This window comes from Streptomyces sp. NPDC026538, from assembly GCF_055567535.1.
This window is the reverse complement of record NZ_JBVHQG010000006.1, coordinates 167,080-223,631: the sequence shown is the minus strand read 5'-3', so window position 1 is coordinate 223,631 and position 56,552 is coordinate 167,080. Positions and strand designations below refer to the sequence as shown.

The following is a 56,552-nucleotide window of genomic DNA, read 5'->3' as shown; positions in this document are numbered from 1 at the left end:
ACGGTCGGCTACCGAGTCCGGGAACTCCTGGCGACACCCGACTGGGATCGCGGCGACTGGCCGGCGGTGATCGCGCTGGCCCGGCAGGCGATGCGGCGGGCCGACGCTCTCCGGGAGCGGGGGACATGGCAGCCCGGCGCCCGGGAACGGACCCTGTGCGGACGCATGTCCCTGGACCGGGAACCGGCCGACGGGACCGACGCGCCGGGTGGCCGGGCCCCGAGTTGGCTGACACGGGCAACGCACCTGGTCGGCCTCGCCGACGTCCTGTCCGGGGCCGCCGGGGGGATACCGGCTGACGACGGAGGCACCCCGGAGCCGCTGGCGCAGGTCCTGGACGCCACGGCTCGCGCCTGCGCCGGACTGCGGACCAGCACTGAAGAAGTACGGCTCCTTTGGGAGGCCGAGCCTCAGGAGCCGCGGGACCCGGCCGGCTGGGAGCTGTCCCACGTACCGGATGCGCTGCGGGTCCAGACTGAGGAGACGCGGGAGCTGGTACGGACGCTCTCCGTCTTCCTGTGGGTGCTGGCGTGCGCTTGACCGGCTGGTGCGCGTCACGCCTTGGCCGCCGATGCCCGGGGCGCGCTCCGTACACGTTCCCGGCGTTCAGGGCTCACGGCTCACGGCCCGGTGCTCAGTGTTCCGTGCTCAGATGAAGTCGCCTCGTCGTTCGACGGGGTTGACGGCGTCGCGCCGTTGCTGCGCCGCGCGAGCCGTCCGCATCGCCGCCTCCTCCCGCAGGTGTGCCTGGCTCTGCAGGGTCATCATCGAGCCCAGCGGGTGGCGGCCGGTCATCGGGTTGTCCAGGCAGGACCGGTAGAGGGCGGCGGCGCGCTCGGTGTCCTGGTAGAGGGTGCGGTAGAGCTCCGCGGCACGGTACTGGGCATAGGGGTGGCCACGCTCGGCGGCCGCCAGGAAGTGCTCCAGCGCGTGCTCCGCGGGCGTCCGCGTCAGGGGCAGCAACCGCTCCAGGTACAGCTCGCCCAGGGCCAGCATCGCTTCGGGTTCGCCCAGTCGGGCCGCGGCCCGGTAGTGGCGGGATGCTTCGTCGAGCGACTGGGCCATACCTGCCTCGGGGCAGCCCTGGTGGTACAGCGAGGCAAGGTAGTAGACCGCTCGCGGCGAACCGGTACTCCGCCGCAGCAGCGGCACCGCGATCGCATAGTGCCCCTGCAGGTAGGCGATGTGCCCCAGGAGTTCTACGGCGGCGTCATGGCCGGCGGAGGCGGCCGTCTCCAGGAAAAAGGGGGCCGCGGCGCGGTGTTGACCGGTGTTCCAGCAGTGCAGACCGATCTGGTAGTAGTCCTCCGCACTGGTCGGCTCGCGGCCGTTCACGGTGAAGTCGGTTCCCTGCCAGTGCGCCACGTCGCCGCCCCCTCGCCCCGGCCCGCCACGGCAGGCGCCCGTAGGCCATTCTGCCTCAGATCGGCGAGGTGGTCAGGCCGGAGGTGAGGGGGAGGGCGGGCCCGGGCACCCCGGCGGCCCGGGATGCCTGCGCGTGGTTGAGGGCCGGTCAGCTGTTGGCGTTGAGGACGGGGTAGAAGCCGGAGGCGTGGCCGGTGGCGGTGGGGTGGTAGGACTCCCAGGTCGGCGAGATGACGATGGAGTGCAGCCAGTCGTCGCCGGAGCACAGCTCGTGCCCGTTGAACGTGGTGCGGACGTCGCCGAAGACGAAGCCGTGCGCGGCGGACCTGCTCTGGATGACGCTGTCGAGGACGTCCGAGGCCTCGTCGATCTTGCGGTGCTTGGTGTCGCTGAGCCCGACGCAGAAGACGTTGAGGGTGTAGAGGTGCGGGTAACCCAGCACGACCACCTTGGCGTTGGGGGCCTTGGCCCGGATCGCGTCGTAGGTGGCGTCGAGACGGCCGGGCAGGGTGCTCCGGGCGTAACTCTCCGCCTGGTTGAGCCGGTTGACGCAGTCGGAGTCCGAATCCGTGGCGCAGGCCGTCATGACGTCGGCGAAACCCGCGTCGTTGCCGCCGATGGTGACGGAGACCAGGGTGGTGGCGGAGTTCAGGGGGCCGAGCTGGGAGTTCGTCACGTCCGTGGTGACCGCTCCGGAGCAGGCCGTGTCCGCGAAGGACGACGGGGCGTGCGCGTTCTTCCAGAGGTAGGGGTAGGAGCTGAGGCTGCGGTGGCAACTGCCGCTCGCGCTGTCATAGTTGCCCGCGCCGTTGCCGGCGGAGTACGAGTCGCCGAGCGCGACGTACACCGGGCCGGCGGCCTCGGCAGGAGCGGCCAGACCCAGGCTGACGAGTACTGCGGCGCCCAGAGTTGCGAGCACGGACAGCGACTTGGTCGATCTCACGGGACCTCCAGAAGTGGAATGTCGGATTCCATCGGGTGGCGCACGAAAGGAGCGTGTGGGTGAGATGGATGAGGCGTGTGAGGTGCGCATGACAGATCACTCTCTTGCGGCACTCCGCGTTCGCCCCCTGGTTTCACGGGGACGAGACCAGGGGGCGGGTGAGCGGGGAGAGCCGTCGCGAGAGGGCGGTGAGGTGCCCCCGGCGGGCCGGTGGGGGCGGCGTGGTTGCTGCGAGGATGTGCCCGGCTGACCGTCAGCGCATGCCGGTGCCGTACGTGTTGGGCGTCCCGGTCACGGGCCTGGAAGCGGGAGTTGAGGTACGTGCGCCGTGAGCGGCACTGCCGGTGGGGGCAGGGGTGAATGTCCTGGCACGGTCGGGCGCGTTGCCGTGTGACTCACCGCGCCCGGCACGGACGCGGCCGTCGGCGGCCGTATCGGCGTCGCGGGTGTCGTGCGCGCCGTGGGCGCGGCGTGCGCGTCGGCGGTGGGCCGGCGGCCTGTGTGAGGTGCTCTCGCCGCGTCGCGGCTGCCCGGGGGCTCCGCCGGCGTGTCCTGTGGCGGCCACGCCACCGAGGGAGGTGATGGTGGCGGCGGATCGGGGCTCGGTGGACGCCGGGCGCTTCCTCGGCTGGGACCCGCCCGGGCGGGCGATGGTCCGAGTGGTGGGGGTCGTGGGTACGGTTGCTGCCATTGGGCCGGACGCTGTGGCGGTCGGTCCCGTGCGTCTCGCAGAGCTGAGCTTCTTGATCCGCATGCGTTCCTCCTGTGGGGGGATGCGGGTCAGAGAGACGAGTGGGTATGGCGCGAGCCCGCCGGTGGGCGGGTCGGACGTGCTCCTGACAAGTTCAATTCTGAAGTGTCGTGAGTTCAGGGGCCGTCGGCAAGCCATCGGTCGCAGAATTTTACGCGCGTAACACCTGGCCTTCCAGCACACCTCCGGCAGCCCCCGACCGCCGCGGCCTGCTTCTGCGACAGCGTGACCTTTACGCGGGGGATCACCCGCAAAGTGCCGTGCTCCGTCACACGCGCGTGTGTGACGGAGCGTACCTGTGACCAGGCGTCGGAGTGGCCCGGACGGAGTGGGTGTTCTTCCCCGTCAGGCCGGCAAGTGGAACTGCTGGTTGGTGCCGCCGGCGCAGGTCCAGATCTGCAGGCGGGCTCCGTTGGCCGTCGACTTGTCGGTGACATCGAGGCACTTGCCGGAGGCGGGGTTCACCAGGGTGTCGCCGCTGCTCCGCTGCCAGACCTGAGCAGCGGTGCCGTTGCAGTCGTACAACTGGACCTTCGTGCCGTTGGCGGTGCCGGCGGCGGTGAGGTCCATGCACTTGCCGAGACTGCGGATGGTGTTGTCGGAACCCACGGTCCACTGCTGGGCCGTGGTGCCGTTGCAGTCATACATCTGAACGGCGGTGCCGTTGGCGCTGCTTGCCGCCGCGACGTCCACACACTTTCCGCCGAGGCCGGTGATCTGGCCGGTGGAGCCGGTGGGCGGCGGGGGAGTCGTACCACCGGTCACGGTGTTGAGGGTGCTGGAGAACTGCCAGGCGCTCTGCGGGGTACCGCTGCAGGTGTCGGACAGCTGGCCGTTGGTGGCGCACGCCTTGTCGCGGCCGAGCGCCCAGAAGGCGAGTTCCTGGATGCCCTTGGACTTGGCGAAGTTGGTGAGCGTGGTGGCGTTGCCGGTGGTGAAGATCTCGCTGACGTCGTCGTTGACCCCGATCATCGGGGTGTTGCCTTCCATCGCCCACAGTTGGGCGTCGGACTTCTCCGGCCAGACGGCGCCGAGTTGGGTGCGCAGGGCGGTGGCGGCGTCGGTGGCGGCCTTGCCCATGTCCCGGGTGCCGTCGTAATAGTCCATCGTCATGATGTTGACGAGATTGACGGTGAGTCCGTTGCTCTTGGCGTTGGACAGCAACTTCGTGCCGTTGCCGTCCAGGCCGTTCGGCATGGACGGCAGGGTGTACTGGACGTCCAGCTTGCGCCCGGCGGCCGCGTACTCCTGCTGAAGCTGGGCGAGGGCCTTGTTCCGGCGGTCGTTGGCGGCGGTGTCGGCGATCGCACTGCCCTCGATGTCGAAGTCGACCCGAGTGAGGTTGAGGGCGTCGATGACCTTCTTGTACTGGGCCTTGAGCAAGGCCACGGTGGTGCAGGCCTGGGCCTCCTCGGTGCCGGAGGCGCCGCCGAAGGAGGCGATGACGTCGCCGCCGGCGGCACGCAGGGAGTTGATCGCTGAAGTCCAGCCGGCGTCGGTGACGGGAGTGTCGCCGTTGAACATGGCGTTACAGCCCCCGCCGTCGATGACGAAGGCGAGCGTGAAGTACTTCAGGCCTGTGGCGTTGCGGGCGTTGGTCATGGCCGAGGGCGAGTTCCAGGTCTCGACGTACGGCGCGGCGTAGTGGGCGGGGAAGCCGGGGCCAGGGTTGGTCGCGGCGCTCGCGGAGCCGCCGGTGGCGACGAGGACGGTGGCGGCCGTCGCGAGGACAGCGGGAAGGGTGGTGAGGGCTCTGGCAGCGGATCTGATCACAGGACGGCTCCTGTCATGAACGCGGGACGCGCGAGGTGGGGGTGCCGAGACAGAGCATTCGGGAGCTGCAGCAGAAGTTCACATAGCTGAACGATGGTTCCTCTGCTGAACCGTCGATGGTTGAAGACGGTATGGACTAGACCAGCTACGCGTCAATACCCCGTGCATCGCCAGCAGTTCAGGTGGCAGTCTCTGGGACTTGCCCCCGGGCAGGGCTCTCCGACTGTGGGCGAGGTTGTGGAGACCCTGAGCGGGCAGCCTGGATCGACCTGCCCGACGAGATGACCGAAGTGCTACCCCGGCAGCGGCTGATCGCCGCGCAGATCGCCGCACTGATCGCCGCGCAGATCGGTGCGAAGGTCGGTACGAAGGCCGCCAAGGGCGAGATGACCTCGGGTGACGACCATGACCGCACCGAACACGGCTTTGCGGCCTCCGACCCACTCGCCGGTCATCGGCCGCCTAGGCCAGTGCCTGGCCTAGGCGGCCGATGACCTGGGGGCCCCTGGCCCGCGCATGGCGACACCTACGTGGTCGACGGCGAGAACGTCGTGGTCCTTGCCCGGCTGACGTCGTGGCCGTCGGGGCGGCTCTTCCGGCACATGATCCGAACCGGAAGAGCCTGACCATCACACTCCCCCGGGGGATACGGCGATGGCTCATGGTCAAGTGCCCACATATCCGCGACCCACCGCCTTCGCCACCGGGACTTCCGCGGGGGCCGACGGCGATCCCGATTCGAGCAGGTTGCCCACCGTTTAGTCGTATAAATGCGGGAAACGCGGAATCAAAGAGTTCACTGCGAAAACGCCGACCCTGCGAATCGAGGCCGACAGGCCGCAGCCAATCGAGAATCGAGAGGAGCCCGTGTGATGACGACTCCTGAGCCGGGCCGAACCCCGGGACTCGCGACAGGCGGCAGGGTGTCACCTGGTGAAACTCCACCCGCCGAGGGGAGCACTTCCGGCATCTCCCATCCGGAGCCGCCCGCGCCGCGCAAGGGATGGGCGGCCATACCGCTCGTTCTGATCATGGGCGTGGTGCTGCTGGTGGCGATCGGCCTCATCGCCATGGTGGTGGCTCTGATCGGATAGCGCCGCCGGCTGGCCGCGACCACACCGAGTGAAGATCGCCGACGAGAAAGCCACTGTGGCCGTGCATCCCCGGGCACGACCGGCAGGCCCAGCGGCGCAAGGGCCTGCCCCGGCTGCCACCGGGGGGCAGTGCACGGGGCACGCCCCCTGGGCGCAGTAGCTCGGCTCCGTCGACTCTCCGAAACCGCACCTAACGGCCTTCAAAAGGTGTCCCGTAATCGACGCTCCGGGTCGGTCCGACGAACATGATCGTCACGCAGATGCGGTTGCAGTACTAGGCGAGGTGCTCCCGGAACCATTCGACGGCGGCGCCGCTCGCCTTGTCGAACTGCGCGGTGTACGGGTCGAAGTGGCCGCCGGGGATGGTCCGCAGCCGCTTCGGCTCCAGCGCGCGCTCGTAGGCCGCGAGAGCGAGGTCGGTCACGGTGACGGTGTCGTTGAGCGCGACCACCATGAGCAGCGGTGTGGGCGAGACCCTGGTGACCCAGACTCCGGGCTCGTACATGCGCGCGGCACGGGTGGAACGGACGGTGACCTCGTTGTCCCACACACCGTCGGGCTTGGGCTGGAGGTAGAAGTCGATGGCCTCCTGGGTCCGGTAGGACGCGGGCACCGCCGGGTCGCTGCCGACGATGGCCTGGCTGCGGGGGGCCTCGCCGCGCAGCTGGGCGCGCTCGTCCTCGTCGAAGGCCGCCTCCAGACCGGCGACCGCCTCCGGTGCGATGCGGCGCAGACCCTGCTCGAAGCCGCTGATGGTCGGCACCTGGGCGACCACGGCCCGCAGGCGGCGGTCGGTGGCACCGAGGACGATCGCGTGACCGCCGGCGTAGCTGGTGCCCCACAGGCCGATCCGGTCGGGGTCGACCTCGGACCGGCTCTCCAGATAGGAGATGGCGCGCCGCCAGTCGGCGATCTGCCGCCAGGGGTCGACGTCCTGGCGGGGAAGGCCGTCACTGGCCCCGAAGCCGCGGTGGTCGTGCAGCAGGACGGCGAAGCCGTTGTCCGCGAAGGTCTGTGCGAACGGCTCCAGGCCGAGTTCCTTCACCCCGGCGTAGCCGTGGGCCATGGTGACCGCCGGGTGCGGGCCTGGGCCGTCCGGCAGGAAGAGCCAACCGCGCAGGCGTACCCCGCCGTCGGCCTCGAACTCGACATCCTCGCGCTGGAACATGGAACAACCTCTCTGTGTGGGTGGGGACTTCAGCCCTGGTGGAAGTGGTCGGAGTCGATCTCGCCGGCCAGCCGGTCTCGCAGTTCGGCGGAGAAGCGCAGTGCGGCGCCGAGCGGACGGTGGTGGATGGCGGCCCGGAGGATCTGGTCGTCCGCATTCCTGGTCAGGAGGGTGACGCCCTCGATCGGCAGGCCGCCGAACGCGGTGGCCTCCCACTCCAGGTAGCTGCGCGGACCGTCGACGACCTCGCGGGTGAAGCGGAGCGACTCGTAGATCGCGCTCGCCGCGCCCATCACCTTCTTCACCTGGTCGCGGCCTTCCACGGGGCGGAGCAGGACGCTCGCCTCCAGAACCACGTCCTCGGTGAACGCCTCGCCGAACGCCGTGGCGGACTTCTGCGCGAAGGCGTTCGTCCAGCCCCGCGGAGCCGTCGTGTCCGAGACGGGAGCGGCTTCGGAGCCGAGGACCCCGGCGAGGAGACGGTCGAGGTGGCCCGCGACCTCGGCCGCCTGCTCGATGTGGGCCCAGTGACCGGCCTCGGCCACCGACACCGCCGTCACGTCGGTGAAGCGGGGTGCGATCGCGTCGTGGACCATGCTCTCGGTGACGAACCCGTCGCCCTCGCCGCGGACGATGAGCACCGGGGCGGAGCAAGCGCTCGGATCCTCGCCCTGAGGGTGTCCGGTGTTCCAGCACTCGGCGAGGGCTCGGAGGACCTCCGGCCGCAGCCGCGTCCCGGTGGCGACCAGCCGGTCCAGTTCCGCCGGCGGGAACGCGGCGGACAGGTTCTCGCGAACGCCTCGCTGGCCGGGTTCGTTGCCGCCCAGCGAACGGAACTGCTCGATCATCTCGTCGGGCAGATGCACACCCGCGAGCGGGACCGGGGTCACCAGCACGAGTCCGCGGGCGCGGTCGGGCCGCTGGACCGCGACCAGTTCGGCCACGGCGGCGCCCATGCTGTGGCCGACGATCACGAACGGCTTGCCGAGGGCGTCGACCGCCGCGCCCGCCTCGGCGGCGAACCGGTCGTAGTCGTAGGGCCCGTCCGCCGCGGCGCGGTCACCGCAGCCGGCCAGGTCGAGCGTGATGCACTCGATGCCGGGTGTGGCGAGCTGGGGGATCAGGCGGTCCCAGACGTACTGATCGTCGAGGAAACCGTGGACGAACACCACGGCCAGATCCCCGTCGCCAGTGCGGCGGTAGCGTACGTCGGTGTCGGCGACGCGTTCCGTTTTCATGTGTGTGTTCTCACTGTCCCTCTGTGGACGTCGGCCCGGAAGGGGACCGGTCCTGGCTTTCGGTGGGCATGTCGGTGGGATGTGCGTCCGGGCGCGCATCGGGTCGAAGGCGAAGTCTCTGATGCGTGCGGTGCCTTCGGCGGCTTCGGTGTCTGCGTGGCCGGCCGTCTAGAGACGGGACACTCCGTCGCGCCGGGCGGCCTCGGCGACCGCTTCGGCGACCGCGGGGGCGACCCGCGGGTCGAAGGGGGACGGGATGATGTGGTCGGGGCGCAACTCGTCGGCGATCAGGCCGGCCAGGGCGTCCGCGGCGGCGATCTTCATGCCTGGCGTGATGCGCGAGGCGCGAACGCGGAGGGCTCCGGAGAAGATGCCGGGGAAGGCGAGGACGTTGTTGATCTGGTTCGGGTAGTCGCTGCGGCCGGTCGCCACGACGGACGCGTACTTGTGGGCGACTTCGGGGTTGATCTCGGGGGTGGGGTTGGCCATGGCGAACACGAAGGCGCCTTCGGCCATGGTGGCGACCGCGGTCTCGGGGACCGCGCCTCCGGAGACGCCGATGAAGACGTCGGCGCCTGCGAGGGCTTCCTCCAGCGTGCCAGTGTGTCCGGCCCGGTTGGTGTACGCGGCGATGTCCCGTTTGACGTCGGTCAGGTCGGTGCGGCCGAGGTGCAGTACGCCGGTCCGGTCGGTGACCACGATGTCGCCGATGCCGGCCTCCACCAGGATCTTGGCGATCGCGACGCCCGCCGCTCCCGCGCCCGAGATGACCGCGCGCAGCCCGTCGAGGGTCCGCCCGGTGAGGCGGGCAGCGTTGCGCAGGGCCGCCAGGGTGACCACAGCCGTGCCGTGCTGGTCGTCGTGGAAGACCGGGATGTCGAGTCGGTCCTGGAGCCTGCGCTCGATCTCGAAGCACCGGGGTGCGGAGATGTCCTCGAGGTTGATGCCGCCGAAGGACGGTGCGAGTCGGGCGACGGTGTCGACGATCTCGTCCACGTCCTTGGTGGCGAGCGCGATGGGCACCGCGTCCACGTCACCGAACTGCTTGAACAGGACCGCCTTGCCCTCCATGACCGGCAGCGACGCCTGCGGTCCGATGTCGCCCAGGCCGAGCACCGCGGTGCCGTCCGTCACCACGGCGACGGTGTGCGAGACCCAGGTGTAGTCGTGGACGAGACCGGGCTGTTCGGCGATGGCGGTGCACACCTCGGCGACGCCCGGCGTGTAGGCGAGTGAGAGGTCCTCGCGGTCGCGCAGCGGCACCGTCGGGGTGATCGCCATCTTTCCCCCGTGGTGGAGCGCGAAGACCGGCTCCTCGGCTCGGCCGGGCGCGGGGGTCCGCGTCGACGCGGCGGTTTCTGTTTCCACGACTGATTCCTTTGCTGATTCGTTCTGCTGGTCCCGTCGCCGATCTCTTGTTCGGCTTGCCGTACCCGTTCGCCCGGCGGGATGCTCAGGCACTCCGGTGTGGCCGTGTGCCCCGATGCCGTGCCCGGCGGGTGCCGCTGGGCCTCGGCCCGCCCCGGTACGCGGGCAGGCTCCGGGCCTGGTCGGCGGGCGGGAACGCGGGGTTCACCAGCGAGGAGCCCCTTCGGCCAGCTGCAGTTCACCCCTTCCGAACGAGAAGCTCTCGTTCGGGACCGGGATCAGGGCGATGAATATGTCGTCGGGAGAGACATCGAGCGCCTCGACGACCAGCCTGTTGATGGCGGCGGACGCCGCCCGCTTGTCCTCCAGGGGCCGGTGGGCGCCGAAGAGAACCGTGATGATCATGGCGTCGGCGCTGCGGTGCATGCCCATGAAGGTCGGGTCGAGGAAGAGTTCGTCCTCGCCGTGCTCGCTGATCATGATGAAGCGGTCGCCCTCGGGGATGCCGAGGCCCTGCACCAGCGACTGGTTGAGGGCGTCGGCGAGGGCGCGCTTCTGCTGCGAGGTGAAGCGGTTGGCGGGGATGTGGGCGTTGAAGACCGGCATGGGGGGCTCCTTCGGGGAGTGCGGTGTCGGGTGTCGGACCGTTCGGGGGGCCTGATCAGGGCCCGGTGTACGGCGCGGCCGCTCCGGACGTCCATACCGCGCGGGAGTGCGCGGCTGGTATGCGGCCGGCCCGGCGGCGACGCCGTCATGCCTTCGTGGCTCCGGAGGCGGACCAGTCGGCGCTGTCCACCTGCGACCATCCGTCCGGGCGTCCGTCGAGACGGTGGCTGCGCCGGCCCAGTCGCGCGCTCAGTACGTCGTCCGGCAGGGGCGGGACGAACGCGTTGTCGGCGAGGGTGTACTCGGCGGCGAGGCGGCCGACCGCGGGAATCGCGCCGGTGTCGATGCGTCCGTTCCGGACGTAGACGTCGTCCCGGACGTGGAAGCGTACGACCTTGCCCCAGACGACGTGGTCGTTGATGTCGCCGACCTGGATGATCCGGTCGACGACGCATTCCATCGCGATCGGTGAGTCCTTCACCCGCGGCACCTTGACGACCTCGCAGTCCGCCTTCTCGAGGCCGACCTCGTCGAACTCGTCCTGGGAGCTGTCGAATTCGATGGCGCTGCGGTGCATCTCGTGGGTCAGCGGAAGCGTGACCAGGTTGGTGACGAACTCGCCTCTGTCCCGGATGTTGATGAACGTGTCCTTCAGGGTCCCGTCCGACCGCGGCTGAAGGGTCAGGGACACGATCGGGGGCACCCGGCTCACTACGGTGAAGAACGAGATGGGCGCCAGGTTGGCGACGCCGGATTCCGACTGGGTGCTCACCCAGCCGATCGCCCGTGGCGTGACCGCCCCGATGAGCAGTTTGTACGCGGAGGTCGCGTCCAGTTCATCGCTGTTGATGATCACGTTCATGTCCTCTCTGACATGCACGGCGGCATACCGCCGGTGAAGGTGTGGCCGGGGCGGACTGGGGGCGGGTCATCGGAGCCGCTGCCGGCCCCGGCGCGCGGCACCGGTGCACCGGTGGAGCGAGGTGGGACGACCGTGTCCTCGGGGCCCGGCCGGTACATCGTCGTTCTGGCTCCGGGTCGGGTCCGGGGCCGGGCCGCGGACGGGCCGGCGCTCCATGCCGGTTCCCGGTTCCGGTCGGACGGATCAGCCGGCCGCGGAGGGGGAGAACTCAAGGCCCTCGATCACGTCACGGCCCTTGGCGGTGTCGGCGTACAGCCGCGCCTCGGTGATCAGTCCGTCGGTGACGGCGAACAGGAGGAGGTGCTCGTTCTCCATGGTGCGGCCGTTCTTCGCCTTCGCCCGGGCCCGCACGGGGACCACCACGTGCGACCCGGCGTCGAGCACGGTGTGCAGGTCGTAGTTGAAGTACTCGTAGTAGTGGTCGAAGAGGTCCTTGTAGAAGGCCGCAAAGCCGTCCCGGCCGTGGAACGTCCCGCCGTAGGGCAGCGAGGTGGGGAAGTGGAAGACCACGTCCGGCGACATCAGGGCCACCAGGTCGGATGAGTCGTTCTTCTCGAACTCGGTGTATGCGCGGTGGCAGGCGTCGACGATCGCCTGGTTGCTCGACATGCTTCCTCCATGCTCGTGGCTGGGTGCGGTGCTGGGGTGAACGCTTGTCCACTCGCCCCGGCTGTCCGTCCAGTGGTGCGCGGGGGGAAGGGGATCAAGGGGACAGGCCGATCGGCTCGTGAGGCGTGCGGCGTCCGGGAGCCTGACCGTGCTCGGGCGGTCATCGGTCGGGCTTCGCGGGCCCGGGGGCGCGGCGGTGTCTCTCGGCGGCCCCGTTGCAGCTAAGTTTCCATCTGGAACCCAGGAAGTCAAGGGCTGGGTTCCAGATGGCAACCCTGGAGCTATCCTGGCCGTATGGAATGGCGTGAACTCGATCTGGGCAACTGCAGCGTCGCCGCGACCCTGGGGCTGATCGGCGAGCGGTGGACCCTTCTCATCCTGCGTGAGGTCTTCGCCGGACTGCATCGCTTCGACGAGATCGCGGAGCACCTCGGGGTCTCCCGCCGCGTCCTGGCCGAACGCCTCGGCCAGCTCGTCGCGGCGGGGCTACTGGAGCGCCGCAGCTACCAGGAGGCCGGACGGCGCGCGCGCCAGGAGTACCACCTGACGCCGTCCGCGCACGACATCCACTGGGTTCTGGCCGCTCTCCTGCAGTACGGAGACACGCATCTCGGCGGCCCCGAGGGCCCGCCGGCCCTGCTGAACCACGCCGGCTGCGGCGGCCGGGTGCACCTCGAACTGCACTGCTCCTGCGGGCACGAGGTCACCACCTCTGAGGTGGAGCCCATCACCGGCCCCGGCGCCCACAGCACATCCGTCTGACGGCGGGCCCGCCCTCCCCGGCACCCCTTCCCCGCCCAGACCGGACGGCTGGCGGCCTCGGCGCCCCCGCCCCCATCCAGACCGGACGGCTGGCGGCCTCGGCGCCCCCGCCCCCATCCAGACCGGACGGCTGGCGGCCTCGGCGCCCCCGCCCCCATCCAGACCCGGTCGCCCGCAGCGGGGGCGCACGGCGACCACGACCGGAGCGCCGCCGGGCAATGCGCTCGCCGGAGGCGGCGAGGACGTTTCGGCATCCGTAGCCGACATAGGCGAAGGTGCTACGGTTATTTCTCAAGGGTCATCCGAAGACGGCCTGCCGCCCACCGCTCGGGCGAGCACGACCGGGATCGACGGGACTGCCTTCGACGGGCCCGCAACGCCGCTCCCCACCGTGCCTGGACCACGGCACCCACCGGAGCGGATCCTCACAGCTGGCCGCCCTGACATGTGCCCGGCACGCCGCCGTCCGGCCACGAGCAGACGGCTGCGCGAGCCAAGTTCCGCCGATTCGCCCTCTGAAGGAGGCACCATCATGACCGCATCCGCATCCGCATCCGCATCCGCACCCACTCCCCTGGCCTACGAAGTTCTCGTCCAGGAGGGCACTCCCCGAGCCGGTGGCGAGCGGCTGCCCAATGGTGAAGGGCTCGTCTCCTCGCCCCTAACGTCGACGCTGATCTTCGGCGAGGAGGACGCCGTGCTGGTTGACCCGCCCCTGACCACCGAGCAGACCCAGCGGGTGGGCGACTGGATCGAGAGCTCCGGAAAGCGTCTGGCCTACATCTACGCCACCCACGGGCACGGCGACCACTGGTTCGGCACCGCCGACCTCGTGAAGCGGTTCCCCGGCGTCACCGTCTACGCGACCCCCGGCACCATCGAGGTCATGCACAAGCAGGCCACCGAGGGCCGCGAGGAACTGTGGGACAAGCGCTTCCCCGGCCTGATCCCCGACACCCCGGTGCTGGCCCAGCCCGTCCCGGCGGAGGGCTTCCAGCTGGAGGGCAACCTCATCGAGGCCGTCGAGGTCGGTCACACCGACACCGACAAGACCACGGTCCTGCATGTGCCGTCGATCGGTCTTGTGGTGGCCGGCGATGTCGTCTACAACGGCGTGCACCAGTACATCCTCGAAGGTGGCGACGGCGGCCTGGAGGAATGGCTGGGGGCCCTCGACCGCGTGGCCGCGCTCCAGCCGCGCGCCGTCGTGGCCGGTCACAAGAACAAGGACCTGCCCGACGACCCGGCCACCATCGAGGAGACCCGCCAGTACCTGCTGGACGCGATCCAGTTGCTGGGCCAGAACCCCACCGCCCGCGAGTACTTCGACCGGATGACGACCCTCTACCCGGACCGCCTCAACCCGGGCCCGGTCTGGTACGGAGCGGTCGGCCTGCTGGGAGCCTGACACCCCAGGGACAACGGGCCCGGCCAGGACCGCTGAAGCGGTGCGCCGGGGGCTTGGATGGCCAGCCCTTGTGGTTAGTACTGCAACCGCATCTGCGTGACGATCAACGCAGCCAAGCCCGCGCCCGCTGCTCCCACTACAAACGACGAGGCCACAACCCCCAGATGCGGTTGCAGTATTAGGAGCTGTCCGGCCGATCACGCAAAGGCGGAAAAATCCGAGGGCCAAGGGGTTGTTGGCCTGGTAGAACAAGGGCCGATGGGCATCAAGGAACGCGAACGCAAGGTGCACCAGCCGCTACGGCGGGCTGGTCTAGAGGTCATACTCAATGCTGTACCGGTGGGCACGATGCCCTTCGTCCGTGGATGGGGTGCCGAAGATGTGACCGACGGCTTCTCCCATCGGTACGACACCCCGCACCTGGTCGAGAAGCTCAATGCGGACTGGTACGGCCTCGCTGTCTCCTCGGGCCTGTTCGATGATCGGCGCGAGTTCCTCGTACAGCTTCCACAGGGCACCCGATCGCACCACGCCACAGTGCAGCGCCTTAACGGCTACCACGCACCGGCGCTCTGGACTCGTGTCCGGCTCCTGGAACGTTGGGACATCATGGGCCGAGGTGCCGCATCGGCGTTCCTCGGCGTGCACTCAGGCCACCCGGGCTTCGGCATGATGGCCCTGGACGGCAGTGTGTACATCTGTGCTTCGACAGGCGAAACCGGCGTCGACGTGCACGCAGTGGGCCACCCAGACCGCTCGGGGAACATCCTGCGACACCTTGAGTGGATGGCCCATCGCGACAGTCCCTATGGCAATCGTGAGGAGAGGCAGCGCATCGCCAGCTGGTTTGCTGGCCGTCCAGAGCATCACTCCGGTCACTGACGGCATGGCCCCGTCCGGGGGGTCATCTTGTGCGGAGCCAGATGACGAGGGTGGCCGCGGTGACAGTGCCGAGGAAGACGTAGGCGCGGTTGTCGTAGCGAGTCGCGACGGCGCGGGAGTTTTTAAGCTTGTTGATGGCCCGCTCGACAGTGTTGCGTTTCTTGTAGCGGTCCGGGTCGAAGCCGGGTCGCCGCCCACCGCGTGACCCTTTGCGCAGGCGGGTGGCCTGGCTGTCGGCCTTCTCCGGGATCGTGTGTCGGATGCCCCGGCGTCGCAGATACTCACGACACGGCCGGTTGCTGTACGCCCTGTCCGCGGCGACGCTATCCGGCTTGCTGCGGGGGCGGCCCGGCCCGCGGCGGGGAACTCGGATTTTCTCCAGCACCGGCTTGAACTGGGGACTGTCACCGCGCTGGCCGGCGGTGACGAGCAGGGACAGTGGGCGGCAGCGTCCGTCGGCGCTCAGATGGATCTTGCTGGTGAAGCCGCCCCGTGAGCGGCCCAGTCCCTCACCTTCTGCACCACCTCCGCCAGCCGGGCGACGAGGCTCTGCCACGAAGGTCTGGCCTGGTGTTCCGCCGCCTCGTCCCCCTTTGAAGCAGCAGGCGCAGGCGGCGGGTCGTTACGGGCACCCGCCGCGTGCTGATGCGCACCCACGCTCGTCGAGTCCACCGCGACATCCCAGTCCACATCACCCGCGGCATCGGCCGCGGCCTGGACCTGCTGCAACAGGCGCTCCCAGGTCCCGTCCGCCGACCACAGCCGATGGCGCTCATAGACCGTCTTCCACGGCCCGAACCGCTCCGGCAGGTCACGCCACTGCACCCCGGTCCGCACCCGGTGCAAAATCCCGTCGATCACCTGCGGATGATCCCGCCACCGCCCACAACGACCGTTACTCAACGGCAGGAACGGCCGCAACTCTCCCACTCGGCATCCGACAAACCACCGCGCTGATTCCGCCCCACACCCACACCAACGATGCACCACCAAGCCAGTCACATGATCGGCCGGACAGCTCCTAGTAGTGCTTCGTTAGGTTCTGGGCTGTCTTTGGCTGCTCCGAGGGCTGGGTAGGGGGCGCCCGCAGGTGGTGCAGCTACCGGTCCAGCACTTCAGCAGGTCCTGAAGAACGTCCAGGACCTGGTAGAGAGTCAGGCCGGTGTGCGGACTTTTGGGTCGTGCCGCCGGAGGGTGAGGAATGCCTGGGCGGCCGTGACGAGGGTGACGTGGTGGTGCCAGCCGCGCCAGGTGCGGCCCTCGAAGTGGTCCAGCCCGAGGCCATGCTTGAGTTCGCGGTAATCGTGCTCGATCCGCCAGCGCATCTTGGCCCACCGCACCAGGTCAGGGGCCGGTGTGGTGGCGGGCAGGTTCGATATCCAGTAGTCCGTCGGGGTGTCCTGGCCGTCCGGCCATTCGACGAGGAGTGTTTGGACGGGCAGGACGCCGTCCCACCGGTTGCGGCCGCCGCCCGCCTCTTGAGCTGCGGCCAGGGACTGTTTGCCCGCGGGCCGCACTGTCAGCACCGCGAACCGCGAGGTCATCGCGCCTTTGCTGCCCTGCCTCCAGGTCACCTCGGTGAACCGCTCCGCACCCGCCTCCGCTGCGAGGACGGAGACGGCTCGCGGTGGAGTGCGGTAGCGGGTAAGGGTAGGCGGTCCGAGCCCGCCATAAGAAGGCTGGTGCGGCTCGACATCCTCCGGGTGGGCGACTTCCTTCCCGTTCAGGGCCAGGACATAGGACAGCCCTCGCTCTGCGAGAGCGAGCCGGAACGGGGTGCTGACGCCGTAGCCGGCGTCGGCGACCACGACCGGCGCCTTCAACTGCCACTGGGCGAGTGTGTCCAGAAGGCCGAGCGCGAGACGCCACTTTTCCCGGTGCACCACGTCGTCGGGGACTCCTGCCCGGCGGCATCGGTCCGGCTCGTCCGTCCCCTCACGCGGTAGATACAGCTGCCACTGCAACGGGCACGAGGCGGTGTCGGTGGCGGCATGGACACTGACCGCGACCTGGCAGTTCGCCCGTTTGCCGACCGCTCCGCAGTACTGGCGGGCCACCCCGACCGACGCCTTGCCGCACTTGGGGAACGACACGTCGTCGATCACCCACACCTCAGGGCGGATGGCCTCGCACAACCGCTCGGCGATCCGCCGCCTGACCGGTAACGGGTCCCACGACGACTGGTTCACGAACTGCTGCAGGGCCTGCATGTTCCCGTCCGGCAGACGCTCGGCCATCGGCTGGATCGACTTGCGCCGACCGTCCAGCATCAGACCCCGCAGATAACACTCACCCCACCGCCGCTGATCCCGCCGCGGCAACGACCCGAAAACATCGGCAACGAACTCCGCCAACTCGCCGCGGAGCCGCTCCACTTCCCCCAACCTCACTCCGGGAAGCTGCCCACGATCAGCCGAGATCACTCAACGTAACGAAGCACTACTAGGAGCCTTCAGAGGCGGCGGCGTGATCCGCTGTCGCCTGGACGGCCGGGATCAGGTCTGCGACCCGTTCGAGTTGATCGCGCTGGGAGTGCAGGCCCAGGGCTCCGAGGCGTACGACGATGTGTCGGACGCCGGCGGCGACGTACTGTCCCAGGCGCTTGCGTACCTGGTCGGCGGAGCCGACGACAACCGCCTGGATCTTCTGCAGTTCCTCCAATGGCATGCCATATGTGCCGCGTGCGTAGCCGTCCAGTGCTCGGCGGCCGCCTTCGATGTCGTCGTCGATCCGTACCGAGACGAATAGGGCCGGGGTGACGTCCTCGGCTGTGCGTCCGGCATCGGCCGCCGCTCTGTGGATGTCGCGGAGGCCGGACGCGTAGTCGGCGGGTTCGGGCGGGTAGGGCAGCCATCCGTCGTACATCAGGCCGATGCGGGCCAGCGCTGCGGGGGTCGCGCCGCCGAGCCAGATGGGCGGGCCGCCGACCCGCGTCGGCTTGGTCGTGGGCGGGATGCCGTCGAACCGGAGGATCTCGCCGTGGAAGGCGTCGGCACCGTCCCACAGCGCCCGCCACAGGGCGACCGTCTCGTCCAAGCGGGCGAAGCGCCTGTCCCACGGCAGCTCGGACAGCGCGTAGAGGGGTCGTCCGAAGCGGCCGGGGAAGCCGGCGCCGACGGCCACGGTGAGTCTGCCTCCGGACAGCAGGTCGATCGACGCGAGGGACTGGGCTGCCTGGATCGGCCGGCGGAGGAACGGCATCAGCGCGGCCGTACCCAGCGTCAGGTTCTCGGTCGCCGGGGCGAGCGCGGCCAGCATCGAGAGCGCCTCGATGCGCGGACTGATCAAGGAGTCGTTGACGAAGAGCGAGGAGAAACGCAGGCGTTCGGCCTGACGGCCGAGGGCGATCAGCTCGCGAGGGTCGTCGGCCGGACCCCACTGGGCGGTTCCGGTCGGAAGCAGTACACCGATGTCCATGTCGGTGATGTTCGGTACCGGTGTGAGTGGCAGCAATTCCCTGCGGGGAATGGCCTGGAACCCTTCGTCACCGTTACAACAGGCGCGTGGACTTCCCTCGTACGCTTCGCGACCGTCGTACCCGCCGTCATCTCAGCCAACTTGACCTGGCGCTGCGGGCGGGCACCACCCAGCGACATCTCAGCTTCATCGAATCCGGCAGGTCCGTCCCCGGCCGGACCATGGTCGTGCGCCTGGCCGAGTCACTGGGACTGTCGCTGCGGGAGCGCAATGAACTGCTGCTGGCCGCAGGGTACGCACCCGCCTACCCCGAAAGCGCACTCGACGACCCGGAACTGGCCCCTGTGCGCACGGCGATCGATCACATCCTGCGCGGGCATCTGCCGTATCCGGCGCTGGTGGTGGACCGCGGCGGTGACCTGATCGCCGCGAACGCCGCATTCGACCTTCTCACCGAGGGAGCGGCCCCGGACCTGGTGGGCCCGGGCACGAACGTCTACCGCCTTGCGCTGCACCCTGACGGCCTGGCTCCCCGTATTCTCAACCTCGCCGAATGGGCGCGCCACATCCTGGCGGGTCTCGGCCATCTGAAGGAGCTGCACTCCGAACTCACCGGGTACGTTCCCGAGTTGGAGCCGTCCGCAGGGCTCCTGGGTTTCGCGGTTCCGCTCCGCCTGCGGTCCTCGTACGGTGAGCTGCGCCTGATGACGACCGTGACGACCTTCGCGACCGCCGTTGACGTGACACTCGCCGAGCTGAAGCTGGAGGCGTTCTTGCCGGCCGACCCGGCGACAGCCGAGGCGCTCTCGGCGGCCGCCGGACCCATCGCCTCTGCTGTGGAGGGTCAAGCTCCGGGGAACATGTAATCGGCCTTGATCCGGGCGCTGCCGTAGAGAGGACGATGCCGACGATCAGCCGGGTGCCGCAGCCGCACACCGGCAGGGCGCAGAATGACCCCATATCCAATCATTCGAGGCGGGAGCCAGGTACTGTGCCCGAACTTGATCCCTTCACCGACCTGCTCGACTATCCGATGTACGTCGTGACCGCGGAAGCCGGCGGGGAAAGAGCCGGCTGCCTGGTCGGATTCGCCTCTCAGTGCTCGATTCGGCCCGCCCGGTTCATGGTCTGGCTGTCCAAAGCCAACCGGACGTACCAGGTGGCCGAGCGCGCCGAACGACTCGCGGTCCATCTCCTCGGCCGCGACCAGAACCGACTGGCCCGGCTTTTCGGCGGCGAGACCGGCGACCGCACCGACAAGTTCACTCATGTCCCCTGGCATCAAGGACCGGGCGGAACGCTGATCCTCGACGACGCCCCCGCCTGGTTCGCCGGTCGCGTGGAGAACCGGATCGACGGCGGTGACCACGTCGGTTTCCTGCTCGCTCCCGAGGCGGCGAACAATCCCACGGGCCACAGAACCCCGCTGCTGACGCTGAACGACACCCTTGACATCACCCCAGGCCACCCGGCGGACTGACTGCCGTGCATGCCGAAGCTGAGCATTTCCTGGCACGGCCCCCTCACGGCGGAACCGGGGGAGATCCCATATGGGCCCCATCACCGTGGCCGCGTCCGGTGGCGTCCTCTCCCACTGCCTTGTCTATGTGAGGTCCAGTGCCGTCCTGAGGGCGAGGGGCGTCGCCGCGGCCCACGCTTGCGGGGAGCATGAGTGGAGGTAGGGGACCGGCCGGGTCGTGGCGGTGCGGTCGTAGCCGGCGAGTACTTCGGGCAGCCGGTACTGGTGATGAGCGGCTGCCGCGACGAGCCCGTCGGTGACCGTGCGGACCTCCTGGGCGAGTCCGTAGCGGGCGAGGCCCATCGCGATGACGGCGTTGTCGTGTGGCCATGCGCTGCCGCGGTGGTAGGACAAGGGGTGAAACGGGCGCTGTCCGGCGGCGAGCGTGCGGATGGCCCAGCCGGAGAAGAAGTCGGGGCGCAGGAGGCGTTGTCCCACCCGGCGGGCCAGGTCCGCGTCGAGGATGCCCGACCACAGCAGGTGGCCGGCGTCGGAGGCGAGTGCGTCGACCTGTCGGCCGTTGCCGTCCAGGGCGAGGGCGGGGAAGTCCGCCTGTGGCATCCAGAAGTCGGCGGTGAAGCGAGTGCGTAGCGCTTCGGCACTCTCGCGCAGCCGGTGGGCGTACGGTTCGTCGTGCCAGACCTCCGCCGCCAGTCGGGCGGTTCGGGTCAGGGCGTCGTAGGCGTACCCCTGGGCTTCGGACACGGCGACGGGTCCCTGTGCCTGGGTGCCGTCGGCGAAGCAGATGGCACCCGCCGAGTCCTTCCAGTTCTGGTTCACCAGACCGTTGGGGTCGGGCTGGTAGACGAGGTAGCCGTGCTTGTCCAGGCCGCCGTCGGTGAGCATCCAGTCGACGGCTCGCCGGGCATGCTGTTCGAGCCGTACGGCGAGGGTCGGGTCGCCGGTCGTCTCGTGGTGGGCGTGGAGCAACACCAGGAAGAGCGGGGTGGAGTCGACGGCACCGTAGTACCGGCCGTAGGGAACCTGCCGGAAGTGCGCCAGTTCGCCGTGGCGTGTCTCGTGGACGATGCGACCGGGCTGTTCGCCGCTCACCGGGTCATGCTGGCGCCCCTGGGTGGTGGCGAGAGCGCTCAGGGTCGCCGCGGCCGTCTCCGGCCGGTAGGGGAGCAGGAAATAGGACGTCAGCAGTGAGTCACGGCCGAACAGCGTGAAGAACCAAGGGATGCCCGCGGCGGGAACATGGACTTCCTCGCCGTCCACTCCGGTGACGGCGATGGTCAGCAGGTCGATGTCCGCGAGGCCTCGCTCGCAGGTGCGTTCGAGCGGGTCGTCTGCCCTTGCCGGACGCGGTGCCGGCCGTTGGACGGCAGGTGCTGCGGAGGCGCCCGGCAGTCCGTGCGGCAGGGCGCGGACGGTCAGGTGCAGGTCGGCTTCGCCGTGGGCGGCGAGGGCGAGGTCCCAGCCGAGGGTGCGCGCGGTGGAGTCGGGCAGCCCGGGGGAGCGGTCCGTGGTGTCGGGGGCGGGCCGGGAGGTGAGGACGGTCCGGGAGTGCCAGTCGTGTCGCCGGTAGTCGAAGTGCAGCGCGTCGTCGGTGCGGTGGACTTGGAGCTCGGCGCCTGGCTTTTCGTAGCGGCGGTCGTCGGCGCGCAGTTCGAACAGGTCCGAGAAGTCGGCGTCCACGGTGATCCGGACGTGCGCGGTGACCGGTTCGGGGCGGTTGCTGACCAGCCGCAGATGCTCGGTCAGGACACCTGCCGCGACCTTCTGGCTGCGGAAGACGGTGTAGGCGGGCGGGTTGTCCCGAGTGCCCTGCGGTGTCAGGACGCAGGTGGCTGTGTCGTCGGCGTCGGCGGTGGCGGGTATCAGCGGGATGGGCGCGGCGCCGTCGACGGTGAGCTGCCAGCGGCTGAGGTGACGGGCGTCGCGAAGGAACAGTCCGTCGGGGGCGGTGCCGAGGGTGCCGCTGATGTTCCCGGCGGCGTCCACCCGGGCGAAGGTGGCGTCGCGTACCAGCTGGACGCCGGTGTCGGCCGAGGTCATGGCAGGGGCTCCTGTGGGTCTGTGCTGGCCAGGTCGAGGGCGAGGGCGGCGGTCCATGAGAAGTTCCGTGCTCCGCGAGCGGCTCCTGTGAGCGGGTCGATGTACTCGGCGAAGCCGGACTTCTCCGCCTCGCCGAGGAAGCCCTGCCGCAGGTGTTCGGCGCTCTCGTGCAGGCCGTGCGTGCGCAGACCGCGGTGGATCAGCCAGGCGGTGTTGAACCAGGCGGGGCCGCGCCAGTAGCGCTGGGCGTCGAACGCGGGCCCGGTCAGGTCGTAGCTCGGCACCAGAGGGGTGGCCGGCGCGGTGAAGCGCGGGCCGGTGAGTGTGTCCAGGAGACGGGTGACGATGTGCTGCGGCAGGTGCGGGGCGAGCAGGGGAACGAGGCCGGTGACGGCGTGCTCTTCCACCAGAGTGTCGGTGGCCAGGTCGCGTACGTGGAATATGCCTGCGCCGTCGTCCCACAGCCGGGTCACGAGGTGCCTGGTGAGGGCGTCGGCGCGGGCCGTGTGCGCCGCGGGGTTCGCACCGGTCTCCCGGGCCATGGCGGCCAGGGCTCGTTCGCCGGTGATCAGCAGGGCGTTGAAGCACGGGTCTTCCACCGCGAAGGCGCGCCGGCCGGCACGGTCGTCGTAGCCGGCGTCGCGGTAGTCCGTGACGAGGCGGACGTAGCGGCCGTAGTCCAGGTCGGTGGGCCGGTCGGCGGGGTGACCGTGGTTGAGGTCGGCACGGCGGAAGGAGTCGGCAGGGGCGGGCACGACGCGCTTGAGGGCGGTGTCCCAGCACGGGCTGTTGTCGGTACCCGGTTCCCAGGGGTGGACCACGGCGGCCAGTCCTCCGCCGCCGAGGTCGCGGCGGTCGAGGAGGTAGTCGTGCCAGGCGGCGAGGCGTGGCAGCACGCGGGTGAGGAAGCCGCGGCGTCGTGATTCCTCGGGGTCGGCGCGGTGGACGAGCCAGGCCGCCAGTGCGTGCACCGGCGGCTGGACGATGCCGGAGGTCTGCGGTGCCGACGGTGCTCCGGCCGGCCTGCCGGCGGTGGACGACTGCCAGAAGTCCGGGCTGGGGAAGTAGGCGTCGTGGGGTACGGCGGGGTTGAAGACGATGTGCGGGATGCGTCCGTCCGCCCACTGCGCGGACAGCAGTGACTCCAGTTCCTGCTGGGCCCGGCGCACCGACAGGTGGCGCAGCCCGATGGCGATGAAGGCGGAGTCCCAGCTCCACTGGTGGGGGTAGAGGGTGCGGGAGGGGACGGTCGAGGAGCCGGTCCAGTTGTCCAGCAGGACCCGTGCCGCACCGCGCCGCAGTGTCAGGGCTGCGGCGGCGGTGGGCACGGGCCGGTCCAGGAGTGACTTCACGCGCCCGACCTCTTGAGGAGGGCGGGGACGGAGCGCACGGCTTCGGCCGGGTCGCCGGTCAGCCGGCATTCGAGGGCGAGGTGGCCGTCGTAGCCGATGGTGTGCAGGGCGCCGAGCCAGGCGGCCCAGTCGAGGTGCCCGGCGCCGGGCTGGAAGCGGTTGGAGTCGGAGACCTGGGCGTGGGCGATGAGGTCGGCGTGGGCGAGGATGGCCGCTGCGGGGTCGGTCTCCTCGATGTTCATGTGGTAGCTGTCGATGCCGATCCGGATCGAGTCCAGGCCGGTGGCGCGGATCAGGTCGGCCGCCTGTTCCAGCCGGTTGACCATGTGGTCCTCGTACCGGTTGAGCGGTTCCAGGAAGAGGGTGACGCCTTCCCTGCGGGCGTGCTCGCCCAGTTCGGCCAGTCCGGACAGCAGCACCTCGCGGTCCTGCGCCTCGCTGCGCGGCGGTTCGAAGGGCGGCAGGCGGCGGGAGAACATGCCGTAGGACGCCGGGGTCTGGGCGCCCAGACCGCCGATCTCCGCGATCACGGTGAGCTGGGACTTCATCTGGACGATGGCGTCGCGGCGCAGGTCGTCGTCGAAGGCGCCGAAGAAGTGGAGCATGTCGACGCATACGGTGGGCATGACCACGCCGTCCTTGCCGGCCTGCTTCAGCTCGGGAAGGCGGGAGGCGAAGTGCAGGTCGCCCTTGCCGCGCAGTTCGATGGCGTCGTAGCCCGCCTCCTGGGCGAACTCCCACTTGGCCTGCAGGGTGTCTCCGGGCAGGAGTTGCTCCTGCGCCGCGGTCTTGAACATGAGGGGCCTTTCGAAAGGTTCAGAATTCCAGCACGACCTGAAGCGCCTCGGCGGGGCGCTCGTCCAGCAGCACGTAGGCCTCGGCGGCGTCCGCGACGGGGACGACGTGGCTCACGAGGGCGGCGACGTCCACCTGCCCCTCGGCGACCAGCCGCAGGAAGGTCTGCTGGAGGCGCTCCACGCTCCAGCGGTGGGAGAGCTGGGGCGGCACGCCGCCGATCTGGGAGCAGATGAGCTGGACGCGGTTGTGGTGGAACTCGTCCCCCAGCCGCAGGCCGCTGCCGTCGCCCTGATAGAAGCCGGAGGCCACCACCCGGCCGCCGACGGCGACCGAGCGCAGGGCCTCGTGCAGCGCGGGGTAGGCGCCGCTGATCTCGATGGCGAGGTCGGCGCCGAGGCCGCCGGTGGCGTCGCGGACGCGTTCGGCGACGGCGTCGGTTCGGGCGTTGAGGGTGTGATGTGCGCCGTAGCGCCTGGCGGTCTCCAGGCGGCCGTCGAGGGCGTCGACGGCGGTGACGCGGGCGCCGCTGAGCTGGGCGAGGCGGGTGGTGAGCAGTCCGATGACGCCCTGGCCGAAGACGGTCACGTCCTCGCCGAGGTGGATGTCGCCTGCCAGGACGGCGTTGTAGGCGATGGCGCCGACCCGGGCGAAGGCGCCGGCCAGCGGTTCCAGGCCTGCGGGCAGGGTGTGGCCGATCATGCGCTCGGCGGGGACGATGCCCTCGCTGCGGTGACCCCAGATGCCCCACACCAGATCGCCCGGCTGCGGCAGGCCCGGGGTGCCGGCCAGGTCGGGTGCGGCCTCGATGACCTCGCCGACCTCGGAGTAGCCCCAGCCGGCGACGGGGTACTGGATGCCGGCCGCGCCGTCGCGGAACAGCCGGGCCTCCGGGTCCCAGGTGCGCGTCAGGTACGGGTTCGTTCCGCGATATGCGGTTAGTTCCGTTCCTGCTGATATGCCCGAATAGCGAGTTCGGACCCTCAGGTGCCCGGCGGGCAGTGCGGCTTCGGCCTGCTCGGTTATCTCGACCCGGCGAGGGCCGGTGAATTGGACGACGCGTTCCACGGATGTCTCCGACAGGGGGGTGTGCGAGTGCGGTTGCGTCGACACTATCCCTCACTTATGTCTTGTCAACAAGCAAAAGTGATGCTGTGATGCGTCTCCAGCAGACATAAGTTCGAGCAAGGACACGCAATGCACACCATGAGCCGGCGATCGAAGGCGATCGCGGTGGGCATCACGGCCGCCCTGGGCCTGGGCATGCTCACGGGCTGCGCCAACAGCACAGGCCCCGGAAAACCCGACCGGGAGATCACGGTCTGGTCCCAGGAGAACCTCCCGGATCGCGTCGCCGTGACGCAGAAGATCGTCGACGGGTTCGAGCGGAAGACCGGCATCAAGGTCCATCTCGTCGGCGTCGACGAGGGCCAGATGCCCCAGCTGATCATGTCCGCCGCCGCCTCGGGAACGCTGCCGGACGTCATCGGTGCCGCCCCCATGGGCCAGGTCTGGCAGATGTACACCAACGGCCTGCTCAACACCGAGATACCCCGCCAGATCATCGACAAGCTGGGGCGCGGCACGTTCAACGCCAACGCGCTGAAACTGACCTCGGACGCCGGCACGAGTCTCGGCGTGCCCTCGGACGCCTGGCTGCAGCTGCTCGTCTACCGCAAGGACCAGTTCGACGAGAAGCACCTCGAAGCCCCCGACACCTACGCCAAGGCGCTCAGCGGTGCCAAGGCGCTGACGACGAAAGGGCGTTACGGCATCGCCGCGGCCACCGACCCGGGCGACGCCTTCACCTCGCAGAGCTTCGAGAGCCTCGCCCTCGCCGACAACTGCCAGCTCGTCGACGACCACCACCACGTCGCCCTCGACTCGCCCGAGTGCCAGACGGCGTTCAAGACCTACGACGAACTCGCCCGCACCTACGGGGCCCCGGGCACCCAGACCGTCGACTCCACCCGCGCCACCTACTTCGCCGGCCAGTCCTCCATGATCGTCTGGTCCACGTTCCTGCTCGACGAACTCGCCGGCCTGCGCAAGGACGCCCTGCCCAGCTGCCCGCAGTGCAAGAACGACCCGCAGTACCTCGCGCGCAACAGCGGCATCACCACCGCGATGCAGGGCCCGGACGCGACCGACGCCGCCCAGTTCGGCGAGATCACCTCATGGGTGACCACCAAGACCGCCGAGACCGCGGCGTCCCGTGAGTTCATCGCGTACATGATGGGCACCGGCTACGAGTCCTGGTTCGGCATGGCACCCGAAGGCAAGATCCCTGTCCGTACCGGGACCGTCACGCAACCCGGACGCTACCTCGAGGCCTGGCGGCACAGCGAGATCGGTGTCGACACCAAGAAGCCCTTCGACCAGGTCTACCCCGCGAGTCTGCTCGATCAACTCGCGGCCGGAGTCGGCAACATGCGGCGCTGGGGCATCACCCAGGGCGAGGGGGCGCTGGTCGGCGCCACCAACGGTGAACTCCCCGTACCGAAGGCTATCGGCGCCATGACCAGCGGTCAGATCTCGCCTGCGCAAGCAGCTCAGGAGGCCGACGACGACGTCTCCGCCCTGCAGAAGTCCCTCCAGTAGCCGCCCCGCACGTCACAAAGGTCACTCTCATGACAACAGCCCCCGCCGGCACACCGCAGCGCCGGCACACCGACAGCCGGCCCACGGACAGGCCCGCCGAACGCCGCCGCCGGCCGATGACGGCGAGCCGCCGCGCCAACCGCGCAGGCCTGGCGTTCGTCTCGCCCACGTTCGTCGTCGTCCTCGTGGTGGTCATCCTGCCCATCCTGTGGACGGTCCTTCTTGCGTTCCAGCACGCCAAACTGGTCGACATCCAGGGCATGGGCCTGTTCGGCAACTGGACCCTCGACAACTTCGACCAGGTCTTCGGCTCGGCGGGCTTCTGGTCGAGCCTGACCACCACCCTGCTGTACACGGCGGGCGCCACGTTCGGATCCGTGGCTCTCGGCCTGATCGCCGCGCTCGCCCTGCGCAAGCCCTTCCGCGGCCGCGGTCTGCTGCGCGCCGCGATGCTGCTGCCCTACGTCGCCCCCGTCGTCGCCGTCTCCTTCGTGTGGGAGGTGGCCCTCAGCCCCCAGTACGGCGTGGTCAACAACTGGGGCCGGCGCCTGTTCGGATGGGACGACCCGATCGCCTTCCTGTCCACCCGCGAGTACGAAGTCCACGTGCTCGGAGCGCACTTCGACATACCCCTGGCGCTGCTGACCGTCATCGCCTTCGAGACCTGGCGGTACTTCCCCTTCGCGTTCCTGTTCATCCTGGCCCGGCTGCAGGCGGTCCCCGACGGCCTGGAAGAGGCCGCCCTGGTCGACGGCGCCACCCCCACCCAGCGCTTCCGCCACATCCTGCTGCCGCAGCTGATGCCCGTCATCGCCCTGCTGTGCGTCCTGCGTTTCATCCTGACCTTCAACAAGTTCGACGACGTCTACCTGCTGACCGGCGGCGGGGCGGGCACCAACGTCGCGGCCGTACGGGTCTACGACTTCCTCACGGCCCGCTACGACGTGGGAGCCGCCTCGGCCCAGGCCCTCGTCCTGGCCGTCTCGCTCATGATCCTCATGGGCCTCTACTTCAAGTTCTTCGGCAACAAGGTCCAGGAGGAGTCGGCATGAGCCGGGCCCAGATCGAGGACAGGTTTTTCGGCGTCCTGCGCTGGTTCGTCATCGCGTTCCTCGTGGTGATCACCGTGGTGCCCTTCTACTACATGCTGCTGCTGTCGTTGAAGCCCATCGACGCGCTGCTGCTGGACCCGGGCTCACTGTGGGTCTCCAGCAAGGACTTCACCCTGTCCACGTACCGCGACGTGCTGCGCTCCACCGACGACGGCGGCCAGGGCTTCCTCAAGTTCCTGCTCAACTCCGCCCTGGTCTCCCTCGGCACCGTCGCCCTGACACTCCTGGCCGCGGTGCCCGGCGCCTACGCGGTCAGCCGCCTGAAGTTCTTCGGCCATCGCCAGGTCAGCGCCCTCTTCCTGGCCGTCTACCTGTTCCCCGCCACCCTGCTGGCCGTCCCGCTGTTCGTCGTCTTCGCCAAGCTGCACCTGTCCTCCAGCCTGGTCGGGCTCGCCGTCGTCTACGTCGCCCAGACCGTGCCGGTGGCCATCTACATGCTGAAGAACTACCTCGTCACCATCCCCTACTCGATCGAGGAGGCCGCGGCGCTCGACGGCCTGAGCCGGCTGGGAACCCTGCGCAGGGTGGTCCTGCCGCTCGCGCTGCCGTCCCTCATGGCCACCGGCCTGTACGTCTTCATGATCGCTTGGAACGAGTTCCTGTTCGCCCTCCTGTTCCTGGCCGCGGACCCGGGCAAGTGGACGGTGCCGCTGGGCCTCGCCCAGCTCTCCAACGGAGTCGAGGTGCCCAAGACGGTGCTGATGGCCGGTTCGGTCGTACTCACGATTCCCGTCATACTCCTGTTCTTCGCCGCCGAGCGCTTGCTGACCGAGGGCCTGACAAGCGGAGCGGACAAGAGCTGAGACCATGAGGGACTTGATGCTGACGTCGAATCAGACCAGTGCGGGCGAGTTGCTGCAGCTCATCCGCAGCGGACGCGGGAACACCCGCGCGGATCTCCAACGGATCACCGGGCTGTCCCGTTCGACCGTCGGCCAGCGGCTGGACCTGCTCAACCGGGCGGGATGGCTCAAGCACGTCGCCGGTTCGTCGACCGGCGGACGCCCGTCCCAGCAGATCGTGTTCGATCCCCGGCACGCCTCGGTGATCGCCGTCGACCTGGAGACCAGGTACGCGCGGGCCGCGGTCCTCGACCTCGACGGCACCATCCTCGCCGAGAACACCGGGCCCCTGGACATCACCGAAGGACCCGAGGGGGTGCTGGACCAGCTCGCCCGGTGGTTCCCTGAACTGATCGCCGCCGCCGGCATCGACGCCGCCCATGTCTGCGGAATCGGGCTGTCCGTTCCCGGACCCGTCGAGTGGGAGACGGGACGGGTCATCGAACCGCCGATCATGCCGGGCTGGGACCGGTACCCCGTCCGGGAACGCCTGCAGCGGGCCTACGTCGAACACGTGGGCGTGAGCCGGGAGGACGGGCCCGTACCGGTCTTCGTCGACAACGACGCCAACCTCATGGCGCTGGCCGAGCACCAGGCCAACCACCGGGACTGCTCGGCCTTCGTACTCGTGAAGGTCTCCACCGGCATAGGCGCCGGCGTCGTCGTGAACGGCACGGTGTACCGCGGCATCGACGGCGGCGCCGGCGACATCGGGCACGTCCGCCTGCACGACCGGTCCGACGTCCTGTGCCTGTGCGGCTCGCACGGCTGCCTGGGGGCCGTGGCCAGCGGCCGGGCACTGGCCAGGGACCTGAGCGCCCTCGGCGCCGACGCCGTGTCCGCCGCCGACGTCAAGCGCCTGCTGTCCGAAGGCCACCCGGACGCCCTCCGGCTGGCACGGGAGGCCGGACGCCGGGCCGGCGAGGTCCTGGTGACCGTGGTCAGCCTGCTCAACCCGGGCGTCCTGATGATCGCCGGTGAACTTTCCGGAGCACCCTTCATGACCGGAGTCCGGGAACTGCTCTACCAGCGCGCCTTCCCCCGCGCCACCGCCAACCTGCAGGTCGTCACCTCACGGTTGGGCGAGCACGCGGGCGTCATCGGAGCGGCCGGCATGGTCGTCGAGATCCTCTACTCGTCCCACCGCGCCGACGACCGGCTCGGCAACCTGGCGTCCTGAGCCGACCACGGCGCAGCCGGCACCGCTCGATCGCACCACCCCTCGTCCAGACAGGAACACCGTGACCATCACCATCGACCCCTGGACCGGACCTCCCGTCGAGGTCGGACTCGTGGGCGCCGGACCCTGGGCCCGCGCCATGCACGCCCGCACGCTCGCCGCGGGACCGGAGACCCGCCTCGCCGCGGTGTGGGCGCGCCGCACCGAAGCCGCCCAGCAGACCGCCGCCCCCTACCACGCGCATGTCGCGGCCTCCTTCGACGAACTGCTCGACAGGTGCGAGGCCGTGGCGTTCGCCGTGCCCCCCGCCGTTCAGGCCGAACTCGCGCCGCTGGCCGCGCGACGGGGCAAAGCACTGCTGCTGGAGAAGCCGCTCGGCCCCGATCTGAAGGCGGCCCGACGCGTCACCGACGCCGTGCTCACCGCCGGTGTGGTTTCCCAACTCGTCCTGACCAAGCGCTACCACCCCGTCACCCAGGCCTTCTTGGAAGCCGCCCGCAGCCACGAGATATCGGGTGCTCGCTCCTGCTACCTCCACGGTGCCTTTCTCGGCGGCGAGTTCGCCACCGGCTGGCGTCTGGAGCACGGTGCCCTCCTCGACCTCGGTCCGCACCTGCTCGACCTGCTGGACGCTGCCGTGTCGCCCATCGCGAACATACGGAGCACAGGTGACGCCCGCCGCTGGATCGAACTGACCCTCGAGCACGAGAACGGAGCCGTCAGCCAGGCGTCCCTGTCGGGTTCCGTAGCCGTGCCCCACGCCCTCACCCGCGTCGAACTCTTCGGCGCCGAGGCGCCGTTGGTCTACGACACCGCCGACATCGACCATGAGGAGTGCTGGCCGGTCCTGCGTCACACGTTCGCTACGGCCGTGCGCACGCACGTGTCGCCGGAGCTCGACGCGGCACGAGGCCTGTACCTGCAAGCACTCATCGATCAAGCGTCCCGCTGAACAGGGGGACCCGCAGCAGCGCTGCTCGGCGGGGCACAGCGCTCGGCTGGAAGACCACCGGGACCGGCGCCGACGGCGGCGATTTCGCTTCCGGCAGCCGTGGTGCGGCGGCAGGCGGGGGATGGGCGGACGGCCGACCGTGCGACGGATGGGCAGGGCATGCGGCGGCCGCGCGCGGCCCCCTCCGTGTCGATCGGAGGGGGCCGAACCAACTGGTGGCGGGGGCGGGATTTGAACCGCGCGACCTCTGGGTTATGAGCCCAGCGAGCTACCTAACTGCTCCACCCCGCTTCGACATCCTCAGCTTAGGACCCGTGGGCGCGGAGGGCAGCTGATTTATCGCCGGACGGACCGCCTGGCGCCCGGTGCCGGCCGAGATCGGAGAGAGCGTCCGTGACGACGGGGTCGGGCAGGCGGCCCTTGGCCGCGAGTGGGACTGACCTGCTCGCTGAGATTCCCCCACCCGTCGCCGTCAGGCACACCCGCCCCTCATGCGGTCCTGATCGGTGCGGCACAATCGCGGTCAACGGTGCCGGCAACGGTTGGGGGTGGGAACGTGGGGCGTTCTGGCTGGCGAAGCCGACCGGCGGCGGTGAACCTCTCACGGCCCGAAATCCGCAAGGATCGGCACTGGTTCGACCTGGGTGTCGAGCTGGACCGGGCGGCTGAACGGCTTCAAGGGCGGATCTACGAGATCGACGGTCAGGACGGCACCGGCGAGGGGCGTCAAGGCCGGCCGGCCGACTTGAGCCACGTCCCGTCGCGCATGATGACTCCGCCGCGCATTTCCGGTTCGCCGCGCCAAGCGCACACTCTTCGGCACCCCGGGCACAACGGAAGGGTGGGTCGTTGCTTCCCGCGACGTCGAAGACGCCGTGGGTGGCTGAAATGCCGGTTGGTGGAGGCCTTGATGCTCTGCGAGTCGATGACGCTCGGGTAAGGGGCCCTGGCAGGGCGCCGCGTGACACACTTGGACCGGGTTGTCACAGGTGACGACAGCGGGAGGTACCACCTTGCTGACATTGGATCTGCATCCGATCTTCCGGAACAACCGCGACATCGAACTCTCGCTGAGGCAGATCGTCTTCCAGGCGAAACACACGGGGGAGCCCGTAGTGCAGATCATTCACGGCAAGGGCAGCGGACAGCTCAAGGCACGCGTCCTGGCGTTCCTCAGCCAGAAGCACATCAAGCGGCTGTACGACCGGCTGGAGGTCGACACGGCCAACACAGGCCGCATCCTGGTCCACTTCGCGCCACGCTCCTGAACCCCGTCTCGCCGCGGTTCGGGGCGAGACGCCGAGGCAACTGCTCCTGTGCACGACCGGCTCCTCCGGTCCCCCCGCCGCCAGGAGTGACCATGGCCGGTTCGGGTGCGAAGCCGTCGGCACGGTCGGCTTCGCTGAGCGGCGGCCTCCCGCTGCAGCCGCTCCCGGAGCACATGAGTACCGTCGGATGGTCATGGCACTGCGCGCCGCCCTCTTGTCGGTCAGGCCTCGCTGACCAGGCACTGGTACCGAATGCGGGGATGTCGTCCGCCCGGACGGATCATCCTCACCGCATGGACGCCGTCGGCGAGGACGGCGCCCTTTCCTGTTCGCCCCTTGCGAGAGCCGGCCCTGTACCGGCTCCGGCGCAGTGCGCAAGACAAGCGCGCGCAGCCCTGCGCTTTCGACTTCCGGACCGGGCCAGGGGCGCGCCTACCCGCGGCGTCGCCGGCCGCTCGCTGTCAGGACGCCTTCCGCTGCCGTCTGATGGGTGCCCCCACCCGGTGCAGGTGTGTGAGAGCCTCGCGGTAGGACTGGAGCAGCCCCGTCTCGTGGTAGGGCACGCCGATCTCCTCGCAGTACGCGCTTACGACGACCTGGGCCCGCCGCAGATGAGGAGAGGGCATGCTCGGGAACAGATGGTGCTCGATCTGGTAGTTGAGGCCGCCGAGCATCAGGTCGATGAGCCGGCCGCCTCGCACGTTGCGGGAGGTGAGTACCTGGCGACGCAGGAAGTCGGGTCGGTCGTCGCCGCTGAAGGTGGGCATGCCCTTGTGGTTGGGAGCGAAGACGCTGCCGAGATACACACCGAAAAGGCACTGGTGCACGGCGAGGAACGCTATCGCCTTGCCGGGGGAGAGCAGCAGGAACAGTGCGGACAGGTAGCCCGCCATGTGCAGAAAGAGCAGGCCGCCCTCGAGCCGACGGCTCTTCATGGACGGCGAGAACAGCGCCCGCACGCTCGCCACGTGCAGGTTGAAGCCCTCCAGCGTCAGCAGCGGGAAGAACAAGAACGCCTGGTGGCCGCCGATGAAACGGGCCAGACCGTTGCTGTTGCGGGCCTGCTCGGCGGACCACACCAGGATGTCCGGGGCGACATCGGGGTCGAGTTCCTCGTGGTTGGGGTTGGCGTGGTGACGGGTGTGCTTGTTCATCCACCAGCCGTAGCTCATGCCGATGCCGAGGTTGCCGAAGAGCCGGCCCCAGACCGCGCTCGATCGCTGCTGCCGGAACACCTGCCGGTGCGCCAGGTCGTGGGCCACCAGCGCGATCTGACCGAAGATCAGGGCCATCGAGGCGGCGACCACCAACTGCCACCACGTGTCGCCCAGCGCCACGAAGGCTGCCCAACCCACCGCCAGCAGCCCGGTCACCAGAGTGAGCCGCACGATGTAGTAACCCTTGCGCCGCCGGAGCAGACCTGCCTCGGTGATGCGCTGGGACAGCCGTGCGAAGTCGCTGCCGCCGTCGGGGCGTTGTCCGCGGGAACGCACGGCGGCCGATGCGGTCGCCACCGAGGCGCCGGAGGAAGTTGTCATGCGGTCGAGTCTCGCTACGGCCGTCGTACCGGGACCAGCCTGTCAGCCCCAGACCTCCTGGGGGGCCGAGCCCCCACCACCCCATGGGGTTGTCCCCACCTCCGTACCCACTGAACTGGTCCTTCCCCGGGCGGTCAGGCCGGTTCGCTGCGTTCGCGGGCATCGCCACCGCACTCCCCTCCGCTGCTCGTCGGCTGAACGGGGCGGCCGATTTCACACGGCGCCGAGAAAGCCCGGATCAACACCGTCGAACTGCCGGCATGAGTCCCGCGCGACACCGAGCAGCTCTCTCATGGGAACGCCGCGGCGGCTGGTCGCGGAGATGTCCTGACGCGCCTCGGCGGACCACAACGGCGGGAACATTGACAGACCCTGGCTATTGGTCAGCGCGCGGACCTCCTCCTTCCAGCCGGGCCACCGTAGATCGGCGTAGAAGTCATCGAGTGCCCCGGACACCAGCCAGGCCACCCACGTCGAATGACCGACACCCAGAGCCTCCCAGCGAAGGGCATCCGGGGCGAAGTAGACAACCTCGCCAGGGGTGCCGGGACGGCCGGCGTCAGCGGGAGCGGCGCCGTTGAGAGCGAAGACGCCGCCCAGTACGTCGTGTGCCACCACCAGGCCGGTCTGCGATCGCCAACCCGGATCGAACGTTGCTGGGAACTGATTCATGCAGGCCAGGCCCGGCACTCCGTGCGCAGCTCCCCTTTCGGGGCTGCCGAAGACCCGCAACCATCCGTCGTCCACCAGCAGACCACCGCAGTGCAGTACCACCGCACCCAGGTATGACCCGGCCGTGACCTGCAACTGGAGGATGGACGCCCTACCCAGATCGCTGTCGGGTGGAAGCACCTCGACAGACACCGGGCCTGCGCCAAGTGTCTCTCTGAGTTCCGGCCAGGCCGGTTCCTCGACGTCGATCAGCTGGCTCAACTCACGCATGCCCGCATCGTCGCACCTGCACTGTGCGTCCCCACTGGCAGGGCGCGTAGACGAACCACCTGCCTGTCGGGATGACTTCTCAGCTTGTTCTCCACTGCGCGGCCACCGCGACCGCCACCATCTCGGTGACGCCCAGCCCTGTGGTCTACGGTCACCACGCCCTGGTGCAGTGGAGCGCGGCCTGCGTGTCCAACACGGCCGAGGTCGCGCTCGTGATCAGTGGGCCGGGCTTCAACCCGTCGACCGCCGTCTTCCCGGTCGGCGGTGGATCACACTCGGTGTTCATCGCCCAGAGCGGAACCGTCGGCTGGAGTGTCACCGTCGTCGACACGTCGCCGGGCACCGTGCTGCTCCCGGGATCCTCGGTCTCCAGTCAGGTCGCCGGGGCTGACCCGCCTCAACCGATCCACAAGTCCTGACCATTTCAAGGTGACGGGCTGGCTGACCGACGTTCGGCTCAGCGCCCAGCCAGGCGGCCGGCAAGCGGCGCTGATCTGTGGGGAACATGAGAATTTGTGTGATCCCACTGCGTCTGGGCAGTTGCAGCGGTCATGAGCACCCTCTATCGGAGCACGGCGGACGAGGTCACGGAGCAGACCCCGGACGCGCGAGCGACTCTTCAGGTCGTCCCCCCATCGGCGGAACGGGGCAAGGGCGGCGGGCGGGGCTTCTCGTCGGCTCTGCGTCGGGGTGGGCGGGTGGCGGGGCTGGACGGGTTGCGGACGATCGCCGTGCTGCTGGTGATCGTGTACCACGTGGAGCCGGACCTGGTGCCCGGGGGCTCGGTCGGCGTGGACGTGTTCTTCACGATCAGCGGGTTCGTCATCACCCGACTGCTGGTCGCCGAGTGGGCCCGTACCGGCCGGATCGGGCTGCGGTCGTTCTACCGGCGACGGTGGCTGCGGCTGATGCCGGCCCTGCTGGTGATGTGTGCGGTCACCGCCTTGCTGTCCGTGGCGCTCTCATTGCCGCTGTTCGACGGGGCGTGGGTGGCGGCGGTGCTGGCCGCAGGTTCGGTGGTCAACCTCGTTCGGGCCGCGGACCCCGGGACGTTCGCGGATCTCACCGCGCCACTCGGTCACACCTGGTCCCTGGGGGTGGAGGAGCAGTTCTACCTGGCCTGGCCGCTGCTCCTGCTGGTGCTGCTGCGGCGCGTGTCCGCGCGGGCGGTGCTGGCCTGGGTCGCGGCGCTGTGCGTCCTGCCGGTGCTCTGGCGGACGGTGCTCTGGGACCCCGCGGCGACGCACCGCATCTACAACGGCCCGGACACCCGTGCCGACCAGCTCCTCGTCGGCGCGCTGCTGGCTGTCGTTCTGGCCCGGCTCCGAGCCGACGACCCCCGCCTGGCACTGCTGCGCCGATGGGCGGGACGGCTCGGGTGGCCGGCGCTGGCGTTGCTGGGAGTCATTGCCTGGCAGATTCCGATCACCGAGGCCACCGGGTGGAGTCCGGTCTGGTACACGGTCGGATTCCTGGCCGCCGCTGTCCTGTCGGCCTGTGTGGTGGCCGCACTGGAACTGTGCCCACAGGCGTGGCCCTCCCGTCTGCTGTCGCTGGCCGCGCCGGCGTGGGTCGGGCGCAACCTCAGCTACGGGATGTACCTGTGGCACTACCCGGTCATCCGGCTGCTCCACGACCTCGGTGTGCACGGCGGCCGGCTGCTCGCCGCCGGCCTGGCGGCGACATTTGCTGTGGCCCTCGCTTCGTACGCCCTGATCGAACGCCCCCTGCTGCGGCGCAACCGGGACCAGGTGCGCCGACTGGAACCAGTTGTCGCCACAGCAGCCTGAGAGCTGGTGGCGACAGCGGCGAAGGCGCCAAGCCGTCGATGCCCGTCGTGGATTGCGTTGAGGCGACCCGGCGGATCGCGGGGGCAGCGGAGCCCTGGCGCTCGGGCTGACCACCTGGGAGGTGGACGCGCAGATGGGCGGCGCTCTGCGAGCCGGGACGAGCGACTTCCTGCCCATGGACATGCGTCCCGGCGAACTCGTCGACGCGATCCGTGTCACGGCGCGGGGCGACGCGCTGCCGCACGGTCCGGCAGGTGAGTGCGACCGGGCAGGCCGCGGTGCCCGGCCTGAAGGTCGGGCACCGCGACCGTCTCCTGCGCAGGCGGCGTCAGTGTTGCCGGGCCGGTAGGCCGGCGGCTGAATGCCGTGCGGCGCTGCGGTAGGTGGAGATGCCCAGGGCAAGCAGCCAGTAGCTGAGGATCGCGCCCATCAGGGCGGTGGTGCCCCAGCCGTTCGCCGCGTAGAAGTGCGCGGGGTTGTTGCCGAAGAACAGGGACGGTACGAAGATCAGGTTGACCCCGGCCAGGACGTAGGCCGAGCGGCCGGTCCAGCGCGGCAGCAGGTCCGTACGACAGACGCCGTAGCCCACCGTGATCAAGAAGGCCGCGAGCATGAGGCGGCCGATCGCTCCGTAGAGGATGTAGGTGCCGCTGACCGCAATGGTCGGGTCGATCGAGTGGTCGGCGGCGATGACCGCGCCGGCCTCCAGACCACTGGAGACCAGGGTGATCGTCGCGTAAACCAGCCCGGTGGCGAAGGCCATCGTGCCGACCCATTCATAGGCGGGGTTCACGCGCTTGACCAGTTCACGGAAGGCTGTCACGAACACGATCAGGAACGCCAGCGCGACGATTCCGATCAGCAACCGGGCCAGGACGTTCGAGTCCGGCGGCGGGCCGGAGTAGATGAAGTACAGCGGCACTTCGACGATGAAGGCGGTCGCGGCGGCGATGCACGTGAGGCCTGTCAGTCGCCTGGCGATGATTTCGTTCATGAGTGTCCCCCTGAGGCGTCCGTTGCTGGGTTTCTCGCTGGCTCATTGCCGACGAGGTCAACCTTGACGCTCGCGGCGACGCTGGTCGCTGGGCCTGGACACCGGATGGGGGGTGGTCCTACCGCCACCCCCTGCTGGAAGGTGGCGCGGGGACATGCAGACTGCCCGGAGCGTGAGGGCCGGCGCCAGGGCGGCGGGGCATTTGTTGGAGCGTGCGTCCTGGCCGGTCAAGTGACGTCGATGCCCAACTCGGTGTCCGGACGGCAGGCGTCGCAGGCTGTGAAGCCCTTGGGGTCATTCACGAGCGCCTGGCGGACGGCGTCGGCCGCGATGGGCCGGCTGCCCGTGAAGCCCCTGAGGCAGGTGCTGGTGTGGATGAGCGCGGCCTTTGAGGTGCCCGTGGGTCGTTCGATGATGAAGCGGCTCGGTGGGCGGCTTCCGGAATCGCGGCGGCCGGCGGGGGCGAGCGTGGGAGTTGGGGGCCGCTGCGGTGCTGATGGTGCAGGGCGTGGGGTCGCCTTGCGTTCGGCGCGGGAGATCGCCGCCAGGACGTCGCGGTGCTGGAGACGCAGGTAGGTGGCGACGGTTTCGGTGTCGGCGATCTGCTTGTCGAGGTGCGCCAGGATCGCGCGCAGGCGCGGGGGATCGGGCGGCAACTCGTTCATGCGTTCGATTCTAGAGGGTCCGTCCCGTGCCGGCAGCAGGGCGGTCACCGGCGCCAGGGATGCGGCCACCGGCCCCAGGAGTCCGGGACCCGCCCGGTGTGCGCGGCTACGGCCCTGCGCCGGCCTCTCGCGCAGGCGGGATCTTCACGACATACTCACCGGCATGAGTTCCGAGAGCGGTGAGGACAGGCCGCCGGATCCGACCACAGGGCACGCGGCGTCGCTGCCCCACCTCGTGCAGCGCGAGCAGGGCGACGCGTGGGTGGTGGCCGTCTTCGGCGCCTTCGATCTGAACTCGACGCCTGCCCTGTCGGCGGCGCTGGAGGCTGGTGCGCGGACGCACGCCAGGGTGGTGGTGGATGCTGCCGGCCTCACCTTCGCGGATTCGACGGTCCTGAACCTGCTGCTGCACTTCCACCGGGCGGCCGTGCTGCGGGTGGCCAGGCCCGCGCCCGCGCTTGCGCGGGTTCTGGAGCTGACGGGAGCGGACACCGTCCTGGAGGTCCGGCCGACGGTGGAGGACGCGCTCGCCCGGTGACGGGAGGGCCGGGCTGTGGGGGAGACCGTTGCCTGAGTGGGTCCGGGCCCTGTCACGAAGGTCTGCGATGCCCCGGAGCATCTGGTCCGGGGCGATCAGCTTCGGCCTGGTCATGATGCCGATTCAGGTGGTGAGCGCTACCGAGGAACATTCGGTGCGTTGCCGCCCGTACCACGTGGAGGGCATGGGCCCGGTGCGGGCCCCGACGGACAGGTGGCCGTGAAGCCGTACGAGCTGCTGCGGCGGGCGTTGGAGCGGTGCTCAGGGGGCGCTGTGACCAAGTTGGCGCCTGCTCGGCTTCCTCCGTATCGAGATCCGGTAGCCGCCGGTCGACGCCCATCCCGACCGGCAGGGCCGCCGAGACCACAAGGCCGCCCACCGCAAATATGGTGATCAGTAGTGGATGCGTGCGGCCGATGTCCGAAATGAGTCCGATATCGCGAATATGGCATGTGTGGCAGTATGTCAAGTGTGGCTTTTGGTGCTGCAGGCAGGCGAGAGGAGCGCACCATGATCGCCAAGCTGCTCGGCAAGCTGTCCTTCACCCGCCACTACGGTGCGTACGGGGCCCACGAATGGGATGCGTACGCCGGCGACGACTAGGACTGACCGCACTGCTGGCGGGCGCCCCCGGGTGCCCGCCAGTGCCCAGCCACGCTGCCGACGGCATCGGCCTGGACAGGTACGAGAGCCAGGGACGATCTCATGGGCCGAACGAATGAGCCGCCACGGTTGCCCGGAGGCAGCTTCGCGGCCTGGAGCCGCGACCGGCTGGCATGTGCGCGCCGTGGCGCTGAGGAGTGCGGGGACGTCTGGCAGCTGGAGCCGGGAGTCTACGTAGCCGCCGCGGCCGGGCCGTGTGAAGCAGTACTGCGCCGCGCGCAGGACTTCCCCAAAGGATCCTCGCCTCTCTTCCCGCCGTTGAAGCGGTCGAGCGGAGCACCGACACCCGAGGAGCGTGCGCTCGCTCACGCGGCCCGTATGCGCGGACTCCGTGCGCAGGCGGTTGCAGCCCGGATCGGTGAGATCGCGCCCAGGACCGCTCGATTCGCCGACCAGTGGCCCACGGGTCAGGACATCGAGATTCTGCCCCCGGTCCGGCACGCCCTGGCAGAGATCGGAGTGAACTACCTCTTCTCGGAGGACGCTCCCACCCTGCTGCCCTATGCCTCCCAGCTCTTCCTGGCCCGGGAGGTGCTCGTACGCCCCTCGCGTTGGGTATGGCCGCGCTGGATCCCCACACCGGCACGGCGGTTCCGCACACGGCAGCAAGTCGCCTTCACCGACGCCTTGCGGCCCATCGTCCGCCGACGTCGTGAATCCGGCCGGCTCGGTGACGACATGCTGGGACAGATGCTCCAGACCTCCCCCCACTACGGCCTACTGCCGGAAGAGGCGATCCTCGATACTCTCCCCGGAATCACCGTCGCCACCTTCGAGACCCCTTCCCGGGCAGCCGGATGGATCCTGCTCCACCTGGCCAGGCACCCTCAGGCAGCGGGCCGCGTCGCGGCCGAAGCCGCCGCGCTGCCCGCGGACCCGGCCGCGACGACCAGCACCCACCTCGGCAGCCTGCGATACACCCAGGCACTGGTGAGTGAGGTGCTCCGGCTGTATCCCCCGAGTTGGCTACTGACTCGGCGCGCCTCGCGACAGACTCAGCTCGCCGACTACACCATCGACGCCGGGTCCACCGTTCTCGTCTGCCCCTACACCGCCCACCGCGACGTACGGGAGTATTCCGAGCCTGACCGGTTCCAGCCCGAGCGCTGGCTCGACGATTCGGGCTCATCGGCGAAACCCGGGGTCTTCCTCTCTTTCGGTACCGGGCCGCACGGCTGCGAGGGAGCCGCTCTGGCCATGGCGATGCTGACGCTCCTGACGGCGCAGACCGCCCGCTGCTACCACTTGAGCGAGCCGCCCGGACCGGACCCCAGCTACCAGGTCACCACCCTCGAAGGTCTCGCAACTGTCGGCCTGCGCCTGCGCGCCACCTTGCGCGGCTGAGGGCGATCCTGCTTTCGGGAACAGGCCGCCTCCACGGGCGAACAGCGAACGTTGATCAAGTGCGAAGTTCCGTTCCGCACACGCCTGGATGACCGGCTCATCGTTCGCTCATCGTGTTTCGCTGGTCGAACTCGTCGGCGAGCATGCCCATCATGACGAGGTCGTGGTGCCGGCCGGCGAAGAAGACGTGTTCCCGCAAGCGCCCCTCCTCGGAGAAGCCGAGCCGACGAAAAAGTGCCAGCGATGCCTCGTTGTGGGCGAAGATTGCCGCCAGGCATTTGTGATAGCGACGCTCGGCAAACATGAAGCGCAGCAGCAGTACCACGGCTTCTGTCGCGTAGCCCTTACGCCGGTGGTCAGCGCCGATCGTGACATCCAACTCGAACCAGCCTGAACGAAGGCCGGTGCGGTGCGAGCCGACTGTGCCAACCAACTCTCCCGTGGCCGTCGCTTCGACCACCAAGCGGAAGCGGTCTTCTTTGCATTTGGCATGAGCTTGCTCCATCGCCCAGGCGCGGTAGCTCTCGGCGGACCGCGGCAGACCCAGCCGGCTTCCTTGTTGCCCGTCGTCGGCGAAGCGTATGAACGCTGTCCAGTCGTCGGGTTCGATAGCGCGCAGGCGTACCCGATTACCAGTCCAGGACGATTCCATGCCCTATTTGATCACGTTGCTGTGCGCGTGAGACTGAGAGGCACGCCGAGGTGGGTGTCGCCCGCCATGCTCTGTCGGCATCCGCCCTGATCGGTGCTTGATTTCTGCTGATCCTAGGCGAGTACTCCCGGCAGCCGAAGAAGTGAAGGACCGGTCTCTGGCCTGCGTCCAGCTCATCGATCAACGCTGGACTCGCCGGTATCGGTGCCGCTGTTACGCTGATTCTCTGACGGTATTCCGGCGCACCGTGCCACACACTTCCGCACCGTGCCACACACTTCCCTCGAAACGGAAATCCAGAAGAGCGCCGCTCACATAAGCAGAATGCGCCGCAGCCACGGAAGCGTCTCTGATCAGGCGCCGGTCGTTTCAGCCGCGATGACCAATTCTTTCCATGGAGATCCGACGAGCGCGCGGCACCCTCTCGCACTGCGCGGCGGTGGGCAGCGGCCGGATCATCCCTCGCTGCGCGCAGGAGTGGCGCCGGCTTGAGGGTCTCAAGCTCCCACTCCCGTGGAGGTCGGGGTGAAGGTGGTCGTTGATCTCTCCCGATGTGAGGGGTATGCGCAGTGCGCGTTCCTGGCTCCGGAGGCGTTCCGGATGCACGGTGAGGAAGCGCTCATGTACGACCCGAACCCCGACGACGCCTGGCGTGACCAGGTGCTACGCGCCGCGGCGGCCTGCCCGGTCCAGGCGATCCTGGTCGACCATCTGGAGACGCGGCACGCACCGGCGGAGGCGTCGCCGTCATGACCAGTGCCGACAACCTGCGTGCGTTCAAGCGCGCCGGCCGCGTCGTGGTCGTCGGCGCCTCGCTGGCGGGGCTGCGAGCCGCGGAGGCTCTGCGAGACGAGGGTTTCACCGGATCGTTGACCATGATCGGTGACGAGTTGGGGGAGCCCTACGACCGGCCTCCCCTGTCCAAGCAGGTACTGACCGGGTGGGTGCCGGCCGCGGGCACCACTTTGCCCCGCCGCCGCGACATCGATGCCAGGTGGCTGCTGGGCGTGCCCGCCAGCGGGCTGGACCTCGCGACGAACCACGTGCGTCTCGCCGACGGCCGCGAGGTTCCCTTCGACCGGCTGCTGATCTCCACCGGGGTACGGGCCCGGCCGTGGTCCGTGGAGAGCGAGGCGGCCCTGGACGGGGTGTTCGTCGTACGTACCCGCGAGGATGCCGAGGGCCTTCAACGGGCCCTCGCCGCCGGGCCCTCGCGCGTGCTGGTCATCGGTGCGGGATTCACCGGCTCCGAGATCGCCTCGGTCTGCCGTGAGCGGGACATCCCGGTGACCGTCGCCGAACTCGCGGCGGCCCCGCTGGTCGGGGCGCTCGGCGCCATGATCGGCGAGGCGGCGTCGGACATGCAGCGCGCCCATGGGGTCGACCTGCGGTGCGGTGTCAGGGTCGCCCGGCTGGAGGGCGACGCGCAGGGACGGTTTCGCCGTGCGCACTTCGACGACGGCAGTACGGTCGACGCTGAAGTGGCGGTGGTGGCTCTGGGGAGCATCCGCAACACGGAGTGGCTGCGGGAGTCGGGACTGGCGGCGGGCGTGTGGGGAATCACCTGTGACACGGGCTGCCGGGCCCTGGACATCCACGGCCGCGTCACCGACCACGTCTTCGCCGCGGGAGACGTGGCACGCTGCCCGAACCCCTTCTACGAGGACCGGCTCATCGCACTGGAGCACTGGGCCAACGCCGTGGAGCAGGCCGAGGTCGCGGCCCACAACATGGTCAGCGCCCAGGCGGACCGCCGGCCCCACCTGTCCATCCCGCTGTTCTGGTCGATCCAGTTCGGCGTCAACATCAAGTCCGTCGGCGTGCCGACCTTCGCCGACGAGGTCGTTCTCACCCAGGGATCGCTGGACGACCACCGTTTCGTCACCGCATATGGCTATCGGGGCCGCGTCACGGCTGCCGTGAGCTTCAACAACGGCAAGTGGCTCGAGCACTACCGGCGGTTGATCGAGACGGCCGCACCTTTCCCGCCCCCCTGCCCCACGCCGGACCAGCCGGCCGACATGAAACCGGTGCCCGTCGACTTCCCTGGCCCCGCCTCGCTCGCGCAGGACGGCACGATGGTCGTCACAGGCCACGACCCGGGTGAGCGCCGCGACACGGCCGTGCCACGGCATCGGCGGGAAGACGGCCGGACGACCACGACCGGGACGCCCGGCACGCTGCAACGGATCTTCGACTACTCCTCCCGCGCCGACCCGTACCCGCTCTACGCTGAGTTGCGCCGAACGCCGGTGGCCCGGCAGGACGACGGCAGCTACGTCATCAGCACCTATCGCGAGATCACGGACGTACTGAATGACCCGCATCTGAGTTCCGACGTGCGCAATCTGTCGTGTCCGATGCCCTCAGCCGAGGGAGGGGCCCCGTCGTCGTTCATCCACATGGACTCGCCCGAGCACGACCGCCTGCGGCGGATGGCGATGCGTCAATTCGGCCCCCCGCACACCCCTGGGCTGGTGACGGGACTTGAAGGCTTCCTGACCGCCACCGTCGGCGGCCTGATCGACGACCTGGCGGGCAAGCAGCGGATCGACGTCGTCGACGACTTCGCCTTCCCGCTCCCCGTAACCGTGATCTGTCACTTGCTCGGCGTGCCACGCGAGGACGAGCCGAGGTTCCACCTCTGGGTGAAAGACATCATGAACTCGATCGACTACGACCCCGAGACCGACCCGAAGGAGAAGCTGGACAAGGGCGTACAGGCCCGAAAGGACTTGCTCCAGTGCCTCGGCGAGCTGGTGGAACGGCGCCACGTCCGGCCGGGAGACGGCCTGCTGTCACGGCTGGCCAACGACGACGGGCCCGACGGTCGGATGGCGGACGCGGAAATCGTCGCCACCGCCAAACTGTTCCTCGTCGCCGGCCACGAGACCATCGTCAACCTCATCACCAACGGCATGCTGACGCTGCTGCGCCACCCGCAGGTGCTGCAGCGACTGCGTGACGAACCGGACCTGGTCGCGCCGCTGGTGGAGGAACTGCTGCGCTACGAGCCGCCCGTACAGATCATTCCCTGGCGGGCGGCGTACAGCGACATCACCGTCGCCGACACCGTCATCCCCCAGGGCTCGCAGATCATGCTGATGCTGGCGTCAGGCAGCCGCGATCCGAAGCGCTTCCAGGATCCGGACCGCTTCGACCCCGACCGGCGTGACAACCAACACCTCGGCTTCGGCAGCGGCATCCACCTGTGCTTCGGCGGCCCGATGGCCCGACGGGAAACCCAGATCGCGCTGACCGAGCTGGCACGCCGCCTCGACCGCCCCAGGCTGGTCGCCGACCCGCCGCCGTACCGGCCCAGCCCGGTTCTTCGGGGTCCGATCCATCTGGACATCGAACAGGGTGACGGTTGACGCGGCAGCCGAGGGCGGTTGCAAGGTCGCCCCGCGGACGGCCGGGCCGGCTCTGCATCGACAGCAACCCGCTACCGTCCTCAGCCTCCGTCCGGACGCCAGGGGCCGCGTCTGCAAGCGGGACTGGATGAGTGTGGTGTGGGCGGCGACGTCGCGAGACGGCACAGCGTCCTAGGTTGCCGAGGTCGAAGTCCCGGTCGTGGACGACCTCGCCGCGTTCACTGGCGACTTTGTCCTGGATACCGATCGGGGGCGGGGGCTGGTGCACGACTTCACGCAGACGCGGCGGCCCGCTCGCAAGCCCTTGCGGACCATCGGAAAGGGCCCGCTCGGGGACCGGATTCCGCCTCCGGCGGCGGGCAGCGAGGCGTGCGGATCACGGTAGGGTCCGCGCATGTCAGACGCGATAGTCACTGCGGTCACTGCGGCGGCGGGCCTCGGCGGGGCTCTCCTCGGTGCGGTGCTCCCGCAGCGCTTCAATGCACGCGAGCGCGCCATCGAAGCCGAACTTGCCGACCGCAGACGGTCCTTCGAGGAGCGCCGGGAGGCGTACACGGCCATGAACCGCGCCTCCGAGCAGTTTCACACGCTCCTCAAGGACGCCCTGCACCGTATTCGCGACGGCGTCTACATCGACGATGACCGCACCCGTCTCGAGGATTCCCGCAGGGATTACCGCGACCGCTACGCGGCAGCCCAGATGATCGTCCCGCTGCGGATCATGGAGGCGTCACGGGAACTCAACAAGGTCCTCGCGGGGGTGGATGCCGCGGCCAAGCGCATCGATCGCGGCCTCGCGAGTGACGGGGAGAGTGTCGAGCACCTGCTCGTCGAGGTCAGGCAGGCGGAACCTCGGCTGGTGGCGATGCGGACATTGATGCGGGAGGACCTGGGCATCCGGGACTAGGAGCTGGGCGGCCGGGTGGCACCATCGCCGCCTGCGCGGGCCGGCCGCGAGGGGACTCGCGTACGTTCGGTGCCGGCCGATTCGGCAGCGGCCTCGGACATGTCGACGCCGCCCTTGTGGTGGTCGGTCAGCACGCCCACAACTGTGGACGCGGACAGGCCACGACACATCTCCTCGACTTAGGGCACCAAATGCAGGTGTATCGCCGCACATCTGCTCCATCCGCCCGCCGGGCGTACCGCTCTCGGCCGCTCCGCGTGTCCGGCGCGGAACCGCCGTTGCACCCACGGTAGTTGGCTTGGTCTGCGCATGTGCCCGTACTTTCGGAAACCCGCTCTCACCTTTACGTTCATCTGGGCGTTCATCTCCAGGAGGTCTAGACCCTTACCGTCGCCCCCCATGAACGACCACCAGAACAACGGCGTAGCGGGTCTCTCCAGACGCGGGCTCATCGTCGGCGCGATCGCCGCCGGCCTCGCGGCCACCGGCGGCACCGCGACCGCCTCCGCGAGCCCGCAGCCCGGAGCGGGGCGGCCCGGCAGCGTGCCCGGCACCCCGACCGTCACGCCTTCGCACTTCCCCGCCTTCCACGTGCCGCAGTACCAGCTCACGGTGTCCGGCGAGTCGGTCGTCGCGGGCCGGGTCGACTACCCGGTGGCGCCCGGGATCGTGCTCACCTCCTTCGACACCTTCGGCCGCACCGGCTGGACCCGGGTTCACGTCCTCAACGCCGACCTGGGCAACGAGTCCGTCGGCGTGGACCTGATCGCCGACAAGGTGAGCGAGGCGCGCCCCCTCACGCAGACCACGAACGCCCAGCACGCCGTCGCCGCCGTGAACGGCGACTACTTCGACATCACCGAGACCTTCGCGGCCGAGGGCCCGGAGATCCAGGACGGGCACCTGCGGAAGGGCACGAACCAGCACGCGACGGTCGCGGCCATCGGCGCCGACCGGGTCGCCCGGCTCGCCGACCTCGTCCTCACCGGCACCGTCACCGTCGCCGGAACCAAGCGGCCGCTGGCCGCCCTCAACTCCGCCTCCGTGCCCGACGACGGCATCGCCGTCTACACCCCGCTGTGGGGCACCGCGGACCGCACACTCATCCAGGACGCCGGGCCGTTCACCGAACTCGTCGTCAAGGACGGCACGGTGAACACGGTGAACAACCAGATCACCGCCACCCCGGTGCCCGACGGCGGCATGATCGTCCTGGGCAGGGGCGCCGCCGCTGCCCAGCTGGCCTCAGCCAAGCCCGGCGACACCGTCTCCGTGGCGTTCGCCCCGCAGACCGACGCGCCCGCCGCCCTCACCATGGCGCTCGGCAGCGGCGCGGTGTTGGTCAAGAACGGCGCGGCCATCGACTTCCCGCCCAACAGCGGCAACGACGCGCTCAAGCCCCGCACCGCCATCGCCTGGCTGGACGGCGGACACCGCCTGCTGCTGGTCGCCGTCGACGGATCGGCCAACTTCTCCGCAGGCCTCAGCTTCGACGACATGGCCAGACTCCTGGTGCGCCTCGGCGCCACCGAGGCGTTCATGCTCGACGGCGGCGGCTCGACCGAGATCGTCGCACGCCACCCGGGGGACGCCGCCGTCAGCGTCGTCAACACCCCCTCCGACGGCAACGAGCGTCCCGTGCCCAACGGCGTCGGCCTGTTCGGCCCCAAGGGATCGGGCCGGCTGCGCGGCATCGACGTCCGGCCGCAGGCCGACCGTGTGATCACCGGACTGACGCTCGACCTCACCGCCGCCGGCTACGACGAGACGTGGGCGCCCGTCGTCCTGCACCACGACACGGTCAGGTGGAGCGCCCACCCCGGCTCACTGGGCAAGGTGCGCGACGGCGTCTTCCGCGCCGGCCGTCCCGGCGCGGGCACGCTGCACGCCCGCAGCGGTTCCACCGAGGGCCGGCACGAGGTGCGCGTGCTGGGCGACCTGCACCGGCTCGCGTTCACCCAGCGCGCGGTCACCATCGATCCCGGGGCCGCCGCGAGCGTCCGCCTGATCGGCTACGACGCCGACGGGTTCGACGCCCCGGTCGCGCCGCGCGACGTCGAACTCGACTACGACAAGACCGTGCTCACGGTGCAGGCCGGCGCCGACGGCAGCCTCCAGATCACCGGCGACGCGGACGCCGGCGGACGGACCGCGAGCATCACCGCCACCGTGCAGGGAGTTACGGCCAAGCTCCCGGTGACGGTCGGCCTGATCGACGTGTCCCTGGCCGAGTTCGAGCCGAACGAGAAGTGGACGGCCCTGGCCGCCAAGGGCACGGCGTCCGTCGGGTTCGTCCCCGCCGCGGACCGCCCCGGCGCCGCCGCGAACAACCACGCCCTGCGGCTGACCTACGACTTCACCGGCCAGACCAGCACCTCCGCGGCCTACGCAGTGGCAGGCGGCGGCCCGATCACGCTGCCCGCCGGAACCCGGCGGCTGGCCCTGTGGGTCAACGGCGACGGCCGCAACCACTGGCTGCGCGCCATGATCTCCTCGCAGGGCACCACGAACGTGCCGTTCACGTTCACCACCGTCGTGGACTGGACCGGCTGGCGCCGCGTCATCGGCGACATCCCCGTCGGCTACTCCGAGCCCCTGACCCTGCTGCGCGTCTACATCGCCGAGACGTCGCAGACCAACAAGAACGCCGGTCAGCTCGACTTCGACGGACTCGCCGCGCAGGTCGGCCAGCAGCCGGACAACTCCGAACGGCCGATGTCCGACCCGTACGTGGTCGAACAGGGCGGGCTGCCCGACCACCGCTGGACCTTTGCGGTCCTGTCCGACCTGCACGTCAGCGCCGCCGCGGGCCTGAACTCCTTCTCCGGACGGCAGGCCGCGATCGCACTCAGGCAGGCGGTCGACAGCAAGCCGGACTTCATCCTCATCAACGGCGACTTCGTCGACAACAACAATCCCGCCGACTTCGACCTGGCCAACGGGCTGCTGCACGACCACGTACCGGCGGACCTTCCGGTGTACTGGACGCCGGGCAACCACGAGGCGGGCCTGTCGGCGACCGGCGGACTCGACGCGTTCCTCGCCGCGACCGGCCGTCCCAACAAGCAGATCCTCGACCACAAGGGCACCCGCTTCATCCTGCTCGACTCCCACACCGGTGACATGCGCACCTCGGACTGGGACCAGGTGCCGCTGCTCCAGGCCGAGCTTGCCAAGGCGGCGGCCGACCGCTCGGTGACGGGCGTGGTGCTCTCCTTCCACCACCCGCTGCACGACCCGACCGGAACCGGCGCCTCGCAGCTCTCGGACCAGTTGGAGGCCGCGCTGCTGCAACGTTGGCTCGCCAACTTCCGTGAGAAGTCCGGCAAGCCGATCGCCCTGTTCAACGGCCACGCGCACATGGCGGCCGTCACCCGCACCGACGGCGTGCTGGAGGTCAACACCCCGGCCGTCGGCAAGACCCCCTACAGCTCGCCCGACCAGGGCGGCTTCTTCGGGTGGATGCACGTCGCCGTCGACCCGCGGCCGGCCCGGGTCAAGGCCGGTGAGCCCAGCCCGCAGACCCGGGAGTGGCTGCAGGCCGAGAGCGTGCCGCTGATCGACGGCGTCGAGCTGTCGGCACCGCCGCGGATCGCCGTGGGCGCCAAGGGCCGGCTCGCCGCGACGGGCATCACCAGCGAGTTCGGTCTGCGGTTCCCGCTGCGGTTCCCGGCGAGCGTCACCTGGGAGGGCGGCGACGGCGTCGTCGTGCGGCCGGAGTCCGAGGCAAAGACCCTCGGGCAGGGCTCGCACACCCTGGCCCTGCTCGACCCGGAGGCGGGAACCCTCACGGCGGTCCGCTCCGGCACGGTCACCGTCAAGGTGACCGCGGGCGGACTGACCGCCTCGGCGACCGTCACCCTCGGCTGACCGTCAGGCCGGGAGACGACCCCACCGGTCGTCTCCCGGCCGCTCCACGCCGACCCGGGCCCGGCGGTGTGCGGGGGACAGGTCGGGCAAGCACGCTGGGCCGTGCGATCCACCTGGTCGGCCGGACGGGCCGGCTACCGCGCTGCGCGCGATCGCAGTTACTCAAGCGTGGCCGCCCCCTCCGGATGCCCAGGACGGGCGGGGGAGAGGATGCGACGCTGGAGTGAGGGGCCCGCGAGTGGAGGTCCGAGTGCGTCTCATCCGGTCCGGGGCCCTCTGCTTCGGCCTGGCGACCATGTCCCGGTGCGGCTCATCGGATGCGACGCGGAATCGTGCGGTCAGCCTGCGAGCCCGCCCGGCCGGGGGCACCACTCACCGAGCGTCGCCAGGCGGCCTCACCGCGTGGATCCGGCCCGCCGGGACCAGGACCGCGCGACCAACCCGGAAGGCAGGTGCGTCCCATGCGCACGTCGACCCGTATCGCCGGTGCCCTCACCGGCCTGACCCTCACCCTCGGTGGTGCGGTCCTCGCCGCTCCCGCGGCCCGAGCGGACATCCCCGCCTGCACCAAGATGGCCGAACTGGCCGGTGCCACCGCTTCCGACTCCGTCACAGCGGCCTGCGGCCGTGGCGTGGTCGGAGACCTGCAGAGCTGTGTGACCGGGCTGACCGGGGCCGGCGTGGCGGGCGGCGCCGCGACCGGTGCCTGTCGGGCGGCGGCCCACGAACCGCGTTAGAGCACGGCGCAGGGCAGCCGCCCGCCGGCACCGGTCGGAGGCGGGTACGGCCCGTCTCCTCCTCAACTTCCGGCCTGCCCGGCCACAACGCGCCCCCGGTGGGCAGTCTCGACGCCAAGGACATCGACGTCGCCCGGCTCCCACCGATGCGCGCGGCGTACCGATGCGCACGCGGCGTACCCGATGCGGCCCGTCGAGGTCGGTGACGTCATGCCCTCTCCGGGGCCGGGCAGTCACCGCCCGAGTGCGGCGCCCAGCCTCGCCTCGCGGGCCTCATGCGGAGCACCCATGCTGAGTAAGAGGGCGCCGTCGTCTTGAGACTTGTCCTTCCCGAAGGCCGAACGAAGGCGCCGGCGAGAAGGAGGAAGTCATGCGCATGCGAAGAATCCTGGGCCTCGCCCTGGCCGCGGCAACCCTTGCCGGCGTGAGCGCCGTCGGCGCTGTCAGCGCCGGGGCAGCCTCGCCTCCGGACATCTCCAGAGACGACTGCACGGCCGCCGGCGGACACATCGTTGCACGCCCCTATGCCGGCGACGCCTGCGCGCTGCCTGACGGGACCACGCCGGCGATCACCTGACCGGTCGGCGCACGACTGGGCAACCAGTCCGGCGGGTGCACCCGGCGCGGTGGGCATGGAGTGACGGCACCCGGTCCACCGTCGGGTGGATCACCCGCGCCCGTCTCGACACGCGGCACTCGCGATGGTGGACGCCGACCGTCTCGAAGCCAAGGCCGCCACCGCTTCGAGACGGTCCGCCCCGTCCTGAACACCGCGCTCGCCGCCGTCCTGAACGGTCTCGGCCGTGTCGTCATACAGTGACCGACGAGGTCGTTCGCCTTTCCTGGCTGTATTGATTCGTATTTCCCAGGACTTCCCAGCTGTATTGATCACGAGCGTTGTTGACACTCTGCAGGTCCTGAACAGGCGCAGAGGAACCAGCAGTTGCGCCGGCCTCGAGCCTGGATGCGCCGACGGTGATGGAGCCAACGGAGTCTTCCTCCTGGCGCGGCCGCTGATCGCGCCGCTGTCCGCATTGAGGCGGCCCTTCGGCGATGCCCTGACTCGTCCCCACCGCGGAAGAGGTCCAGCAGGTCAACCCGCTCCGACCTGTCCGAGACGAGGCCGACCCCGCCGGCATCGCCAACCGGCAGGCGGCCAACGGCCCTCTCCGGAGACCTACGAGACGGCGCCGTAACAGCACGACCAACGAGCCGACCGGCACGGTGCTCCCGCCGGTCGGCTCCGCCGTGCTCCTCGACGACCCCCGGGACGACTCCGTCGTTCGGCCCATCAAGGGCACCGGCTGCAACGCCGAAAAGGACCAAGCGGAGTCGCCCCACCCTCACGCTCCGGTACGCCTCCGCGCCCCAGGCCGCCCCGATGACTGCGGTCCCGTACCCGACCGACAGGCCCGGAGGAGATCCCGCATGCGCGTCTTCCTGCCCCTGACCGCCGTCACCACCGCCGGGCTCCTGCTCGTCACGGTCACCGGCGCGACTCCCGCCGCGGCAGACCGGAACCGCGACGACACACCACTGGTCAAGGTGTCCCACGGCGACCCGTACGCGAAGTGCACCATCGGAGCGAGGTCCCCCGACAGCATCGTCTACCCGGCCACCGAGGTCGAGCCGTACCTGTCCGTCGATCCGCGCGACCCCAAGCGCGTGGTCACCGTGTTCCAGCAGGACCGCTGGAACGACGGCGGCGCCCGTGGCCTGGCGGCCGGCTGGACCACGGACGGCCACACCTTCCACCAGAGCACGCTGCCGTTCAGCCTGTGCGCCCCGGGCGGCGCGGACTACGAACGGGCCTCCGACCCCTGGGTGAGCACCGGACCGGACGGCACGGTCTACGCCGGCGGGGAGGGCGTCGACTTCACGAAGAGCACGCGCAGCGCCCTCCTGGCAGTCACGTCCCGCGACGGCGGCCGCACTTGGCGGAACCTCACCACCACGCACGTCGACGAGCAGCCGTTCTTCAACGACAAGCCCTCACTCACCGCCGACCCGATCCGCAAGGGCACCGCCTACCAGGTCTGGAACCGCCTCGACAACGACCCACCCGGCCCCAGCTCCCTCGACGGTCCCGGCTACATCTCCCTCACCCGCGACGGCGGCCGCACCTGGAGCAAGGCCCGCCCGTTCGTCCACACCAGCACGGTGCCCAACACCCAGACCATCGGCCATCTCATCGTCGCCGACCGGTGCACCGGCACCCTGTACGACTTCTTCGACCGGATCACCTACGCCGACGACCTGACCACCGTCGTCGAAGCCCGCTACGAGATGGTCACCTCGACCGACGCCGGAAAGACCTGGAGCGCCCCGGTCACCGTCGCCCGGGACACCTCCGTACCGGAGGTCGACCCGAACGACCCCACCAAACTGCTGCGCGCCGCGGCCACCCTGCCGAGCCCCGCCGTCGACCCCAAGACAGGCACGCTGTACATGGCCTACGAGGGCTCGGACTTCTCGGGTGGAAAGTTCGACTCGGTCCAGCTTGTGCGGTCCACCGACGGCGGACGCACCTGGGGGACCCCGGAACTGATCAGCCCCAAGGGCGTTCCGGCCTTCTCACCGTCGATCGCGGTCGCCGAGCGGGGCACGGTCGCTCTCACTTACTATGACCTGCGCTTCCTCAAGCCCGGCAACACAACCACCCTGCCCACCGCCTACCAACTGGCCACGCTGCAGCACGGAAACCCGAAGCTCCGGACCGAACGACGGATCTCGCGGGTCTTCGACTGGCTGCAGGCGCCGTTCTCCGGGGGCTACTTCCTCGGCGACTACCAAGGCCTGGCGGCAGACGACAAGGGAGTACGGGCCGTGCTCACCGAGACCCACTCCGGCGCACCACAGAACCGTACGGACGTGTACACCACCAGTCTCAGCACCCCTTGACCGACGCGGGCTCCCAACTCGTCGACAGCGCAAACCTTTGCAGCTCGCTGCGCTCGCGCGCGACGGCGTTCGGGAGCTCCCGCCCGCCGCGTGCTTCGGGCCGACTCGGACCTGGCGTGCCCGACGGGTCGGCACAGTCCCTGCGACTCTCCCGGCTGCGCCGGCGCGGGGGCGCCCCGCGGCGCGTGGCTGCGGGGCGCCTCGTGGGGTCTAGTCGACCTGCTCCCCGTCGTGCGTACCGCCCTTGCAGTAGTTGCCCGCCTCATTGATCGCGGGCGTTCCACCGCCCTGCTTGCACTGAGAAGGGGTGACGTAGGACCGGGCACCCTGTGCAGCGGCGGTGGCGGTGGCGGCGCCTGTGAGGCCGAGTCCGGCGAGGGCTGCCGTGGCGATGACGGCGGCGAGGATTCGTCGAATGCGCATGTGGTTTCCCTTTCACGGATTGCCTCGGTTGGGGCACTAGTCAGTTTGATCTTCACCCATGTGGGTGGCACGTCATGTTGCGCCATTCGGGTGACTTGCTGTCGAGTGCGGGGCCGGTGACGCGGCCCGCGTCCGCGGCGTCCGTCGGGGCTCGCTCACCCCATTTGACCTGCACTTTTCCTGCGGGCGCCAACCAGAAGGCAGCGCGCGCCCGGGGCTATCCGGGGAGGACGCCGAGGTCGACGCCGGTCAGGTCACAGCTCGCGTCCCACAACCGCGCCGCGACGGAGGTGTCGGCGAGGTGGTTCCACACCGGTTCACGTCGGGGCTTGCCCCGCAGGCTGAAGACGCGCGGTCCCCACAGCTGTCCTCCGCGCACGGTCGGGTCGAGCACCGCTCGGACCGCGGGCCATGCGCCGGCGTGCTTGCCCTGGACGACGAGGGCGGCTGGTGCCCCGCGGAGCCGCGCACCGGCAGTCCTCACGTGGACTGGCGGCCGTGACGGGGTCAGGGAATCCAGCGCCCCGCCGGGATGGACCACCACGCTCGCGACCGTGCTGTCGACCGCGCGCAGGTGGCGGTCGAGTTCGAGGCCGAAGTACATCTGCGCCAGCTTGGAGCGTCCGTAGGTGCGCTTGGGCTGGTAGTCCTTCCGGGACTGCAGGTCGTCGAGGTCGAGCCGCTCGGACTTCGCCGCGAAGCTGCCCATGGTCACGATGCGGGCCGCCGGTGAGGCCGACAACAGCGGCATCAGCCAGTGCGTCAGTGCGAAGTGCCCGAGGTGGTTCGTGCCGAACATGAGCTCGTGACCGTCCCCGGTCTCCCGGCGCGGCGGGTCGTCGAGCGCGACGCCGGCGTTGTGGACGACCGCGTCGAGGCATTCCACATCCAGTGATTCCACCGCTGTTCTGAGCGACGAGAGGTCGGCGAGGTCCAGCCGTACGGCCTGAACCCGCGCGCCAGGAACACGCGAGCGGATCGAGGCCGTGGCGGCTTCGGCCTTCGCGGGACTCCGGCTGCCCAGTACGACAGTGGCTCCGACTGCGGACAGCTGCTCCGCGACGAAGTACCCGATTCCGGCGTTGCCACCGGTGACCAGGAAGACACTGCCATCGGCACGCGGCGGCCGTTGGACATCCCAGGGCAGGATGGAGGACGTGGACGACATGGCGGCGGGGCTCCCTTGCTGTTGAAGGCGGCTGCAACTGCCTTGCAGGGCAGCTCGACGCCCACGGTTCCAGCAGCCCCCGACACATCGCCTACAGATCACCGACAGCCCCGCCGGACGGCCGACATCCTGCGGACGTTGTGCGGTTTCAACCCGGTCGCCGGTCTGTACGCGGGTTCGTCCCCGCGATCGTCCGCTCGGCCGCCGCCCGTCCCTTCATCATGGCCGGCACGCTGACCAGCGCCTCGCGCTCACCTCGACAGCAGGCGGCACCCGCTCAGCGCGCGGTGCCGAAGTCCTGGGTCCAGTAGCTGTCGGGCTGTGCGAGACCGACGCCGATCTCCTTGAACGTGCAGTTGAGGATGTTGGCCTTGTGGCCGGGGCTGCCCATCCAGGCCGCCATGACCTGCTCGGGAGTGGCGTAGCCGTAGGCCACGTTCTCGCCGTAGGCGCTCCAGGTGTACCCGGCACTGGTGATCCGGTCTCCGGGGGAGGAGCCGTCGGACCCGGTGTGCGACATGTTCTGGTGACGCGCCATGTCCTCACTGTGTGCCTGTGCGACCTTGGAGAGGGTCGTGTTCAGGGTCAGGGCGGAACAGCCGACCTTGCCGCGCTCGGCATTGACGAGTTGCACGATGCGAGCGACGACTCCGGACGCCGTGGCGGTGGCCTTCGGGGTGCTCGACGGCTTGGGGGCCGCGGAAGCGGCGGTGGTGGTTTTCCGGGTGCTGGGCGGCGCGGTGGTGCTGGGCCTGGGGGCGGGGGCGGTGGTCCGCGCGGTGTGCCGGGACGCTGTGGCCTTCGGCCTCGGTGCGGTGGTCTTCCGGGCACTCGCAGAGGCGTGAGGAGTCCTCGTGGCGCTCGGCGTCGCCGACGCCGTCCATGAGGGCTTGCCGGCCTGGTCGGCGTTCCAGGGGCGGCCCCAGTTCGCGTCGTGCCACCAGTCCTTCTTGGTCCACGAGTCCTTCGTCGCGCTGCTCTCGGCGGCCTCGGACCGGTGTCCGCCGCCGGCGGGCCAGTCGGTACAGGCCATGGCGGCGGACGGGATGCCCACGGCGCCCACGGCGACGGCGGCGATGACTATTCGCCGGTAATGCGTGTTCTTACGATGTTTACCCATGGGTAACCCGCTCCTGAGCTGCGGCGGCGTCCTGCGGGTCGTCATTGTTAGGACGCCTTCACAGGGAGCGCAAAGGGCCTCTGTACTAGCTCGCTTCGTAGACTCGGGAGGCCCCTGTCGTGGGAGTGGGGCGCGCTGGTCCGGTTTCCGGGGCCTTCACGGAATTCTGTCGACCCGTCAAATCCCTGCGTGTGCGCAGAACGGATAAAGGCGGCTCGCGGGCGGAGAGCCGTGAATCCAGGCGCGACGTACGCGCACCCCAAGCCGGACAAATCCTATATGTCGACAGAGCCGCGTCTACTATCCGGCACCCCTAGGTCCCGGAGCCCCTGTGACAGATGTCACGGAATCATGCATTCGGGCCCTGGGCCCGACCTGGATGCCGGCACGCGCGGGCCGCGCATCCAGAAGGCCGGGATCCGAGGAGACAGCCACCGCTCGTCACACCGGGCCGCGCAGGTCTGGAGATCACTGTCTGCGCCCCAGGCGGGGAGCGTACCGACGGTCCTGACACGCGGACCGATTCCTTTCGGAGCCGACTCGAGTCCTCATATCCGAGAGCCGGAACGTCCAACCCTGAGAACGGAAAACGGAGACCATCATGCGGAAGCTCATTGCGGGGGCATTCGTCACGCTTGACGGCGTGGCCCAGGACCCGGGCGGATTCGGTGAGATCGAACGTGGCGGCTGGGCGCTTGACTACTTCGACGACGCCTCACGCCGGCACGCCACTGACGCCCTCTTGGCGAGCGACACCTTCCTGCTCGGGCGGGCGACCTACGAGATCATCGAGAAGGCCTGGTCAGGCAATACCGGGCAGTATGCCGAGGCGATGAACGCCATCCCCAAGCTCGTCGTGACCAGGACGCTGCACGGCCCGTTGCCCTGGAACGCCACCGCCCTTACCGGTGAAGCGGCACAGACGGTTGCGAAGCTCAAGCAGGAGCCCGGTGGCGACATCGTCATGTACGCCAGCTTCACGCTGATGCGAACCCTGC

General features: G+C 69.6%; 49 protein-coding genes, 1 tRNA gene and 3 pseudogenes (2 of these 53 only partly in view). 28 read left to right on the top strand and 25 right to left on the bottom strand.

The window, feature by feature from the left end; translation table 11 throughout:
- Positions 1-540, top strand: partial view of a hypothetical protein gene (locus ACZ4N4_RS24825; protein ID WP_467592175.1) — the 3' portion only. It extends 468 nt beyond the left edge of the window; the window shows 540 of its 1,008 coding nt (coding positions 469-1,008); its start codon lies beyond the left edge, outside the window; its stop codon occupies positions 538-540.
- Positions 541-648: 108 nt separating this feature from the next.
- Here ACZ4N4_RS24825 and ACZ4N4_RS24820 read toward each other — a convergent pair whose 3' ends face one another.
- The 3 genes from ACZ4N4_RS24820 to ACZ4N4_RS24810 form a co-directional block, all read right to left on the bottom strand.
- Positions 649-1,365, bottom strand: coding sequence for a tetratricopeptide repeat protein (locus tag ACZ4N4_RS24820; protein ID WP_467592173.1), 717 nt, complete (start codon positions 1,363-1,365; stop codon positions 649-651).
- A gap of 148 nt (positions 1,366-1,513) precedes the next feature.
- Positions 1,514-2,308, bottom strand: coding sequence for an SGNH/GDSL hydrolase family protein (locus ACZ4N4_RS24815; RefSeq protein WP_453574293.1), 795 nt, complete (start codon positions 2,306-2,308; stop codon positions 1,514-1,516).
- Between the two features lie 1,096 nt (positions 2,309-3,404).
- Positions 3,405-4,832, bottom strand: coding sequence for a ricin-type beta-trefoil lectin domain protein (locus ACZ4N4_RS24810; protein WP_467592171.1), 1,428 nt, complete (start codon positions 4,830-4,832; stop codon positions 3,405-3,407).
- Between the two features lie 281 nt (positions 4,833-5,113).
- Between ACZ4N4_RS24810 and ACZ4N4_RS24805 the strand changes: the two genes are divergently transcribed.
- Positions 5,114-5,326 carry a hypothetical protein gene (locus ACZ4N4_RS24805; protein WP_467592169.1) on the top strand — a complete coding sequence of 71 codons (213 nt, stop codon included), beginning with the start codon at positions 5,114-5,116 and terminating at the stop codon, positions 5,324-5,326.
- A gap of 378 nt (positions 5,327-5,704) precedes the next feature.
- Entirely contained in the window at positions 5,705-5,926 is a 222-nt protein-coding gene (locus tag ACZ4N4_RS24800; RefSeq protein WP_453574287.1) for a DUF6480 family protein, read from the top strand.
- Between the two features lie 274 nt (positions 5,927-6,200).
- Here the strand turns inward: ACZ4N4_RS24800 and ACZ4N4_RS24795 are convergent, their stop codons facing one another.
- From ACZ4N4_RS24795 to ACZ4N4_RS24770, 6 genes are all read right to left on the bottom strand, one after another.
- Positions 6,201-7,094, bottom strand: coding sequence for an alpha/beta hydrolase (locus ACZ4N4_RS24795; protein ID WP_467592167.1), 894 nt, complete (start codon positions 7,092-7,094; stop codon positions 6,201-6,203).
- A 29-nt stretch (positions 7,095-7,123) separates the two neighbouring features.
- Positions 7,124-8,332, bottom strand: a complete 1,209-nt coding sequence (locus ACZ4N4_RS24790; RefSeq protein ID WP_467592165.1) for an alpha/beta fold hydrolase — start codon at positions 8,330-8,332, stop codon at positions 7,124-7,126.
- Between the two features lie 168 nt (positions 8,333-8,500).
- Entirely contained in the window at positions 8,501-9,700 is a 1,200-nt protein-coding gene (locus ACZ4N4_RS24785; protein WP_467592162.1) for an NAD(P)-dependent malic enzyme, read from the bottom strand.
- Positions 9,701-9,904: 204 nt separating this feature from the next.
- Positions 9,905-10,306: a tautomerase family protein gene (locus ACZ4N4_RS24780; RefSeq protein WP_399095356.1), complete on the bottom strand. Its 402-nt coding sequence runs from the start codon at positions 10,304-10,306 to the stop codon at positions 9,905-9,907.
- A gap of 145 nt (positions 10,307-10,451) precedes the next feature.
- Positions 10,452-11,168, bottom strand: a complete 717-nt coding sequence (locus tag ACZ4N4_RS24775) for a flavin reductase family protein (RefSeq protein ID WP_467592160.1) — start codon at positions 11,166-11,168, stop codon at positions 10,452-10,454.
- Between the two features lie 243 nt (positions 11,169-11,411).
- Positions 11,412-11,837 carry a nuclear transport factor 2 family protein gene (locus tag ACZ4N4_RS24770; protein WP_467592158.1) on the bottom strand — a complete coding sequence of 142 codons (426 nt, stop codon included), beginning with the start codon at positions 11,835-11,837 and terminating at the stop codon, positions 11,412-11,414.
- Between the two features lie 294 nt (positions 11,838-12,131).
- Here ACZ4N4_RS24770 and ACZ4N4_RS24765 point away from each other — a divergent pair, with 294 nt between their 5' ends.
- The 3 genes from ACZ4N4_RS24765 to ACZ4N4_RS24755 all read left to right on the top strand — a co-directional run bounded on the left by ACZ4N4_RS24765 (position 12,132) and on the right by ACZ4N4_RS24755 (position 14,889).
- Positions 12,132-12,599 (top strand): winged helix-turn-helix transcriptional regulator, encoded by a 468-nt coding sequence (locus ACZ4N4_RS24765; protein WP_095849765.1) that lies wholly within the window; start codon positions 12,132-12,134, stop codon positions 12,597-12,599.
- 532 nt (positions 12,600-13,131) lie between these two features.
- A complete protein-coding gene (locus ACZ4N4_RS24760) occupies positions 13,132-14,007 on the top strand; it encodes an MBL fold metallo-hydrolase (RefSeq protein ID WP_467592156.1) in 876 nt (291 codons plus the stop codon).
- A gap of 258 nt (positions 14,008-14,265) precedes the next feature.
- Positions 14,266-14,889 carry a hypothetical protein gene (locus ACZ4N4_RS24755; RefSeq protein WP_467592154.1) on the top strand — a complete coding sequence of 208 codons (624 nt, stop codon included), beginning with the start codon at positions 14,266-14,268 and terminating at the stop codon, positions 14,887-14,889.
- A 22-nt stretch (positions 14,890-14,911) separates the two neighbouring features.
- On the opposite strand, the pseudogene ACZ4N4_RS24750 reads toward ACZ4N4_RS24755, so the two are convergent.
- The 3 genes and pseudogenes from ACZ4N4_RS24750 to ACZ4N4_RS24740 form a co-directional block, all read right to left on the bottom strand.
- Positions 14,912-15,857: pseudogene (locus ACZ4N4_RS24750) on the bottom strand (IS5 family transposase).
- Positions 15,858-16,043: 186 nt separating this feature from the next.
- Entirely contained in the window at positions 16,044-17,279 is a 1,236-nt protein-coding gene (locus ACZ4N4_RS24745; protein ID WP_467592152.1) for an IS701 family transposase, read from the bottom strand.
- A 52-nt stretch (positions 17,280-17,331) separates the two neighbouring features.
- Positions 17,332-18,306 (bottom strand): LLM class flavin-dependent oxidoreductase, encoded by a 975-nt coding sequence (locus ACZ4N4_RS24740; RefSeq protein WP_467592150.1) that lies wholly within the window; start codon positions 18,304-18,306, stop codon positions 17,332-17,334.
- A gap of 86 nt (positions 18,307-18,392) precedes the next feature.
- Between ACZ4N4_RS24740 and ACZ4N4_RS24735 the strand changes: the two genes are divergently transcribed.
- Complete coding sequence (locus ACZ4N4_RS24735; RefSeq protein WP_467592148.1) at positions 18,393-19,172, top strand: helix-turn-helix domain-containing protein; 780 nt, start codon at positions 18,393-18,395, stop codon at positions 19,170-19,172.
- 125 nt (positions 19,173-19,297) lie between these two features.
- A complete protein-coding gene (locus ACZ4N4_RS24730; protein WP_467592821.1) occupies positions 19,298-19,786 on the top strand; it encodes a flavin reductase family protein in 489 nt (162 codons plus the stop codon).
- Positions 19,787-19,909: 123 nt separating this feature from the next.
- Here ACZ4N4_RS24730 and ACZ4N4_RS24725 read toward each other — a convergent pair whose 3' ends face one another.
- From ACZ4N4_RS24725 to ACZ4N4_RS24710, 4 genes are read right to left on the bottom strand one after another with little or no spacing between them, the layout of a single operon-like run.
- Positions 19,910-21,826: an amylo-alpha-1,6-glucosidase gene (locus ACZ4N4_RS24725; protein WP_467592146.1), complete on the bottom strand. Its 1,917-nt coding sequence runs from the start codon at positions 21,824-21,826 to the stop codon at positions 19,910-19,912.
- On the bottom strand, positions 21,823-23,178 hold the full coding sequence (locus tag ACZ4N4_RS24720; RefSeq protein WP_467592144.1) for an MGH1-like glycoside hydrolase domain-containing protein: 1,356 nt from the start codon (positions 23,176-23,178) through the stop codon (positions 21,823-21,825). The genes ACZ4N4_RS24725 and ACZ4N4_RS24720 overlap by 4 nt, the downstream gene beginning before the upstream one ends.
- Entirely contained in the window at positions 23,175-23,975 is an 801-nt protein-coding gene (locus tag ACZ4N4_RS24715; protein WP_467592142.1) for a sugar phosphate isomerase/epimerase family protein, read from the bottom strand. Before ACZ4N4_RS24715 ends, ACZ4N4_RS24720 begins: the two co-directional genes overlap by 4 nt.
- Positions 23,976-23,994: 19 nt before the next feature.
- The gene (locus ACZ4N4_RS24710) at positions 23,995-25,041 is read right to left on the bottom strand and encodes a zinc-dependent alcohol dehydrogenase (protein WP_453574262.1); all 1,047 of its coding nucleotides are present in this window, start codon (positions 25,039-25,041) and stop codon (positions 23,995-23,997) included.
- Positions 25,042-25,170: 129 nt separating this feature from the next.
- Between ACZ4N4_RS24710 and ACZ4N4_RS24705 the strand changes: the two genes are divergently transcribed.
- From ACZ4N4_RS24705 to ACZ4N4_RS24685, 5 genes are all read left to right on the top strand, one after another.
- Positions 25,171-26,574, top strand: a complete 1,404-nt coding sequence (locus ACZ4N4_RS24705) for an ABC transporter substrate-binding protein (protein ID WP_467592140.1) — start codon at positions 25,171-25,173, stop codon at positions 26,572-26,574.
- A 29-nt stretch (positions 26,575-26,603) separates the two neighbouring features.
- Positions 26,604-27,626, top strand: coding sequence for a carbohydrate ABC transporter permease (locus ACZ4N4_RS24700; protein ID WP_453385025.1), 1,023 nt, complete (start codon positions 26,604-26,606; stop codon positions 27,624-27,626).
- Positions 27,623-28,489, top strand: coding sequence for a carbohydrate ABC transporter permease (locus ACZ4N4_RS24695; RefSeq protein ID WP_450767799.1), 867 nt, complete (start codon positions 27,623-27,625; stop codon positions 28,487-28,489). The genes ACZ4N4_RS24700 and ACZ4N4_RS24695 overlap by 4 nt, the downstream gene beginning before the upstream one ends.
- A 4-nt stretch (positions 28,490-28,493) precedes the next feature.
- Positions 28,494-29,708: an ROK family protein gene (locus ACZ4N4_RS24690; protein WP_467592137.1), complete on the top strand. Its 1,215-nt coding sequence runs from the start codon at positions 28,494-28,496 to the stop codon at positions 29,706-29,708.
- Between the two features lie 67 nt (positions 29,709-29,775).
- Positions 29,776-30,660, top strand: coding sequence for a Gfo/Idh/MocA family protein (locus ACZ4N4_RS24685; RefSeq protein ID WP_467592818.1), 885 nt, complete (start codon positions 29,776-29,778; stop codon positions 30,658-30,660).
- 213 nt (positions 30,661-30,873) lie between these two features.
- Here the strand turns inward: ACZ4N4_RS24685 and ACZ4N4_RS24680 are convergent.
- Positions 30,874-30,951 (bottom strand) — tRNA-Met (locus ACZ4N4_RS24680).
- A 722-nt stretch (positions 30,952-31,673) separates the two neighbouring features.
- Here ACZ4N4_RS24680 and ACZ4N4_RS24675 point away from each other — a divergent pair.
- On the top strand, positions 31,674-31,928 hold the full coding sequence (locus ACZ4N4_RS24675; RefSeq protein ID WP_453574257.1) for a Smr/MutS family protein: 255 nt from the start codon (positions 31,674-31,676) through the stop codon (positions 31,926-31,928).
- Positions 31,929-32,389: 461 nt separating this feature from the next.
- Here the strand turns inward: ACZ4N4_RS24675 and ACZ4N4_RS24670 are convergent, their stop codons facing one another.
- On the bottom strand, positions 32,390-33,466 hold the full coding sequence (locus tag ACZ4N4_RS24670) for a fatty acid desaturase family protein (protein ID WP_467592135.1): 1,077 nt from the start codon (positions 33,464-33,466) through the stop codon (positions 32,390-32,392).
- A gap of 213 nt (positions 33,467-33,679) precedes the next feature.
- A complete protein-coding gene (locus ACZ4N4_RS24665) occupies positions 33,680-34,408 on the bottom strand; it encodes a DUF2625 domain-containing protein (protein ID WP_467592133.1) in 729 nt (242 codons plus the stop codon).
- Positions 34,409-34,479: 71 nt separating this feature from the next.
- On the opposite strand from ACZ4N4_RS24665, the gene ACZ4N4_RS24660 reads away from it, so the two are divergent.
- Together ACZ4N4_RS24660 and ACZ4N4_RS24655 are read left to right on the top strand one after the other, a co-directional pair.
- A complete protein-coding gene (locus ACZ4N4_RS24660; protein WP_467592131.1) occupies positions 34,480-34,827 on the top strand; it encodes a hypothetical protein in 348 nt (115 codons plus the stop codon).
- 132 nt (positions 34,828-34,959) lie between these two features.
- Positions 34,960-36,198, top strand: a complete 1,239-nt coding sequence (locus ACZ4N4_RS24655) for an acyltransferase family protein (protein WP_467592129.1) — start codon at positions 34,960-34,962, stop codon at positions 36,196-36,198.
- A 328-nt stretch (positions 36,199-36,526) separates the two neighbouring features.
- Here the strand turns inward: ACZ4N4_RS24655 and ACZ4N4_RS24650 are convergent, their stop codons facing one another.
- Both ACZ4N4_RS24650 and ACZ4N4_RS24645 read right to left on the bottom strand, forming a co-directional pair.
- Positions 36,527-37,192, bottom strand: coding sequence for a hypothetical protein (locus tag ACZ4N4_RS24650; protein WP_467592127.1), 666 nt, complete (start codon positions 37,190-37,192; stop codon positions 36,527-36,529).
- Positions 37,193-37,419: 227 nt separating this feature from the next.
- On the bottom strand, positions 37,420-37,857 hold the full coding sequence (locus ACZ4N4_RS24645) for a DUF6233 domain-containing protein (protein ID WP_467592125.1): 438 nt from the start codon (positions 37,855-37,857) through the stop codon (positions 37,420-37,422).
- A gap of 163 nt (positions 37,858-38,020) precedes the next feature.
- On the opposite strand from ACZ4N4_RS24645, the gene ACZ4N4_RS24640 reads away from it, so the two are divergent.
- The 3 genes and pseudogenes from ACZ4N4_RS24640 to ACZ4N4_RS24630 all read left to right on the top strand — a co-directional run bounded on the left by ACZ4N4_RS24640 (position 38,021) and on the right by ACZ4N4_RS24630 (position 40,402).
- Positions 38,021-38,395, top strand: a complete 375-nt coding sequence (locus tag ACZ4N4_RS24640) for an STAS domain-containing protein (RefSeq protein WP_453574245.1) — start codon at positions 38,021-38,023, stop codon at positions 38,393-38,395.
- 67 nt (positions 38,396-38,462) lie between these two features.
- Positions 38,463-38,594: pseudogene (locus ACZ4N4_RS24635) on the top strand (Ku protein); the annotation flags it as partial.
- A gap of 782 nt (positions 38,595-39,376) precedes the next feature.
- Positions 39,377-40,402, top strand: coding sequence for a cytochrome P450 (locus tag ACZ4N4_RS24630; RefSeq protein ID WP_467592123.1), 1,026 nt, complete (start codon positions 39,377-39,379; stop codon positions 40,400-40,402).
- Positions 40,403-40,499: 97 nt separating this feature from the next.
- Here ACZ4N4_RS24630 and ACZ4N4_RS24625 read toward each other — a convergent pair whose 3' ends face one another.
- Positions 40,500-41,054, bottom strand: coding sequence for a GNAT family N-acetyltransferase (locus tag ACZ4N4_RS24625; protein WP_467592121.1), 555 nt, complete (start codon positions 41,052-41,054; stop codon positions 40,500-40,502).
- A gap of 525 nt (positions 41,055-41,579) precedes the next feature.
- Here ACZ4N4_RS24625 and ACZ4N4_RS24620 point away from each other — a divergent pair.
- The 8 genes and pseudogenes from ACZ4N4_RS24620 to ACZ4N4_RS24585 all read left to right on the top strand — a co-directional run bounded on the left by ACZ4N4_RS24620 (position 41,580) and on the right by ACZ4N4_RS24585 (position 52,843).
- The gene (locus ACZ4N4_RS24620) at positions 41,580-41,807 is read left to right on the top strand and encodes a ferredoxin (protein WP_467592119.1); all 228 of its coding nucleotides are present in this window, start codon (positions 41,580-41,582) and stop codon (positions 41,805-41,807) included.
- A pseudogene (locus tag ACZ4N4_RS24615) lies at positions 41,804-43,183 on the top strand (NAD(P)/FAD-dependent oxidoreductase); the annotation flags it as partial. The gene ACZ4N4_RS24620 and the pseudogene ACZ4N4_RS24615, both read left to right, overlap by 4 nt.
- Positions 43,184-43,414: 231 nt before the next feature.
- The gene (locus ACZ4N4_RS24610; protein ID WP_467592815.1) at positions 43,415-44,428 is read left to right on the top strand and encodes a cytochrome P450; all 1,014 of its coding nucleotides are present in this window, start codon (positions 43,415-43,417) and stop codon (positions 44,426-44,428) included.
- Between the two features lie 394 nt (positions 44,429-44,822).
- Positions 44,823-45,335 (top strand): hypothetical protein, encoded by a 513-nt coding sequence (locus tag ACZ4N4_RS24605; protein ID WP_453574237.1) that lies wholly within the window; start codon positions 44,823-44,825, stop codon positions 45,333-45,335.
- Positions 45,336-45,734: 399 nt separating this feature from the next.
- On the top strand, positions 45,735-49,205 hold the full coding sequence (locus ACZ4N4_RS24600; protein ID WP_467592117.1) for a phosphodiester glycosidase family protein: 3,471 nt from the start codon (positions 45,735-45,737) through the stop codon (positions 49,203-49,205).
- 461 nt (positions 49,206-49,666) lie between these two features.
- Complete coding sequence (locus ACZ4N4_RS24595; protein WP_351740390.1) at positions 49,667-49,942, top strand: hypothetical protein; 276 nt, start codon at positions 49,667-49,669, stop codon at positions 49,940-49,942.
- A gap of 370 nt (positions 49,943-50,312) precedes the next feature.
- A complete protein-coding gene (locus ACZ4N4_RS24590; protein WP_467592115.1) occupies positions 50,313-50,519 on the top strand; it encodes a hypothetical protein in 207 nt (68 codons plus the stop codon).
- 851 nt (positions 50,520-51,370) lie between these two features.
- A complete protein-coding gene (locus ACZ4N4_RS24585; RefSeq protein ID WP_467592113.1) occupies positions 51,371-52,843 on the top strand; it encodes a sialidase family protein in 1,473 nt (490 codons plus the stop codon).
- Positions 52,844-53,053: 210 nt separating this feature from the next.
- Here the strand turns inward: ACZ4N4_RS24585 and ACZ4N4_RS24580 are convergent, their stop codons facing one another.
- The 3 genes from ACZ4N4_RS24580 to ACZ4N4_RS24570 all read right to left on the bottom strand — a co-directional run bounded on the left by ACZ4N4_RS24580 (position 53,054) and on the right by ACZ4N4_RS24570 (position 55,554).
- Positions 53,054-53,266 carry a hypothetical protein gene (locus tag ACZ4N4_RS24580; RefSeq protein WP_453574227.1) on the bottom strand — a complete coding sequence of 71 codons (213 nt, stop codon included), beginning with the start codon at positions 53,264-53,266 and terminating at the stop codon, positions 53,054-53,056.
- Between the two features lie 217 nt (positions 53,267-53,483).
- Positions 53,484-54,434: an SDR family NAD(P)-dependent oxidoreductase gene (locus ACZ4N4_RS24575; protein ID WP_467592110.1), complete on the bottom strand. Its 951-nt coding sequence runs from the start codon at positions 54,432-54,434 to the stop codon at positions 53,484-53,486.
- Between the two features lie 277 nt (positions 54,435-54,711).
- The gene (locus ACZ4N4_RS24570) at positions 54,712-55,554 is read right to left on the bottom strand and encodes a CAP domain-containing protein (RefSeq protein ID WP_467592108.1); all 843 of its coding nucleotides are present in this window, start codon (positions 55,552-55,554) and stop codon (positions 54,712-54,714) included.
- A gap of 601 nt (positions 55,555-56,155) precedes the next feature.
- On the opposite strand from ACZ4N4_RS24570, the gene ACZ4N4_RS24565 reads away from it, so the two are divergent.
- Positions 56,156-56,552, top strand: partial view of a dihydrofolate reductase family protein gene (locus tag ACZ4N4_RS24565; RefSeq protein WP_467592106.1) — the 5' portion only. Its footprint extends 164 nt past the window's final position; 397 of the gene's 561 nt are visible here — the first part of the coding sequence; it begins with the start codon at positions 56,156-56,158; its stop codon lies beyond the right edge, outside the window.

Excerpts from the sequence above, each read along its gene's own strand:
- ACZ4N4_RS24780 (WP_399095356.1), bottom strand. The coding sequence starts at position 10,306 with ATGCCGGTCTTCAACGCCCACATCCCCGCCAACCGCTTCACCTCGCAG.
- ACZ4N4_RS24690 (WP_467592137.1), top strand. The coding sequence starts at position 28,494 with ATGAGGGACTTGATGCTGACGTCGAATCAGACCAGTGCGGGCGAGTTG.
- ACZ4N4_RS24705 (WP_467592140.1), top strand. The coding sequence starts at position 25,171 with ATGCACACCATGAGCCGGCGATCGAAGGCGATCGCGGTGGGCATCACG.
- ACZ4N4_RS24700 (WP_453385025.1), top strand. The coding sequence starts at position 26,604 with ATGACAACAGCCCCCGCCGGCACACCGCAGCGCCGGCACACCGACAGC.
- ACZ4N4_RS24630 (WP_467592123.1), top strand. The coding sequence starts at position 39,377 with ATGCGCGGACTCCGTGCGCAGGCGGTTGCAGCCCGGATCGGTGAGATC.
- ACZ4N4_RS24670 (WP_467592135.1), bottom strand. The coding sequence starts at position 33,466 with ATGACAACTTCCTCCGGCGCCTCGGTGGCGACCGCATCGGCCGCCGTG.
- ACZ4N4_RS24660 (WP_467592131.1), top strand. The coding sequence starts at position 34,480 with ATGACTTCTCAGCTTGTTCTCCACTGCGCGGCCACCGCGACCGCCACC.
- ACZ4N4_RS24715 (WP_467592142.1), bottom strand. The coding sequence starts at position 23,975 with ATGTTCAAGACCGCGGCGCAGGAGCAACTCCTGCCCGGAGACACCCTG.
- ACZ4N4_RS24775 (WP_467592160.1), bottom strand. The coding sequence starts at position 11,168 with ATGAACGTGATCATCAACAGCGATGAACTGGACGCGACCTCCGCGTAC.
- ACZ4N4_RS24645 (WP_467592125.1), bottom strand. The coding sequence starts at position 37,857 with ATGAACGAGTTGCCGCCCGATCCCCCGCGCCTGCGCGCGATCCTGGCG.
- ACZ4N4_RS24760 (WP_467592156.1), top strand. The coding sequence starts at position 13,132 with ATGACCGCATCCGCATCCGCATCCGCATCCGCACCCACTCCCCTGGCC.
- ACZ4N4_RS24600 (WP_467592117.1), top strand. The coding sequence starts at position 45,735 with ATGAACGACCACCAGAACAACGGCGTAGCGGGTCTCTCCAGACGCGGG.
- ACZ4N4_RS24655 (WP_467592129.1), top strand. The coding sequence starts at position 34,960 with ATGAGCACCCTCTATCGGAGCACGGCGGACGAGGTCACGGAGCAGACC.
- ACZ4N4_RS24795 (WP_467592167.1), bottom strand. The coding sequence starts at position 7,094 with ATGTTCCAGCGCGAGGATGTCGAGTTCGAGGCCGACGGCGGGGTACGC.
- ACZ4N4_RS24695 (WP_450767799.1), top strand. The coding sequence starts at position 27,623 with ATGAGCCGGGCCCAGATCGAGGACAGGTTTTTCGGCGTCCTGCGCTGG.
- ACZ4N4_RS24605 (WP_453574237.1), top strand. The coding sequence starts at position 44,823 with ATGTCAGACGCGATAGTCACTGCGGTCACTGCGGCGGCGGGCCTCGGC.
- ACZ4N4_RS24570 (WP_467592108.1), bottom strand. The coding sequence starts at position 55,554 with ATGGGTAAACATCGTAAGAACACGCATTACCGGCGAATAGTCATCGCC.
- ACZ4N4_RS24625 (WP_467592121.1), bottom strand. The coding sequence starts at position 41,054 with ATGGAATCGTCCTGGACTGGTAATCGGGTACGCCTGCGCGCTATCGAA.
- ACZ4N4_RS24590 (WP_467592115.1), top strand. The coding sequence starts at position 50,313 with ATGCGCATGCGAAGAATCCTGGGCCTCGCCCTGGCCGCGGCAACCCTT.
- ACZ4N4_RS24805 (WP_467592169.1), top strand. The coding sequence starts at position 5,114 with ATGACCGAAGTGCTACCCCGGCAGCGGCTGATCGCCGCGCAGATCGCC.
- ACZ4N4_RS24610 (WP_467592815.1), top strand. The coding sequence starts at position 43,415 with ATGCCCTCAGCCGAGGGAGGGGCCCCGTCGTCGTTCATCCACATGGAC.
- ACZ4N4_RS24790 (WP_467592165.1), bottom strand. The coding sequence starts at position 8,332 with ATGAAAACGGAACGCGTCGCCGACACCGACGTACGCTACCGCCGCACT.
- ACZ4N4_RS24575 (WP_467592110.1), bottom strand. The coding sequence starts at position 54,434 with ATGTCGTCCACGTCCTCCATCCTGCCCTGGGATGTCCAACGGCCGCCG.
- ACZ4N4_RS24770 (WP_467592158.1), bottom strand. The coding sequence starts at position 11,837 with ATGTCGAGCAACCAGGCGATCGTCGACGCCTGCCACCGCGCATACACC.
- ACZ4N4_RS24585 (WP_467592113.1), top strand. The coding sequence starts at position 51,371 with ATGCGCGTCTTCCTGCCCCTGACCGCCGTCACCACCGCCGGGCTCCTG.
- ACZ4N4_RS24740 (WP_467592150.1), bottom strand. The coding sequence starts at position 18,306 with ATGGACATCGGTGTACTGCTTCCGACCGGAACCGCCCAGTGGGGTCCG.
- ACZ4N4_RS24800 (WP_453574287.1), top strand. The coding sequence starts at position 5,705 with ATGACGACTCCTGAGCCGGGCCGAACCCCGGGACTCGCGACAGGCGGC.
- ACZ4N4_RS24595 (WP_351740390.1), top strand. The coding sequence starts at position 49,667 with ATGCGCACGTCGACCCGTATCGCCGGTGCCCTCACCGGCCTGACCCTC.
- ACZ4N4_RS24755 (WP_467592154.1), top strand. The coding sequence starts at position 14,266 with ATGGGCATCAAGGAACGCGAACGCAAGGTGCACCAGCCGCTACGGCGG.
- ACZ4N4_RS24665 (WP_467592133.1), bottom strand. The coding sequence starts at position 34,408 with ATGCGTGAGTTGAGCCAGCTGATCGACGTCGAGGAACCGGCCTGGCCG.
- ACZ4N4_RS24725 (WP_467592146.1), bottom strand. The coding sequence starts at position 21,826 with ATGACCTCGGCCGACACCGGCGTCCAGCTGGTACGCGACGCCACCTTC.
- ACZ4N4_RS24650 (WP_467592127.1), bottom strand. The coding sequence starts at position 37,192 with ATGAACGAAATCATCGCCAGGCGACTGACAGGCCTCACGTGCATCGCC.
- ACZ4N4_RS24640 (WP_453574245.1), top strand. The coding sequence starts at position 38,021 with ATGAGTTCCGAGAGCGGTGAGGACAGGCCGCCGGATCCGACCACAGGG.
- ACZ4N4_RS24580 (WP_453574227.1), bottom strand. The coding sequence starts at position 53,266 with ATGCGCATTCGACGAATCCTCGCCGCCGTCATCGCCACGGCAGCCCTC.
- ACZ4N4_RS24765 (WP_095849765.1), top strand. The coding sequence starts at position 12,132 with ATGGAATGGCGTGAACTCGATCTGGGCAACTGCAGCGTCGCCGCGACC.